This window comes from Methyloversatilis discipulorum (genome assembly GCF_018780585.1).
Classification (GTDB): domain Bacteria; phylum Pseudomonadota; class Gammaproteobacteria; order Burkholderiales; family Rhodocyclaceae; genus Methyloversatilis; species Methyloversatilis discipulorum_B.
The window spans coordinates 57,225-113,054 of sequence record NZ_JADMJL010000024.1; the positions used below are offsets into that span (position 1 = coordinate 57,225).

Annotated in this window: 49 protein-coding genes, 2 tRNA genes and 1 other RNA gene (1 of these 52 cut by a window edge); 34 read left to right on the plus strand and 18 right to left on the minus strand. The window is 66.9% G+C overall.

From position 1 onward, the window contains the following. Both IV112_RS12115 and IV112_RS12120 read left to right on the plus strand, forming a co-directional pair. Nucleotides 1–105 carry the 3' end of a PepSY-associated TM helix domain-containing protein gene (locus IV112_RS12115; RefSeq protein ID WP_304003756.1) on the plus strand. The gene continues 1,476 nt to the left of window position 1, outside the view, so 105 of the gene's 1,581 nt are visible here — the last part of the coding sequence; its start codon lies beyond the left edge, outside the window; the stop codon is at nt 103–105. Between the two features lie 55 nt (nt 106–160). Beyond that, entirely contained in the window at nt 161–2,296 is a 2,136-nt protein-coding gene (locus tag IV112_RS12120) for a TonB-dependent siderophore receptor (RefSeq protein WP_304003757.1), read from the plus strand. Between the two features lie 39 nt (nt 2,297–2,335). On the opposite strand, the gene pepN is transcribed toward IV112_RS12120, so the two are convergent. Continuing rightward, the gene (pepN, locus tag IV112_RS12125; RefSeq protein WP_304003758.1) at nt 2,336–4,984 is read right to left on the minus strand and encodes an aminopeptidase N; all 2,649 of its coding nucleotides are present in this window, start codon (nt 4,982–4,984) and stop codon (nt 2,336–2,338) included. Between the two features lie 256 nt (nt 4,985–5,240). On the opposite strand from pepN, the gene IV112_RS12130 reads away from it, so the two are divergent. Beyond that, entirely contained in the window at nt 5,241–5,828 is a 588-nt protein-coding gene (locus IV112_RS12130) for a hypothetical protein (protein WP_304003759.1), read from the plus strand. 130 nt (nt 5,829–5,958) lie between these two features. Here IV112_RS12130 and IV112_RS12135 read toward each other — a convergent pair. From IV112_RS12135 to IV112_RS12170, 8 genes are all read right to left on the minus strand, one after another. Then, a tRNA-Thr gene (locus IV112_RS12135) sits at nt 5,959–6,034 on the minus strand. Between the two features lie 78 nt (nt 6,035–6,112). Further along, nucleotides 6,113–6,529 carry a Fur family transcriptional regulator gene (locus IV112_RS12140; protein ID WP_304003760.1) on the minus strand — a complete coding sequence of 139 codons (417 nt, stop codon included), beginning with the start codon at nt 6,527–6,529 and terminating at the stop codon, nt 6,113–6,115. A gap of 43 nt (nt 6,530–6,572) precedes the next feature. Then, complete coding sequence (gene ispH / locus IV112_RS12145) at nt 6,573–7,499, minus strand: 4-hydroxy-3-methylbut-2-enyl diphosphate reductase (RefSeq protein ID WP_304003792.1); 927 nt, start codon at nt 7,497–7,499, stop codon at nt 6,573–6,575. A gap of 10 nt (nt 7,500–7,509) precedes the next feature. Next, nucleotides 7,510–7,944: an FKBP-type peptidyl-prolyl cis-trans isomerase gene (locus IV112_RS12150; RefSeq protein ID WP_304003761.1), complete on the minus strand. Its 435-nt coding sequence runs from the start codon at nt 7,942–7,944 to the stop codon at nt 7,510–7,512. Next, the gene (lspA, locus tag IV112_RS12155; RefSeq protein ID WP_304003762.1) at nt 7,941–8,435 is read right to left on the minus strand and encodes a signal peptidase II; all 495 of its coding nucleotides are present in this window, start codon (nt 8,433–8,435) and stop codon (nt 7,941–7,943) included. Before lspA ends, IV112_RS12150 begins: the two co-directional genes overlap by 4 nt. 5 nt (nt 8,436–8,440) lie before the next feature. Beyond that, on the minus strand, nt 8,441–11,254 hold the full coding sequence (ileS, locus tag IV112_RS12160; RefSeq protein ID WP_304003763.1) for an isoleucine--tRNA ligase: 2,814 nt from the start codon (nt 11,252–11,254) through the stop codon (nt 8,441–8,443). A gap of 15 nt (nt 11,255–11,269) precedes the next feature. Continuing rightward, on the minus strand, nt 11,270–12,211 hold the full coding sequence (locus IV112_RS12165; RefSeq protein WP_304003764.1) for a bifunctional riboflavin kinase/FAD synthetase: 942 nt from the start codon (nt 12,209–12,211) through the stop codon (nt 11,270–11,272). Nucleotides 12,212–12,260: 49 nt separating this feature from the next. Next, nucleotides 12,261–12,345 (minus strand) — tRNA-Leu (locus IV112_RS12170). Between the two features lie 61 nt (nt 12,346–12,406). Here IV112_RS12170 and queA point away from each other — a divergent pair. The 5 genes from queA to secF all read left to right on the plus strand — a co-directional run bounded on the left by queA (nt 12,407) and on the right by secF (nt 17,906). Further along, nucleotides 12,407–13,498, plus strand: a complete 1,092-nt coding sequence (gene queA / locus IV112_RS12175) for a tRNA preQ1(34) S-adenosylmethionine ribosyltransferase-isomerase QueA (RefSeq protein ID WP_304003765.1) — start codon at nt 12,407–12,409, stop codon at nt 13,496–13,498. Then, on the plus strand, nt 13,488–14,597 hold the full coding sequence (gene tgt, locus IV112_RS12180) for a tRNA guanosine(34) transglycosylase Tgt (RefSeq protein WP_304003766.1): 1,110 nt from the start codon (nt 13,488–13,490) through the stop codon (nt 14,595–14,597). The genes queA and tgt overlap by 11 nt, the downstream gene beginning before the upstream one ends. Nucleotides 14,598–14,699: 102 nt before the next feature. Beyond that, entirely contained in the window at nt 14,700–15,026 is a 327-nt protein-coding gene (yajC, locus tag IV112_RS12185; protein WP_019919264.1) for a preprotein translocase subunit YajC, read from the plus strand. Between the two features lie 63 nt (nt 15,027–15,089). Then, nucleotides 15,090–16,940: a protein translocase subunit SecD gene (gene secD, locus IV112_RS12190; RefSeq protein ID WP_304003767.1), complete on the plus strand. Its 1,851-nt coding sequence runs from the start codon at nt 15,090–15,092 to the stop codon at nt 16,938–16,940. Nucleotides 16,941–16,967: 27 nt separating this feature from the next. After that, a complete protein-coding gene (secF, locus tag IV112_RS12195; RefSeq protein WP_304003768.1) occupies nt 16,968–17,906 on the plus strand; it encodes a protein translocase subunit SecF in 939 nt (312 codons plus the stop codon). 66 nt (nt 17,907–17,972) lie between these two features. Here secF and IV112_RS12200 read toward each other — a convergent pair whose 3' ends face one another. Together IV112_RS12200 and purB are read right to left on the minus strand one after the other, a co-directional pair. Next, complete coding sequence (locus tag IV112_RS12200) at nt 17,973–18,293, minus strand: DUF2322 family protein (RefSeq protein ID WP_304003769.1); 321 nt, start codon at nt 18,291–18,293, stop codon at nt 17,973–17,975. A gap of 20 nt (nt 18,294–18,313) precedes the next feature. Continuing rightward, nucleotides 18,314–19,681: an adenylosuccinate lyase gene (purB, locus tag IV112_RS12205; RefSeq protein ID WP_304003770.1), complete on the minus strand. Its 1,368-nt coding sequence runs from the start codon at nt 19,679–19,681 to the stop codon at nt 18,314–18,316. A 149-nt stretch (nt 19,682–19,830) separates the two neighbouring features. Here purB and IV112_RS12210 point away from each other — a divergent pair, with 149 nt between their 5' ends. Next, on the plus strand, nt 19,831–20,439 hold the full coding sequence (locus IV112_RS12210; RefSeq protein WP_304003771.1) for a glutathione S-transferase: 609 nt from the start codon (nt 19,831–19,833) through the stop codon (nt 20,437–20,439). 47 nt (nt 20,440–20,486) lie between these two features. Here the strand turns inward: IV112_RS12210 and mnmA are convergent, their stop codons facing one another. The 3 genes from mnmA to IV112_RS12225 are packed head-to-tail and all read right to left on the minus strand — an operon-like array spanning nt 20,487 to nt 22,631. Continuing rightward, on the minus strand, nt 20,487–21,629 hold the full coding sequence (gene mnmA, locus IV112_RS12215; protein WP_304003772.1) for a tRNA 2-thiouridine(34) synthase MnmA: 1,143 nt from the start codon (nt 21,627–21,629) through the stop codon (nt 20,487–20,489). Next, a complete protein-coding gene (locus IV112_RS12220; protein WP_304003773.1) occupies nt 21,622–22,176 on the minus strand; it encodes a hypothetical protein in 555 nt (184 codons plus the stop codon). Before IV112_RS12220 ends, mnmA begins: the two co-directional genes overlap by 8 nt. Beyond that, entirely contained in the window at nt 22,176–22,631 is a 456-nt protein-coding gene (locus IV112_RS12225) for an NUDIX hydrolase (protein ID WP_020163740.1), read from the minus strand. Before IV112_RS12225 ends, IV112_RS12220 begins: the two co-directional genes overlap by 1 nt. A 96-nt stretch (nt 22,632–22,727) precedes the next feature. Between IV112_RS12225 and IV112_RS12230 the strand changes: the two genes are divergently transcribed. From IV112_RS12230 to IV112_RS12245, 4 genes are all read left to right on the plus strand, one after another. Continuing rightward, on the plus strand, nt 22,728–23,648 hold the full coding sequence (locus IV112_RS12230) for a branched-chain amino acid transaminase (protein WP_304003774.1): 921 nt from the start codon (nt 22,728–22,730) through the stop codon (nt 23,646–23,648). 79 nt (nt 23,649–23,727) lie between these two features. Then, nucleotides 23,728–23,940 (plus strand): zinc-finger domain-containing protein, encoded by a 213-nt coding sequence (locus tag IV112_RS12235; protein ID WP_018228380.1) that lies wholly within the window; start codon nt 23,728–23,730, stop codon nt 23,938–23,940. Between the two features lie 11 nt (nt 23,941–23,951). Next, nucleotides 23,952–24,383 (plus strand): YybH family protein, encoded by a 432-nt coding sequence (locus tag IV112_RS12240; protein ID WP_019919274.1) that lies wholly within the window; start codon nt 23,952–23,954, stop codon nt 24,381–24,383. A 14-nt stretch (nt 24,384–24,397) separates the two neighbouring features. Continuing rightward, nucleotides 24,398–25,360 carry a hydrolase gene (locus IV112_RS12245; protein WP_304003775.1) on the plus strand — a complete coding sequence of 321 codons (963 nt, stop codon included), beginning with the start codon at nt 24,398–24,400 and terminating at the stop codon, nt 25,358–25,360. 49 nt (nt 25,361–25,409) lie between these two features. On the opposite strand, the gene IV112_RS12250 is transcribed toward IV112_RS12245, so the two are convergent. The 3 genes from IV112_RS12250 to IV112_RS12260 all read right to left on the minus strand — a co-directional run bounded on the left by IV112_RS12250 (nt 25,410) and on the right by IV112_RS12260 (nt 30,512). Further along, complete coding sequence (locus IV112_RS12250) at nt 25,410–27,023, minus strand: NAD(P)/FAD-dependent oxidoreductase (RefSeq protein WP_304003776.1); 1,614 nt, start codon at nt 27,021–27,023, stop codon at nt 25,410–25,412. 70 nt (nt 27,024–27,093) lie between these two features. Beyond that, nucleotides 27,094–28,113 carry an SPFH domain-containing protein gene (locus tag IV112_RS12255; protein WP_368500471.1) on the minus strand — a complete coding sequence of 340 codons (1,020 nt, stop codon included), beginning with the start codon at nt 28,111–28,113 and terminating at the stop codon, nt 27,094–27,096. Next, complete coding sequence (locus IV112_RS12260) at nt 28,110–30,512, minus strand: PAS domain-containing sensor histidine kinase (protein WP_304003777.1); 2,403 nt, start codon at nt 30,510–30,512, stop codon at nt 28,110–28,112. Before IV112_RS12260 ends, IV112_RS12255 begins: the two co-directional genes overlap by 4 nt. Before the next feature lie 193 nt (nt 30,513–30,705). On the opposite strand from IV112_RS12260, the gene IV112_RS12265 reads away from it, so the two are divergent. From IV112_RS12265 to IV112_RS12355, 19 genes are all read left to right on the plus strand, one after another. Beyond that, nucleotides 30,706–33,204 (plus strand): putative bifunctional diguanylate cyclase/phosphodiesterase, encoded by a 2,499-nt coding sequence (locus IV112_RS12265; RefSeq protein ID WP_304003778.1) that lies wholly within the window; start codon nt 30,706–30,708, stop codon nt 33,202–33,204. A 42-nt stretch (nt 33,205–33,246) separates the two neighbouring features. Next, an RNA gene (gene rnpB, locus IV112_RS12270) (RNase P RNA component class A) lies at nt 33,247–33,649 on the plus strand. A 345-nt stretch (nt 33,650–33,994) separates the two neighbouring features. Beyond that, nucleotides 33,995–34,447 (plus strand): division/cell wall cluster transcriptional repressor MraZ, encoded by a 453-nt coding sequence (gene mraZ / locus IV112_RS12275; protein WP_019919286.1) that lies wholly within the window; start codon nt 33,995–33,997, stop codon nt 34,445–34,447. Between the two features lie 192 nt (nt 34,448–34,639). Next, nucleotides 34,640–35,554, plus strand: coding sequence for a 16S rRNA (cytosine(1402)-N(4))-methyltransferase RsmH (rsmH, locus tag IV112_RS12280; RefSeq protein WP_020163729.1), 915 nt, complete (start codon nt 34,640–34,642; stop codon nt 35,552–35,554). Nucleotide 35,555: 1 nt separating this feature from the next. Beyond that, nucleotides 35,556–35,831, plus strand: coding sequence for a cell division protein FtsL (ftsL, locus tag IV112_RS12285; RefSeq protein ID WP_024300597.1), 276 nt, complete (start codon nt 35,556–35,558; stop codon nt 35,829–35,831). Beyond that, a complete protein-coding gene (locus IV112_RS12290; protein WP_304003779.1) occupies nt 35,828–37,594 on the plus strand; it encodes a peptidoglycan D,D-transpeptidase FtsI family protein in 1,767 nt (588 codons plus the stop codon). Before ftsL ends, IV112_RS12290 begins: the two co-directional genes overlap by 4 nt. After that, complete coding sequence (locus tag IV112_RS12295; RefSeq protein ID WP_304003780.1) at nt 37,591–39,084, plus strand: UDP-N-acetylmuramoyl-L-alanyl-D-glutamate--2,6-diaminopimelate ligase; 1,494 nt, start codon at nt 37,591–37,593, stop codon at nt 39,082–39,084. The genes IV112_RS12290 and IV112_RS12295 overlap by 4 nt, the downstream gene beginning before the upstream one ends. After that, complete coding sequence (locus IV112_RS12300) at nt 39,081–40,478, plus strand: UDP-N-acetylmuramoyl-tripeptide--D-alanyl-D-alanine ligase (RefSeq protein WP_304003781.1); 1,398 nt, start codon at nt 39,081–39,083, stop codon at nt 40,476–40,478. The genes IV112_RS12295 and IV112_RS12300 overlap by 4 nt, the downstream gene beginning before the upstream one ends. Continuing rightward, nucleotides 40,468–41,556, plus strand: coding sequence for a phospho-N-acetylmuramoyl-pentapeptide-transferase (gene mraY / locus IV112_RS12305; RefSeq protein ID WP_304003782.1), 1,089 nt, complete (start codon nt 40,468–40,470; stop codon nt 41,554–41,556). The genes IV112_RS12300 and mraY overlap by 11 nt, the downstream gene beginning before the upstream one ends. Nucleotides 41,557–41,776: 220 nt before the next feature. Next, on the plus strand, nt 41,777–43,168 hold the full coding sequence (gene murD, locus IV112_RS12310) for a UDP-N-acetylmuramoyl-L-alanine--D-glutamate ligase (RefSeq protein WP_304003783.1): 1,392 nt from the start codon (nt 41,777–41,779) through the stop codon (nt 43,166–43,168). Beyond that, nucleotides 43,165–44,325 carry a putative lipid II flippase FtsW gene (gene ftsW, locus IV112_RS12315; RefSeq protein ID WP_020163721.1) on the plus strand — a complete coding sequence of 387 codons (1,161 nt, stop codon included), beginning with the start codon at nt 43,165–43,167 and terminating at the stop codon, nt 44,323–44,325. Before murD ends, ftsW begins: the two co-directional genes overlap by 4 nt. Continuing rightward, entirely contained in the window at nt 44,322–45,395 is a 1,074-nt protein-coding gene (murG, locus tag IV112_RS12320; protein ID WP_304003784.1) for an undecaprenyldiphospho-muramoylpentapeptide beta-N-acetylglucosaminyltransferase, read from the plus strand. The genes ftsW and murG overlap by 4 nt, the downstream gene beginning before the upstream one ends. Next, complete coding sequence (gene murC / locus IV112_RS12325) at nt 45,392–46,789, plus strand: UDP-N-acetylmuramate--L-alanine ligase (protein ID WP_019919296.1); 1,398 nt, start codon at nt 45,392–45,394, stop codon at nt 46,787–46,789. Before murG ends, murC begins: the two co-directional genes overlap by 4 nt. Then, nucleotides 46,786–47,712 (plus strand): D-alanine--D-alanine ligase, encoded by a 927-nt coding sequence (locus tag IV112_RS12330; protein WP_304003785.1) that lies wholly within the window; start codon nt 46,786–46,788, stop codon nt 47,710–47,712. Before murC ends, IV112_RS12330 begins: the two co-directional genes overlap by 4 nt. Then, nucleotides 47,705–48,505: a cell division protein FtsQ/DivIB gene (locus tag IV112_RS12335; protein ID WP_304003786.1), complete on the plus strand. Its 801-nt coding sequence runs from the start codon at nt 47,705–47,707 to the stop codon at nt 48,503–48,505. Before IV112_RS12330 ends, IV112_RS12335 begins: the two co-directional genes overlap by 8 nt. After that, nucleotides 48,502–49,731: a cell division protein FtsA gene (gene ftsA / locus IV112_RS12340; RefSeq protein WP_304003787.1), complete on the plus strand. Its 1,230-nt coding sequence runs from the start codon at nt 48,502–48,504 to the stop codon at nt 49,729–49,731. The genes IV112_RS12335 and ftsA overlap by 4 nt, the downstream gene beginning before the upstream one ends. Nucleotides 49,732–49,881: 150 nt before the next feature. Continuing rightward, nucleotides 49,882–51,045, plus strand: a complete 1,164-nt coding sequence (ftsZ, locus tag IV112_RS12345; protein ID WP_019919300.1) for a cell division protein FtsZ — start codon at nt 49,882–49,884, stop codon at nt 51,043–51,045. Between the two features lie 115 nt (nt 51,046–51,160). Continuing rightward, the gene (lpxC, locus tag IV112_RS12350) at nt 51,161–52,105 is read left to right on the plus strand and encodes a UDP-3-O-acyl-N-acetylglucosamine deacetylase (protein WP_304003788.1); all 945 of its coding nucleotides are present in this window, start codon (nt 51,161–51,163) and stop codon (nt 52,103–52,105) included. Between the two features lie 7 nt (nt 52,106–52,112). Further along, nucleotides 52,113–52,295: a hypothetical protein gene (locus IV112_RS12355; RefSeq protein ID WP_019919302.1), complete on the plus strand. Its 183-nt coding sequence runs from the start codon at nt 52,113–52,115 to the stop codon at nt 52,293–52,295. On the opposite strand, the gene IV112_RS12360 is transcribed toward IV112_RS12355, so the two are convergent. After that, nucleotides 52,285–52,725: a DciA family protein gene (locus IV112_RS12360; RefSeq protein WP_304003789.1), complete on the minus strand. Its 441-nt coding sequence runs from the start codon at nt 52,723–52,725 to the stop codon at nt 52,285–52,287. The genes IV112_RS12355 and IV112_RS12360 overlap by 11 nt on opposite strands. A gap of 21 nt (nt 52,726–52,746) precedes the next feature. Here IV112_RS12360 and IV112_RS12365 point away from each other — a divergent pair, with 21 nt between their 5' ends. Both IV112_RS12365 and secA read left to right on the plus strand, forming a co-directional pair. Then, complete coding sequence (locus IV112_RS12365; RefSeq protein ID WP_304003790.1) at nt 52,747–53,715, plus strand: M23 family metallopeptidase; 969 nt, start codon at nt 52,747–52,749, stop codon at nt 53,713–53,715. Between the two features lie 133 nt (nt 53,716–53,848). After that, nucleotides 53,849–55,830, plus strand: a 1,982-nt coding sequence (gene secA / locus IV112_RS12370; RefSeq protein ID WP_304003791.1) for a preprotein translocase subunit SecA, incomplete at its 3' end; no start/stop codon positions are given.

Consider the following 55,830-nt stretch of genomic DNA (forward strand, 5'->3'; position numbering starts at 1 on the left):
GTCTGGCTCGCCGCGCTGACGAGAAAACGTGCCCTGGACGGTGATCCGAACAGCGTCTGGGCCGCCCCCACCGATGGAACCCAGCCGATGCGCCAGGCCATTTGAAAACCACGCCGGCGCGCTTGTCGCCGGCCATTCGATTCAAGATTCCGGAGAAGCCATGAAACGAGTTCCCCGCGCAGCGATGCGCCTGGGGCCGGTCAGTCTCGCGCTGCTGGCCTGGACGCACGGCGCCCACGCCGCCGACGTACCCACCCTGCCGGCCGTCAAGGTCGAGGACGAGCGCGCCACCGAAAAGGCCGACGGCCCGGTCCGCGGCTACGTTGCCCGGCGCAGCGCCTCAGCCACCAAGACCGACACGCCGCTGGTCGAAACCGCGCAGTCGATCTCGGTCATCACGCGCGACCGATTGGAAGCGCAGTCGGTGGTATCGGTGCAGGACGCGCTGCGCTACACCGCCGGCGCCCGCGCCGAGCCCTACGGACTGGACAATCGCGGTGACTGGGCGCAACTGCGCGGCGCCAGCTTCACCCAGTACCAGGACGGACTGCGCATGCTGTTCGGCAGCTACAACAACATCCGGCCGGACGTCTACACGCTGGAGCGGGTCGAGGTGCTGCGCGGCCCCTCCTCGATCATGTACGGTCAGGGCAGTTTCGGCGGCACCGTGAACCTGGTGTCGAAGCGCCCGTTGGCGGAAGCCCAGCACGAGGTGCAGGCAGTGGTCGGCAACAACGGCCTGAAGCGTCTGGCCGTCGATTCGACCGGCCCGCTGGACAGCGAAGGCAAGTGGCTTTACCGGCTGGTGGCGGTCGGCCAGGACGCGGAAACCCAGGTCGACCACACGCAGGACGACCGCATGGTGTTCATGCCCTCGCTGACCTGGCGCCCGAGCACCGATACCGAACTGACGGTGTGGGCCAACATCCAGCGCGATCACACGAACACGACGCAGTTCTTCTTCCCGCACCAGGGCACCGTGCTGCCGGCGCCGAACGGCCGCATTCCGTTCCGCACCAATATCAGCGAACCGGGCTTCGACCGCTACATCGGCGAGCAGCAGGCCTTCGGCTACCGCTTCGAGCACCGCTTCAACGAGGCGCTGACGCTACGTCAGAACGTGCGCCATTCCGACAGCCAGGTCACCTACCAGTCGGTCTACACGAGATTTCCGTCCGGCGGCGTTCCGTCGCTGAACCCGGATAGCCGTACACTGAACCGCACGATCTACGTGTCCAAGCCCGAGGTCGAGGCGCTCACCGCCGACACGCAATTGCAGGCGAACTTCACGCACGGACCGTTCGAGCATACGGTGCTGTTCGGCTTCGACTTCCAGCGCGTACTCACCAGTTCGCTGCTGGGAAGCGCCAACGTACCGGCGATCGACGTCTACGCGCCGGTCTACGGCAACTACACAGTGCCCGCGCTGGCACGGCAGCCCGACACCCAGCTTTATCAGAGCGGCTTCTACCTGCAGGAGCAGCTGAAGATAGACCGCCGCTGGATCGCCACCATCGGCGCGCGCCGCGACTGGGCGCGTCAGAACAACGATCGCGATGCGGCGTCGGCCCGCATCGACACGCACGCGACCACCTGGCGCGCCGGCCTGCTGCACCTGTTCGACAATGGCTGGGCGCCTTATGTGAGCTATTCGGAGTCGTTCAACCCAAGCGCCGGCTTCAACTTCTACAACGAGGCCTACAAGCCGCTCGAAGGCGAGCAGTGGGAAGTCGGCGTAAAGTACCAGCCGCCGGGGAGCCGCCTGTTCCTGACGCTGGCCGCCTACGAGCTGAAGGAGAAGAACCGCCTGACGACTGACCCGAGCAACACGCAGAACAGCATCCAGGTCGGCGAGGCGACGATACGCGGCGTCGAGGTGGAAGCGCAGGCCAGCCTGGCGGGCGGCGTTGACCTTATCGCCACCTATAGCTATACGGACACGGAGGTCACCAAGAGCACCCGGGGCGACTTGGGCAAGCGTCTTGCCAGCATTCCGGAACACATGGCCAGCGCCTGGGCGGTGAAGCGCTTCACCGCCTTCGACCTGCCGGGTCAGTTCGAGGTGGGCGGCGGCGTGCGCTACATCGGCGCCAGCTGGGACGGCACTGACAGCCTGCGTACGCCCTCGATCACGCTGATGGACGCGCTGCGCGCCTACCGGACCGGCCAGTGGCGCTATGCGCTCAATGTCGACAACATCGCCGACCGCGAGTACTACACCACCTGCCTGTCACGTGGCGACTGCTTCCTCGGCACGCTGCGCACGGTGCGCGCCTCGGCCACCTATCGCTTCTGAGGCATCGCGGCAACGGCCCATGCGGGCCGCTGCGCGGCGTCAGGCCAGCGCCCGTCCCACCACTTCGGCCACGTCGGCCGACAGTCCCGGCAGGTCGCGGATGCTCTCCAGCGCCTTGCGGGCGTGGGCCTGACGGCCGTCGTCGAAGCGGCGCCAGCGGTCGAAGGCACGTGCCACGCGCGACGCGACCTGCGGATTCACCGGGTCCAGTTCGCGGATGACGCCGGCGGCGTAGGCGTAACCGGAACCGTCGGCGGCGTGGAAGTGCAGCGGATTGGCGGCGCAGAAAGTGCGCACCAGCGCATACACCTTGTTCGGGTTCTTCAGGTCGAAGGCCTCGTGCGCCATCAGCTCGCGCACGCGGGCGCGGGCGTCCGGCAGCGGCGAGGTCGCCTGCACCGCCAGCCACTTGTCCACCACCAGCGCCTCGTCCTTCCAGCGTGCATAGAACTCGTTCAGCGCCACCTCGCGCAGCGGCGTGTCGCTGTGCGCCAGCAGCGCGAACGCGGCGAACTGGTCGGTCATGTTGTCGGCGTCGCGGAACTGCGCCAGCGCCCGCAGCTGCAGCGCACTGTCGTCCAGCGTCATCAGATAGCCGAGCGCGAGGTTGCGCAGTGCGCGCCGACCCATCGCCGCCGGTTCCGGTGCGTACGCGCCCGCCACGACGTGGCGCGCCAGCAACGCCTCGAACTGCGGCCGCAGCCGCTCAGCCAGGGTGCGCCTGAACAGCGTACGCACCTGATGGATGGCATCCGGGTCGATCACCGCCATCTGGTCGCCCAGCCAGGCCTCGGAGGGGAGCGTGAGCGCCTCGGCAGCAAAGGCCGGATCGGCGTCCGCCTGTGCCAGCACCGCGGCGAAGGCATCGATGAACAGATCGGGCACCGCGGGCTCATTGCCTGCCTGCACCTGCGCCACACCCGCCAGCATCAACCGGGTCGCGAGCCGCTGGCCGGCCTCCCAGCGGTTGAAGTCGTCGCGGTCGTGCGCCATCAGCGTTGCCAGCCCGGCATCTCCATAATCGAAATCGAGCGCCACCGGTGCCGAGAAATTGCGTAGCAGCGACGGCAGCGGTGCCGACGCGAGCGCGTGCGACGACAGATCGAACTCGAAGGTCTGCGTCGCCTCGGTCAGCGACAGCACCGTGGTCGGCAGGATTTCGCGGCCATCCGCGCTCAGCAGGCCCAGCGCCACCGGAATGTGCAGCGGACCGCGCGGGAACTGCAGTCCTTCCTCAGCCAGACGCTTCTCGTAGGCGGTTTCCGGGTTGGACTGGGTCAGCGTCAGCGTCCATCGTCCGCTGGGGGCATCGAAAGCGGCCTCGGCCTTCAACCGGGGCGTACCCGCCTGTTCGTACCAGCGGCGGAACTGGGTCAGATCGATGCCGGATGCGTCCTGCATCGCCGACACGAAGTCGTCGCAGGTCACCGCCTGTCCGTCGTGCCGCTCGAAATACAGATCCATGCCGCGGCGGAAACCGTCCTCGCCGAGCAGCGTGTGGATCATCCGCACCACCTCGGCGCCCTTTTCATAGACAGTGGCGGTGTAGAAGTTGTTGATTTCCTCGTAGCTGGCCGGCCGTATCGGGTGCGCCATCGGCCCGGCGTCCTCCGGGAACTGCGCCGCGCGCAGCCCGCGTACTTCCTGAATGCGCTGCACCGGGCGCGAATATTCGTCCGACCCGTATTCCTGGTCGCGGAAAACGGTCAGGCCTTCCTTCAATGACAGCTGGAACCAGTCGCGGCAGGTGACACGGTTGCCGGTCCAGTTGTGGAAATACTCGTGCGCGACCACGCGGTCGATGTTCATGTAATCAACGTCGGTGGCGATGTCCGGACGCGCCAGCACGTACTTGGTATTGAAGATGTTGAGGCCCTTGTTCTCCATCGCCCCCATGTTGAAGTCGCCGACGGCGACGATCATGTAGCGGTCGAGGTCGAGCTCCAGGCCGAAACGATGCTCGTCCCAGCGCATCGACTTCTTCAGCGCATGCATCGCGAAATCGCACTGGTCCAGCTTGCCCGGCTCGACATAGATCGCGAGATCGACCTTGCGGCCGGATGCCGTCGTATAGCTGTCGTCGAGGCGGTCGAGCTTCGCCGCGACCATGGCGAACAGATAGCAGGGCTTGGGAAAGGGATCGACCCAGCGCGCCCAGTGGCGCCCGCCCTCTTCGTCACCGCTCGCGACGAGGTTGCCGTTGGCCAGCAGGTCCGGGAAGCGCGCCCTGTCGGCGTGCAGCGTCACCGTGTAGCGTGACATCACGTCCGGACGATCCGGGAACCAGGTGATGCGACGGAAGCCTTCCGCCTCGCACTGCGTGAAGTAGCCGTCCTTCGAGCGGTAGAAGCCGGACAGCGTGGTGTTCTCGTCCGGTTTGATGCGTACCTGCGTGGCGACACGGCAACGGTCGGGCAGATCGGCCAGTTCGAGTCTGCCGTCGCGGACGAATGAGGCCGGCGCGGGCAGCGCGCGCCCATCGACGCTGAGTTGCAGCAGCTCGAGGGCTTCCCCGTCGAGCCGCAGCGGTGCGCGTGGCACCGATTCGTTGCGGCGCAACATCATGACAGCAGCAACCAGGGCCGTACCGTCGTCGACCAGGGTCACGTCGAGTTCCACCTCGTCCACCCACCAGGCGGGGGCGACGTAATCACGAAGGTGGATGGCGCGCGAAAAAGAGTTCTTCATTTGTTAACTTCCGTGTCGATAACACCAGAGGTGCAGGTTCGGACAAGTTCCGGGATGCGGGATTCCCTCGGTCTGCATCAAGCCACACGGCCGTTTCCGGCGCATCGTGCCGCGCGCGGGTGGTGTGACAGAGGTCAAGGAAGCCGTGATTGGAGGAAAAGCAGTATCCGGGTAAACCCTTAGTCCGGGTGACCTAAGTTCCAAAGAATGACACATCGCAGCATTACCATCGAATCAACAACTCAAAAGGTATGCCATGGGTGCAAGTCTGAACGAAGGGGTCGTCGTCGCGCGTCAATCAGGCGCTGGCGAAGAACTGTCCCCGGCCCGTACACGGGCCAGCTGGCCGCGCTTCTCGGCGAATGCCGCGCATCATGACAGCACGTCCGCGCACGATGCAGCGCCGGCGGCTCCGGGCCTGCGCAACTGGACGGCTGGCGAACTGGCAGCGCTGCTGTGTGAGTTCCTGAAGCGGGAACACGCCGCTCTCGCCGCCTGCCACGGTCAGCAGGTCGAATCCGACTGGATCCCGCTGGCACGTGCCCTGGCCATCCGCCTGTCCGAAGCACCGGGCATGTCGCTCGCCACAAGCCCGCTGAAGACCCGTTTCCTGCTGCGCGAACAGATCGGCGCCTGGCTCGTGCATACGGCACTGGACGCCAGCGCAGCGCACACCGTGCGCATCGCGCTGCCCGACACCTGGAGCAACGGCAAGGTGCTCGCCTACCTGTTCCGTCACGAAATCGCACCGATGCACCACGTCACCGCCGCGCTGCGCAGTCTCAGCGTCCCGCTGGCGCTGAGTGAAGAAGTCGCCGGCGACAGCCTGCAGGTGAATGGCTGAGCGCACGTCGCGCTGATCAGATCAAAGGGGTTGCCGCCGCGAGGCCGCAACCCCTTGTTCTTGGGTGGAACCCAGCCGCACAAAACAAAAAAGCCAGTTCGCGAGAACTGGCTTTTCTGCTTCATTTCACTGGTGCCGCTGACCGGAATCGAACTGGTGACCTTCGCATTACGAATGCGCTGCTCTACCGACTGAGCTACAGCGGCAATAAAGAGCGCGCATGATAGCCGCTGAACACTGCAAAATCAATGCGGGTAAGGCAGAAAGCGGTAATTTCGCCGCACTCAAGCGCCCGGACGCACGCGCACGACGATATCGACCCCATCGGCCACCATGCCCGGCGGCAGTTGCGGCATGCCTTCGATGCGCAAGGTGTTGTTGGGGATATCGGTCAGGCAACCGGTCACGACGTCGTACAGATGATGGTGCGGTTCGGTGTTCGGATCGAAGAACACCTTGGTCGGATCGACGATCACCTCGCGGATCAGCCCGGCCTCACGCAACACCTTGAGCGTGTTGTAGACGGTCGCCTTCGACGCGGATGGCGAAGTTTCGTTGACCATGGCCAGGATCTGGTCGGCCGACAGATGCTCCATGCGCGAGAACAGCACACAGGCGATGTCGATGCGCGGCTGCGTCAGGTTGATGTCGTGAGCGCGCAGCAGATCGATGGTCTGTTCGCGGTTGAGCGGAGATTTCATGGTTTCGAGTATATGAAACGGAGTGCCGTCACGCAAAGTCCGATCACGGCTGAGCCAGTTCCTTCGGCAGCGGAAAATTCACGTTCTCCGGCGTGCCGTCGAGCGTCCTGACCGATGCCGCACCCAGTTCGCGCAGCCGGGCGATCACCGCATCCACCAGCACTTCGGGCGCCGACGCCCCGGCGGTGACGCCGATGCGCTTACGTCCTGCCAGCCACGCGGGATCGATCTGGCTGGCGTTGTCGATCAGGTGCGCCGGTACGCCGAACTGCTCCGCCACCTCGCGCAGGCGGTTGGAATTGGAGCTGTTGGGCGACCCCACCACCAGCACCAGATCGCTGCGCGGTGCCATGAACTTGACCGCATCCTGACGGTTCTGCGTCGCGTAGCAGATGTCGTCACGCTTCGGACCGACGATGGTCGGAAAGCGCGCACGCAGCGCGTCGACGATGATCTGCGCGTCATCGACCGACAGCGTGGTCTGCGTCACGTAGGCCAGCTTGTCCGGGTCGGTCACCTGAAGTGACTGCACGTCGGCCACGGTTTCGACCAGATACATGCCGCCTTCGGCCTGGCCCATGGTGCCCTCGACCTCGGGATGCCCCTTGTGGCCGATCATGATGATCTCGCGCCCGGCGTCGCGCATCTTGGCGACCTCAACATGCACCTTGGTCACCAGCGGGCAGGTCGCGTCGAACACGCGGAGGCCTCGCGACGACGCATCGTGACGTACGGTCTGCGGTACACCATGCGCGCTGAAAATGAGCGTGGCGCCCTGCGGCACCAGCGCCAGGTCGTCGATGAAGATGGCGCCCTTGGCGCGCAGGCTGTCGACGACGAACTTGTTGTGCACCACTTCGTGGCGCACATAGATCGGCGCCCCGTACTGCTCCAGCGCGCGCTCGACGATGGCGATCGCGCGCTCCACGCCGGCACAGAAGCCACGCGGATTGGCCAGCAGCACGTCCATGTTCTCGCCCTCAGGAGACACCGATCACCTCCACCTCGAAACGCACGGCGCGGCCCGCCAGCGGGTGGTTGAAATCGATCAGCGCGGACTGCTCGTCCAGTTCGCGCACCAGCCCGGGAAACTTGTTGCCGTCGTTATCGGTGAATTCGATCACCGAATGCACGTCCAGTTCGATGTCGGCCGGGATGTCGCGACGCGCAAAGCGCTCGACCAGGTCCGCCTTGTGCTCGCCGAACACCTCGCCCGGCGCCAGCTCGAACACATGGTGGCTGCCCACTTCCAGCCCGGCAAGACGCGCTTCGAGCGCCGGCGCCAGCTCGCCGCCTCCCAGCTGCAGCGTGGCCGGCGTCGATTCGAAGGTGCTGATCAGCGCCTGACCGCCTTCCGGCAGCGCGACGCGGAAATGCAGCGTGACCAGGCTGTCTGCCTTGACGGTGTCGTTCATGCTTGTTTCTCCGCGCGGGCGAAGCGATCCGACAGACCGAACTGGTCTGCCAGCATCAGCACCACACCCGCTGTAATGGCCGAGTCAGCCACGTTGAAGGCCGGGAAGCCACGGCTCCCGGCATGAAAATACAGGAAGTCGACCACGGCGCCGAGCACGACGCGGTCGATCAGGTTGCCGATCGCGCCGCCCAGTATCAGCGCCAGGCCGAGCGGCAACACCACTTCCGCGACGTGCTTGCGCATCAGCATGATCAGCCAGATCGACACCGTGGACGTCAGCACGATGAAGAACCAGCGCTGCCAGCCGTCGTGGTCCGCCAGGAAGCTGAAGGCCGCACCGGGGTTGTAGACCAGCACGAGGTCGAAGAACCCGGTCACCGACCAGCTCTGGCCATAGCTCAGCCACTGCGTAATCAGGTATTTGGTGAGCTGGTCCACCCCGACCACGAAGGCGGACAGGGCGAGCCAACCGGCAAGGCGTGCGTTCATCGGCTTCAGGCGTGTTCGCGGGCTTCGCCCGCACCATGCAGATTGGCATCGCAACGGCCGCACAGTTCCGGATGTCCGGCATTGCTGCCGACGTCCGCGCGGTAATGCCAGCAGCGGGCGCACTTCACGTGCGCGCTTGGCGTCGCCGTGACGCCCTGCTCCGCCTCGCTCGCCACCTTCTTCAGCGTCGCGGCCGAGGTGATGAGCACGAAGCGCAGATCGTCACCCAGCGACGCGAGGTCGTCGTGCAACTCGCCAGCGGCGCGCACCTCGACTTCCGCCTGCAGCGACGAACCGATGCCGCCTTCCGAACGCAGCGTTTCCAGCACGCGGGCCGATTCCGCACGCAGCGCACGGATACGCGTCCAGCGCGCCATCAAGGCCGCCTCGTCCGCCTGTTCCGGCAGCGCGTGCCAGGTGGTCAGCATGACGCTGTCGGCCGACCTGTCGCCGAGCACGGTCCAGATTTCCTCGGCGGTAAAGGCCAGCACCGGCGCCAACAGCCGCACCAGGGTGTGCGTGATGTGCCACAGCGCGGACTGCGCCGAACGCCGGGCGTGCGAGCCGGGGGCGGTCGTGTAGAGCCGGTCCTTCAGCACGTCGAGGTAGAAAGCACCGAGATCTTCCGACGCGAAGTGCTGCAGCGCCTGCACCACGCGGTGGAACTCGTACTGCTCGTAATCGGCGGTCACACGTGCCTGCAGGTCGCGGGTCAGCGCCAGCGCGTAGCGGTCTATGGTCAGCCACTGGTCGGCCGGCAGCATGTCGGCCTGCGCATCGAAATCGGCGATGTTGGCGAGCAGGAAGCGCACGGTGTTGCGCAGCCGGCGATAGGTTTCGACCACGCGGTCGAGGATTTCCTTCGAGATCGACAGCTCGCCCGAATAGTCGGTCGAGGCCAGCCACAGGCGCAGGATTTCGATGCCCAGTTTGTTGCCCACCTCCTGCGGCTCGATGCCGTTGCCGAGCGACTTCGACATCTTGCGGCCCTGCGCATCGACCGTGAAGCCGTGCGTCAGCAGCGCCTTGTAAGGCGCCTGGCCGTCGATTGCGCAGCCGGTCAGCAGCGACGAGTGGAACCAGCCGCGGTGCTGGTCCGAGCCTTCGAGGTAGAGATCAGCGACCGGGCCGCCGTCGGTGCGCGCCAGATCGGCGTGCGAGCCGCGCAGCACGTGCCAGTGGGTCGCGCCGGAATCGAACCACACGTCCAGCGTGTCGCTGATCTTCTCGTACTGCGCCGCGTCGGCGCCCAGCAATTCGGCGGCATCCAGATTGAACCAGGCGTCGATGCCTTCGGCGTCCACGCGCTGCGCCACCACTTCCATCAGTTCGACCGTACGCGGATGCAGTTCGCCGCTCTCGCGGTGGATGAAGAACGGAATCGGTACGCCCCAGTTGCGCTGGCGCGAAATGCACCAGTCCGGCCGGTTGGCGATCATGGCCGCCAGTCGCGCCTTGCCCCAGTCCGGGTAGAAGGCGGTGTCCTCGATCGCCTTCAGCGCCGACTCACGCAGGCTGGGGCCACCTTCCGGCTTCAGGTCCATGCCGACGAACCACTGCGCGGTGGCGCGGTAGATCAGCGGCGTCTTGTGGCGCCAGCAGTGCATGTAGCTGTGCTGGATCTTTTCGTGCGAGAACAGCGCGCCGACCTCGACCAGCTTGTCCACGATGACCGGGTTCGCCTTCCAGATGTGCAGGCCGCCGAAAAAGGGCAGCGATTCGGCGTACACGCCGTTGCTCTGCACCGGGTTCAGCACGTCGGCCACGGTCAGGCCGTTCTTCATGCAGGAGTTGAAGTCGTCCACGCCATAGGCCGGCGCGCAATGCACGATGCCGGTACCGGCGTCGAGGCCGACGTAGTCGGCCAGGAAGACCGGCGACTCGCGCTCGTACAGCGGGTGATGGAAGGCGATGCGCTCCAGCTTGTCGCCGGTGACGGTGGCCAGCACGCGGCCTTCGCGGCCAAAGCGCTTCAGGCTCTGTTCGACCAGCGCCTCGGCCAGGACCAGACAGCCGGCGGCGGTCTGCACCAGCGCATACACATGCTCCGGGTGCATGTTCAGCGCCTGGTTGGCCGGGATGGTCCACGGCGTGGTGGTCCAGATCACCGCATGCACGCTGCCCGCCGGCAGTTCGGCCAGACCGAAGGCGGCGGCCAGACGGCCGCGTTCGCGCTCACTGATCGGAAAGCCGACATCGACCGCCGGGCTGCCCTTGTCCTGGTACTCGACCTCCGCTTCGGCCAGCGCGGATCCGCAGTCGAAACACCAGTTCACCGGCTTCAGGCCGCGATACACCCAGCCCTTCTTCACCATTTCGGCCAGCGCGCGGATTTCGCCCGCCTCGTTGCCGAAGTCCATCGTGCGGTAGGGGCGGTCCCAGTCGGCCAGCACGCCGAGGCGGATGAAGCCCTTCTTCTGGATCTCCACCTGCTCACCGGCGAAGGCGCGGCACAGCTTGCGCACTTCGGAAGCCGGCAGGTTCTTGCCGTGCTTCTTCTCGATCTGGTGCTCGATCGGCAGGCCGTGGCAGTCCCAGCCCGGCACGTAAGGCGCGTCGAAACCGGCCAGCGTCTTCGAGCGGACGATGATGTCCTTCAGGATCTTGTTCACCGCGTGGCCGAGGTGGATATCGCCGTTCGCATACGGCGGGCCGTCGTGCAGCACGAACTTCGGACGGCCAGCAGCCTTTTCGCGGATGCGCTTGTAGAGCTGTGTCTGCTGCCATTGCTGAACCCAGCCGGGTTCGCGCTTGGGCAGGTCGCCGCGCATCGGGAAGGCAGTGTCGGGCAGGTTCAGCGTCGTGCGGTAATCAGCCATCTTGATCAGCCAGGTTCAGTCTTCGGAAATCGGGTTCTGGGCGAACCACGCGCGGGTGTTCGCCACGTCCTGCGCGATCGCTTCGCGCAGTGCCTCCAGGCCTTCGTAGCGCGCCTCGTCGCGCAGCTTGTGACAAAAGCGCACGGACACGTGCTGGTCGTACAGGTCGACCTCGCGGTCTAGCACATAGACCTCGCAGGTCGGGCGCAGCCCATCGGCAATCGTCGGGCGCACGCCTACGCTGGCTGCGCCCGGCGCATTCACCAGACCGCCACCGGTGACGGTCGCGGCGTAGATGCCGGCCAGCGGCAGCGAACGGTGCTTGAGCTGGATATTGGCGGTCGGAAAGCCCAGCTGGCGGCCGATCTTCTGCCCGTGCTCGACGCGGCCGCTGATCGCGTACGGGCGGCCAAGCAGGCGCTCGGCGCGCGCCAGGTCGCCCTGCTCCAGCGCTTCGCGCACGGCTGAACTGGAGGCGCGCTCGCCGCCGATCTCGACGGTATCCATGCTTGCAACCGAGAAGCCGTGCAGCTCGCCGGCCGCACGCAGTCGTTCGAAGTCGCCCTCGCGACCGCGACCGAAGCGGAAATCGTCGCCAATGATGAGGTGGCGCACCGCCAGCCCGCGCACCAGCAGTTCGTCGATGAAGGCCTGCGCGCCGAGCGCGGCGAAACGCGCGTTGAAGCGACACACATACACGCGATCGACGCCCGCCGCGCAGAACAGTTCGAGTTTTTCGCGCAGGCTGGTCAGCCGCGTCGGCCGCCGCTCGTGCATGAAGAACTCGCGCGGGTGCGGCTCAAAGGTCATCACTGCCGCAGGCACGCCAAGCGCGCGCGCCTTCTCGGACAACTGCGCGAGCAGTGTCTGGTGGCCGAGATGCACGCCATCGAAATTGCCGATGGTCAGCGCGACCGGTGTGTCTGCAACGGACGGGATTGCGCGGAAGACCTGCACGAAAAGAGGGATGCGCGTGAAAAACGCGCAAGTATACCTGTGCACGTCGTGGTGCCGGGAGGGGGACTCGAACCCCCACACCTTGCGGCGGCGGATTTTGAATCCGCTGCGTCTACCGATTCCGCCATCCCGGCAGGGAAGAGGGCCGGATTATGCGGGCGACCGACGCCGTCCGGCAAGTCGCCGGGCGGTACAATGCGCGGTTTTTCGCGCTTCTCAGCCCCGTCCGACGCCGTGCTCACGCTTTCCGACTTCGATTACGACCTGCCCGACGAACTGATCGCGCAGGCGCCACTGCCCGAGCGCAGTGCCAGCCGCCTGCTCGTCGTCGGCCGCGACGCGCCGACCGACGCCGGCATTCGCGACCTGCCGCAATGGCTCGACCCCGGCGATCTGCTGGTGTTCAACGACACGCGTGTGATGCACGCCCGCCTGTACGGCCAGAAGGACAGCGGGGGGCAGGTCGAGGTATTGATCGAGCGGCTGACCGGCGAGCACGAGGCGCTGGCCCAGGTACGCGCCAGCAAGACGCCCAGACCCGGCAGCCGGTTGCGCATGGAGAACGCCTTCGACCTGGAGGTGCTGGGACGCGATGGCGAGTTCTTCGTGCTGCGCGGTCCGGCCGACGCACCGCTGCTCGATCTGCTGGAGCGCTACGGCCGCCTGCCGCTGCCGCCCTACATCGACCGCGCGGCGGCGGAAGCCGACGAAGAGCGCTACCAGACCGTGTTCGCGCGCGAAACCGGCTCGGTCGCCGCACCCACCGCCGGCCTGCATTTCGACGAGGTGCTGCTGGCCGCGGTCGCCGCGCGCGGCGTGCGCATCGCGCGGGTGACGCTGCACGTGGGCGCCGGCACCTTCCAGCCGGTGCGTGTCGAAAACCTTGCCGAGCACCGGATGCACAGCGAACGCTTCCAGCTGTCGGCCGACACCGCGCAGGCCATCGCCGACACCCGGGCAGCCGGCCGCCGTGTGATCGCCGTCGGCACCACCAGCCTGCGCTGCCTGGAATCGGCGGCCGCCGCCTGCGGCGACGGCCCGCTGGTCGCCTGCAGCGGCGACACCCGGCTGTTCATCACGCCCGGCTACGACTTCCGCGTGATCGACGGCCTGCTCACCAATTTCCACCTGCCGAAGTCGACGCTGCTGATGCTGGTCTCTGCGCTGGCCGGCCGACGCCGCATCTTCGCGGCCTACGCGCACGCGGTGGCGCAGCGCTACCGCTTTTTCAGCTACGGCGACGCCATGTTCATTCCGGCGCGCATGAAGGATTCCGATGAAGTTTGAACTGCTCGCCACCGATGGTCTCGCCCGCCGCGGCCGCGTCACGCTGGCGCATGGCACTGTCGACACGCCCGTCTTCATGCCGGTCGGCACTTACGGCACCGTCAAGGGCATGGACCCGGCCGAATTGCGGGACATGGGCGCGCGCATCGTGCTCGGCAACACCTTCCACCTGTGGCTGCGACCGGGCACCGACATCATCCGCAAGCACGGCGGCCTGCACCGCTTCATGGGCTGGGACCGGCCCATCCTGACCGACTCCGGCGGTTTCCAGGTGTTCTCGCTCGGCGCGCTGCGCAAGATCACCGAAGAAGGCGTGCGCTTTGCCAGCCCGATCAACGGCGACAAGCTGATGCTGACGCCGGAGGAGTCGATGCGCATCCAGCACGACCTGAATTCCGACGTAGTGATGATTTTCGACGAGTGCACGCCCTACCCGGCCGATCAGGCGACCGCGGCCGAGTCGATGCGGCTCAGCCTGCGCTGGGCACAGCGCTCGCGCGACGCGCACGATACGCTGGGCAACACGAATGCGCTGTTCGCCATCGTGCAGGGCGGCATGCATGAAGACCTGCGCGACGAGTCACTCGCCGGACTGAAGGACATCGGTTTCGACGGCTACGCCATCGGCGGCCTGTCGGTCGGCGAGCCGAAGGAGGACATGCAGCGCATCCTCGCGCACACGGCGCCCCGGCTGCCGCAGGATGCACCGCACTATCTGATGGGCGTCGGCACGCCGGAGGACATCGTGCATGCGATCGGCTACGGCATCGACATGTTCGACTGCGTCATGCCGACCCGCAACGCGCGCAACGGCTGGCTGTTCACCCGCTACGGCGACATCAAGCTGAAGAACTCGCGCTACAAGGACGACACCGCGCCGCTCGACGCCTCCTGCGAGTGCCACACCTGCACGCACTACACACGTGCCTACCTGCACCACCTGCACCGCTGCAACGAAATGCTGGGCGCGCGCCTGAACACGCTGCACAACCTGCACTTCTACCAGCAGTTCACGCGCGAGGCGCGCGAGGCGATCGAGCTCGGGCGTTACGCCGAATGGGCCGCTGACTTCCTGGCCGAGCGGGCACGCGGCGTCTGAGGTGTGCGACGGCCCATATGTGAGCAAATCCTGTGTGTCGAGGCGTGTACGACGCCGCTGATATACTCGCGAGCTTTCCAATAAGTCCAACCGGAGACCACCGTGCTCATTTCCCCCGCCTACGCGCAAGCCGCCGGCGCCGCCGATCCCACCGGCGGCATCATGGGCCTGCTGCCCATCGTCCTGATGTTCGTCGTGCTGTGGTTCCTGATGATCCGCCCGCAGATGAAGCGCGCCAAGGAACACAAGTCCATGGTCGAAGCGCTGGCCAAGGGCGACGAGGTCGTCACCCAGGGTGGCGTCGCCGGCCGCATCGTCAAGGTGAGCGACAACTTCATCACCGTCGAACTGGCACCGAATGTCGAAGTCGCGGTGCAGCGCCAGGCTGTATCGACCGTGCTGCCCAAGGGCACGCTGAAGGCGCTGTAAGCCATTCCGGCCCGGCCGGTGGCGAGCGCCGCCGGCATTTCCCCTCCTGATTCCCGCCTCGCAATGAACCGCTACCCGCTCTGGAAAAACGCGCTGGTGATCGTGGCGCTGCTGCTCGGGCTGATCTACACGCTGCCCAACTTCTACGGCGAAGCCCCGGCCGTGCAGGTGTCGACGGCGCGCACCGGCGTCACCATCGACGCTGAACTGATGTCGCAGGTCGAGAACACGCTCAAGCAGGCGTCCATCGCCCACACCGGCCTGACGCTGGACAACAGCGGCGTGCGCGTGCGCCTGGCCGATACCGACACTCAGCTGAAGACGCGCGACGTGCTCGAAAAGGCGCTGAACCCGGACGCCAATGACGCCCGCTACGTCGTGGCGCTGAACCTGCTGTCGAAATCGCCGACCTGGCTGCGCTCCTTCGGTGCGCTGCCAATGTACCTCGGCCTCGATCTGCGCGGCGGCGTGCACTTCCTGCTTCAGGTCGACATGAAGGGCGCGCTCACCAAGCGTGTCGATTCGATGGCGTCCGACCTGCGCACCCAGCTGCGCGAGAAGAACATCCGTCACGGCGGCATCAACCGCGAAGGCGACACGCTCGCGCTGCGTTTCCGCGACGCCGCCGGCCGCGACGCCGCGCGCGGCACGGTCGAGAGCGTGCTGCCCGACATGGCCTGGACCACCAGCGAATCCGGCGGCGACTTCGTGCTGACCGGCCGCATGAAGGAAATCGCCGAGAAGGACATCCGCGAGTCGGCGATCAAGCAGAACATCCTGACGCTGCAGAAGCGCGTGAACGAACTGGGCGTGGCCGAACCCATCATCCAGCAGCAGGGCGCGGACCGCATCGTCGTCCAGCTGCCCGGTGTGCAGGACGTGGCCAAGGCCAAGGACCTGATCGGCCGCACCGCTACGCTCGAAGTGCGTCTGGTCGACCAGGAGGCGATGCTCAGCGGGAATATGGACGGCCTTGAGGTCTATCCCGAGCGCGCGCGCAACGGCATCGTGACCCAGGTGCCGGTGAAGAAGCAGGTCATCCTGACCGGCGAGCGCTTCGAAACCGCGCAGTCCTCGTTCGACGACGCCAATCGCCCGGCCGTCGCCGTGAAGCTCGATTCGACCGGCGGCCGCATCATGCGCACGGTGACCCGCGAGAACCTGAAGAAGATGATGGCCATCCTGCTGTTCGAGAAGGGCCGCGGCGAGGCGATCTCGGTGGCGACCATTCAGGGCGAGTTCGGCGACCGCTTCCAGATCACCGGCCAGTTCAGCCCGCAGGAAACCAATACGCTGGCCATCCTGATCCGCTCGGGCGCGCTGGCTGCGCCGATGGACATCATCGAGGAACGCGTGATCGGCCCCTCGCTCGGCGCCGAGAACATCGAGAAGGGCTTCAACTCGACGATGTGGGGCTTCCTCGCGATCGCCGTGTTCATGATCGGCTACTACATGGTGTTCGGCTTCATCTCGTCCGCCGCGCTGGCTGCCAACCTGCTGTTCCTGATCGCGCTGCTGTCGCTGCTGCAGGCCACGCTGACGCTGCCCGGCATCGCCGCCATCGCGCTGACGCTGGGCATGGCGATCGACGCCAACGTGCTGATCAACGAGCGCATCCGCGAGGAACTGCGCAACGGCGTCAGCCCGCAGGCGGCCATCACCGCCGGCTACGAGCGCGCCTGGGCGACCATTCTCGACTCCAACGTCACCACCATGATCGCCGGTCTGGCGCTGCTCATCTTCGGCTCCGGCCCGGTGCGCGGCTTCGCCGTCGTGCATTGCCTCGGCATCCTGACCTCGATGTTCAGTGCCGTGGTGGTGTCGCGCGCACTGGTCAACATGGTCTATGGCCGTGCCCGCAAGCTCGAAAAGCTGTCGATCGGCACCGTCTGGAAACCGGGCGCAGGCGCCTGAACCGCATACAAGGAAAGCTGAACAGCCATGGAATTCTTCCGTATCCGGCGCGACATCCCCTTCATGCGCCATGCGCTGGTGTTCAACGTCATTTCGCTGGTGACCTTCCTGCTCGCGGTGTTCTTTCTCGCGACGCGCGGCCTGCACCTGTCGGTTGAGTTCACCGGCGGCACGCTGATGGAAGTCGCCTACAGCGAGGCCGCCGATCTGAATGCGGTGCGCAAGTCGCTGACCGACAGCGGCTTCAGCGACCCGCAGGTGCAGAACTTCGGCACCGCACGCGACGTGCTGATCCGCCTGCCGCTGGTCAAGGACAGCGACTCGGCCAAGGTGAGCCAGCAGGTGATGGCCACGCTGTCGGCCGGTGAGGGCGCGAAGCCCGAACTGCGCCGCGTCGAGTACGTCGGTCCGCAGGTCGGCAAGGAACTGGCCGCCGACGGCTCGCTGGCGCTGATGCTGGTGATCATCGGCATCGTGATCTACCTGGCAATGCGCTTCGAGTGGCGCTTCGCTGTGTCGGCCATCATCGCCAACCTGCACGACGTGGTCATCATCCTCGGCTTCTTCGCCGCCTTCCAGTGGGAATTCTCGCTGCCGGTGCTGGCGGCGGTGCTGGCCGTGCTGGGCTATTCGGTGAACGAGTCGGTGGTGGTGTTCGACCGCGTGCGCGAAGTGTTCCGCAACGCACGCAAGCGTACGATGAGCGTGCCCGAAGTGCTGGACCACGCGATCACCAGCACGATTTCGCGCACCATCATCACCCACGGTTCGACGCAGATGATGGTGCTGTCGATGCTGCTGTTCGGTGGCGAGGCGCTGCACTACTTCGCGGTCGCACTGACCATCGGTATCTGCTTCGGCATCTACTCGTCGGTGCTGGTCGCCTGCCCGCTGGTCATGTGGCTGGGCGTCAAGCGCGAGCAACTGGCGAAACCGGTCAAGCAGAAGCAGGAAGCGGTGGTCTGAGCACAGACCCTGCACCCAAAAAGAAACCCGGCCGTGGCCGGGTTTCTTTTTGTCTATGCGCTGCGATCAGGGCTGGGCGAACACCTGCTTCACGCGCAAGGTCTGGCCGCTGTCGATCAGCGCGATCAGGCGGTCGATGTTCGGGTGCTTGCCCGGATTGGCCCGCGCATCGACGGTGTGCTCGGCGTAGATGTCCAGCGCCTGCTTCGCCGCATCGGGCGTGATCGCACCGTGAAGCTGGGCGAGGTGGTTGTAGACCGCCAGCGAGCCGGCCTGGCCCGGCTTGTTGTCGATGGTGGCGACCACTTCGCCGGCCGCGTCCAGAAGCTGCAGCGCCGACAGGTGCGACACGCCGGGCAGCGTCTTCAGGGTTTCCGCAAAACTCATCTTCGTTTCTCCGCAATCAATCAGATGGCGCGGGCCAGACGGGCCGCGTCGCCGATATAGCTTGCCGGCGTCATCGCCAGCAGACGGTCGCGCTCGGCCTGCGGCAGGTCGAGCTGGGCGATGAAGGCCTGCAGGCCTTCGCGCGTGATGCCGCGGCCGCGCGTCAGTTCCTTCAGCTGTTCGTACGGATTGGGGATGCCGTAGCGGCGCATGACGGTCTGCACCGGCTCGGCCAGCACTTCCCAGCAGGCATCGAGGTCGGCCGCCAGCGCCGCCGGTTCGGCCAGCAGCTTGCCCAGACCACGCGACAGCGAATCCAGCGCCAGCACGCTGTAGCCAAAGGCCACGCCCATATTGCGCAGCACGGTCGAGTCGGTCAGGTCACGCTGCATGCGCGACACCGGCAGCTTTTCCGACAGGTGGCGCAGCACCGCGTTGGCCAGGCCTAGATTGCCCTCGGCGTTCTCGAAGTCGATCGGGTTCACCTTGTGCGGCATGGTGGAACTGCCGATCTCGCCCTCCTTCAGCTTCTGCTTGAAGTAGCCGAGCGAGATGTACATCCAGAAATCGCGTGCGGCGTCGAGCAGGATGGTGTTGGCACGGCCCATCGCGTCGAACAGTTCGGCCATCGCGTCGTGCGGCTCGATCTGGATCGTGTAGGGATTGAACTCAAGGCCGAAGGATTCGATGAATTCGCGGTTGAACTGCGACCAGTCGACATCCGGGTAGGCGGACAGGTGGGCGTTGTAGTTGCCGACCGCGCCATTGAACTTGGCCGTCAGGCTGACCGCAGCGATGCGCGCGCGGGCGCGCATCAGCCGTGCGGCGATATTGGCCATTTCCTTGCCCAGCGTGGTCGGGCTGGCCGGCTGGCCGTGCGTGCGCGACAGCATCGGAACGTCGGCCAGTTCGTGCGCCATGCCGCGCAAACGCTCGATCACCGCGTCGAGTGCCGGCAGCAGTACCTCGGCACGCGCCTCGTTCAGCATCAGCGCGTGCGACACGTTGTTGATGTCTTCCGAGGTGCAGGCGAAGTGGATGAACTCGGACACGCCGGTCACTTCGGCGTTCTTCGCCAGGCGTTCCTTGAGCCAGTACTCCATCGCCTTCACGTCGTGATTGGTACGCGCCTCGATGGTCTTGATCGCGGCGGCGTCATCGACGCCGAAATCGCGGATGACCGTAGCGAGCTCGTCCAGCGTGGCCTGCGAGAAAGCCTTCACCTCGGCGATCTGCGGACTGGCAGCCAGCGCGCACAGCCAGGCGATCTCGACGCGGACGCGGTTGCGGATCAGGCCGTATTCGCTGAAATGGCCGCGCAGCGGGTCGAGCTTGGCAGCGTAGCGGCCGTCCAGCGGCGACAGCGCGGAAAGGGTGTGGGCACTCATGAGGAACCTGCGGAAAGAAGGGAAAGGGATTGCCCGACGCACACGCGTCGTGCAACGCAGCACGAATTTTATCATGTGCTCACGACGCGCCCGGCGCGGTCGCCGGAAGCGGGACGCTATAATTCCGGCGTCGTCAAACGGTGCTGTCCATGAAACTCGTCGGTTCCCTCACCAGCCCCTACGTGCGCAAGGCGCGCGTCGTGCTCGCCGAAAAGAAGATCGATTGCGAATTCGTGATCGACTCGCCCTGGGTGGACAACAGCGGCGTGCCCGATCTGAATCCGCTGGGCAAGATTCCGGTGCTGCTGCTCGATGACGACACCCGCCTGTTCGATTCGCGCGTGATCGTCGAATACCTCGACGGTGTGGCGCCGAACAACAAGCTGCTGCCGTCGACCGCGCGCGAACGCGCGCTGGTCAAGCGCTGGGAGGCACTGGCCGACGGCATGACCGACGCGACCGTGACCATCGTGCTCGAGCGCCGCCGCCCGGACGACGAACGCAGCGCGGGCTGGATCGCCCGCCACCGCGTCAAGATCGACCGCGCGCTGGTCGCACTGGCGGAAGACCTCGGCGACGGGGCCTGGTGCCACGGAAACGGCATCACACTGGCCGACATCGCGGTCGGTTGTGCACTCGGCTACCTCGATTTCCGCATGCCTGAGCTGGACTGGCGTGCCGCCCATCCCAATCTCGCCCGCCTGCAGGAAAAACTGATGCAGCGCCCCTCGCTGGCCGATACGGTGCCGCACGAGTAAGCAACGGCGGTCCGACGCGCCGCGCGGCCGGACCTCGAAGGCGGCGTTCAGGCCGCTGGCGTGGCCCCGGTGATGATGCCGCCGCCCAGGCACACCTTGCTCTCATAAACCACGACGCTCTGCCCCGGCGTCACCGCCCACTGCGGCTCGGCGAACACGATTTCACAGCGTTCGGCATCGACCGCGTCGATGCTGCACGGCGCGTCCGGCTGGCGGTAGCGCGTCTTCGCCGCATACACCCAGTGCGTGTGCGGCGGGCGGCCCGACACCCAGGACAGGTCGCTCGCCACCAGCCGGCCTGACAGCAGCGCCGGGTGATCGTGGCCGCGCACGACGTAGAGCACGTTCTTGTCCATGTCCTTGCGCGCCGAGTACCAGGCCTCGTGCTCGCCCGCGTCGTCCGCCATGCCCTTCAGGCCGCCAATGCCCAAGCCCTTGCGCTGGCCTATCGTGTGATACATCAGGCCCTCCTGCCGGCCGAGCACGCGCTCGCTGTCGAGATCACGGATCTCGCCCGGCGTCACCGGCAGATAGCGCTGCAGGAATTCGCGGAACGGCCGCTCGCCAACGAAACAGATGCCGGTCGAGTCCTTTTTCGCCGCATTCGCCAGTCCGGCATCGGCGGCGATGCGGCGCACGTCGCGCTTGTACAGGTGACCGACCGGAAACATCGTGCGCGACAGCTGCGCCTGATTCAGCCGGTGCAGGAAGTAACTCTGGTCCTTGGTGCCGTCCTCGCCCTTCAGCAGCTGGAAGCTGCCGTCGAACTCGCGTACCTGCGCGTAGTGGCCGGTGGCGATGCGGGTCGCACCCAGTTGCATCGCGTGGTCGAGAAAGGCGGTGAACTTGATCTCTGCGTTGCACAGCACGTCAGGATTCGGCGTGCGGCCGGCCTGGTATTCGCGCAGGAAGCTGGCAAACACGCGGTCCTTGTACTCGGCCGAGAAATTGACGACTTCGAGGTCCATGCCGATCACGTCGGCTGCCGACACTGCATCGATCAGGTCCTGCCGCGTCGAGCAGTAGTCGTCGGTGTCGTCGTCTTCCCAGTTCTTCATGAACAGGCCGACCACCTTGTAGCCGGCCTGCTTCAGTAGCAGCGCCGAGACCGACGAATCGACGCCGCCGGACATGCCGACGACGACGGTTTCGCCATTTCCGGGTGCGATACCCGCCAGTGCCTCATTCATCCGGGTAACCCCCATCCTTCCATGTTTCGATGTCCATCACGACCGCCGGCTCGGCGTGGTCGCGAAACCAGGTGTCGACCGCCCAGCGGCCACCACCGTCGTTCTGTTCAATTGTCGCGCTGAAGTGCTGCATGATGAGCCAGCTGCGTCGCCGCTCGATGCCGGCTGCGCGGTGGAAGCGCAGCGCGCCCGCCGCCTGCAGCGCTTCCAGCATGCGCTCCGTGGTGTGCGCATGATCGATGCAGTCCATGCGGCCGTAGGCTCCGTCGTCGAGGAAATCGCCAGCGCGGTCGACGTGGATGGGCGACTGCTCGCCGGCCCAGCGGTACATGCGGGCGATGGCGTCCTGCAGCCGCAGACGCTCTTCCGCCGCATCGGCCGCCAGCATAAGTTCGTTGCGCAGCGACCGCATGTGCGCCTCACTGTAGAGGACGGTCTGCGTCGTCAGGCAGCTGTAGTTGAAGCAGACGTCGAGGGCGGTCGCGTGATCCGCGCGTGCGACCGTCACGCTCAGCAGCAGCGTCAGCAGGCAAGCGGCACGGTGCATCAGGAAAAGTGCCGCACGACCGTCAGCGGCAGACGGACGCCGGCCAGCCAGTCCTGCACGCAGGCCCACACCAGCGGACTGCGATGCCGGGCCCGACTGGCCTCGATTTCGGCCGGCGTCATCCAGATCGCGCGGACGATACCGTCGTCCAGCGCACGGCCGGCGATCTGCTCGCCGGCATCGCCGGCAAAGGCGAAGCGCAGATAGGTCACTTCGCCGTCCGGCCGCCGCCACTGGTAAACGCCGACCAGTTCGCGCGGCTCGAAGGGATGGGCGGTCTCTTCCATGGCCTCGCGGGCACAGGCCTCTACCAGCGATTCGCCTTCTTCGAGATGACCGGCGGGCTGGTTCAGCATGAGTCCGCCGGAGGTGTGCTCTTCCACCATCAGGAAGCGGCCGCGATCTTCCATCAGCGCGGCCACGGTGACGTTGGGTTTCCAGATACGTTCGCTCATGCGGTGATTTTAACGCGGCAGGTAGGCCAGGACCGCCGCCGAACGGCCGGCTTCGGCTAAAATCATTGGTTTACCGCAATCTCTGGAGTGTTTCCCATGTCGATGGCCGACCGCGACGGTTTTATCTGGTACGACGGCAAGATGGTGCCCTGGCGCGAGGCCACCACGCACGTACTGACGCATTCACTGCACTACGGTCTGGCGGTCTTCGAGGGCGTACGCGCCTATAACACGGAGATCGGCACCGCCATCTTCCGTCTCAAGGAACACACCGACCGGCTGTTCAATTCGGCGCACATCTACATGATGAAGATGCCGTACAGCCGTGAAGAACTGATGGAGGCGCAGCTCGAAGTGGTGCGCGCCAACAAGCTGGAATCCTGCTACATCCGCCCGATCGCCTTCTTCGGCTCGGAAAAGATGGGCATTTCGACCCGCGGCGCGTCGGTGCACGTGTCGATCGCCGCCTGGCCCTGGGGCGCCTACCTCGGCGAGGACGGCCTGAAGCGCGGCATCCGCGTGAAAACCTCGTCCTACTCGCGCCACCACGTCAATGTGTCGATGTGCCGCGCCAAGTATTCCGGTACCTACGCGAACTCCATCCTCGCCAATATGGAAGCGACCGAACACGGCTACGACGAAGCGCTGCTGCTCGACGTCGATGGTTTCGTCGCGGAAGGCGCCGGTGAGAACCTGTTCGTGATCAAGGACAACAAGATCTACGAACCGGAAATCGCGTCGGCGCTGGTCGGCATCACCCGCGCGTCGGTGATCGAGATCGCGGCCGAACTGGGTTACCAGGTCGTGTCGAAGCGCCTGACCCGCGACGACATCTACACCGCGGACGAAGCCTTCTTCACCGGCACCGCCGCCGAAGTGACGCCGATCCGCGAACTGGATGGCCGCATCATCGGCGCCGGCAGCCGTGGCCCGGTCACCGAGAAGATCCAGACCCGTTTCTTCGACGTGGTGAACGGCCGCGCGCCGGAGTACCACCGCTGGCTCACCAGGATCTGAACCGGTGCGCGGCCGTCGCCGCGCACCTTCCCCGTTCCGCGGCGCTTGCGCGCCCTCTCCCTGTCCGGAGCACATTGAAATGACCCAAGCCGGTAACGATTCCAGCCGCGACCACGCACGCGAAATCGAAGTCAGCGCGAACGACCTTCCGCTGCATTGCCCGCTGCCCGGTGCGCCGCTGTGGGCGCGCCATCCGCGCGTCTTCCTCGACGTGACCAAGACCGGGCAGGCCGCCTGTCCGTACTGCGGCACCCGCTACAGCTACCACGGTCCGGCGATCGCCGGCCACTGAGCGGCGCGCGGATGGAAGTCCAGCGCAAGACCTTCTTCGCGTCGGCCCAGGAGGCGGAAACCGCTTTCTACGACGCGCGCAACCGCGGCGACATCGAAGGCATGATGGCCGTGTGGGCCGACGAGGACGACATCGTGTGCATCCTCGCCGGCTGCCAGCGCGCCAGCGGCTATGAGGCGGTGCGCGAAGCCTGGCGGCGCAGCTTCGCCGCTGCGCACGCCGACGTGCGCATCGGTAACGCGCTGGTCATCCAGGGCGCGCTGCAGGCCATCCACAGCGTGCAGGAAACGGTCACCGTGGCCGGCGAGCGTCAGCCGCGGCCGCTGCTGGCGGTGACCAATGTGTACGCGCGCGGGCCGCTCGGCTGGCATATGGTGCTGCACCACGCTTCGCCGCTGCCGGCCGCGCACGACGTCGGCGACGCGCCGAAGATTCTTCACTGACACCCGCACCCGGCGTGACCACCCCGCCGTCCTTCCGTCCCGCCTCGTGGCTGCCCGGCGGCCACGCACAGACCATCTGGCCTCGCTTCATTCCGCAGGCCATGCCGACGCTCGTACGCGAACGCCTCGACACACCGGACGGCGATTTCGTCGATATCGACTGGCTACCGCGGCAAGCCGCCCAGCCGCTGGTGCTGCTCTTTCACGGGCTCGAAGGCAGTTCCGGCAGCCATTACGCCAAGGCACTGATGCACGCGCTGGCGGCACGCCGCTGGAACGGCGCTGTCGTGCACGCGCGTGGCTGTTCCGGCGAACCGAACAGACTTCTGCGCGCCTATCACTCGGGCGACAGCGCCGAACTCGACTGGCTGCTGCCGCGGGTCGTACCGCGCAACGAAGGCCGGCCGGTGTACGCCGTCGGCGTGTCGCTGGGCGGCAACGTGCTGTGCAAATGGCTGGGCGAGCACGGCCAGGCGGCGTCGACATGGATCACCGCCGCCGCCTCGGTCTGCGCACCGGTCGACCTGGGGGCCGCCGGCCGCGCGCTGGACGAGGGCTTCAACCGCGTTTACACGCAGTACTTCCTGCGCACGATGAAACCGCGCGCGCTGCTCAAGGCGCAGCGCTTCCCCGGCCTGCTGGACGAGGCGGCGATCGCCGCCTGCAATTCGATCCGTGCCTTCGACGACGCGGTCACCTCGCAGATCCACGGTTTCCGTGACGCCGACGACTACTGGACGCGCTGTGCATCGCGCCCGCTGCTGAAGGCGGTGCGCACGCCGCTGCTGCTGCTGCAGGCGCTGAACGATCCGATGGTGCCCGCGTGGTCGCTCGCCACACCCGATCTGCTGTCGTCCGACGTGCGGCCGGAATACACCGCGCAGGGTGGCCACGTCGGTTACGTCAGCGGCGCGCCGAAGGGCCGGCTCGACTGGCTGCCGCAGCGCGTGCTGCATTTCTTCGAGACCGGCGCCTGATCCGCATCGACCGGCCGATCGCGTCCCGGCGAGTGCAGCGGAACCGTCGTCAGGCGGCGCCCGCAACCATGCTCAACGCCACCGCCTCGGCCACCTCGATGCCATCGACGGCCGCCGACAGAATGCCGCCGGCGTAGCCCGCCCCTTCGCCCGCCGGGTAGAGCCCGCGCGTATTCAGGCTCTGGTAGCTCACCGGATCACGCTTGATGCGGATCGGCGACGACGTGCGCGTCTCGACACCGGTCAGCACGGCGTCATGCATCGCGAAACCCTTGATCTGCCGGTCGAAGGCCGGCAGCGCTTCGCGCATCGCGGTGATCGCGTATTCGGGCAGGGCGGTGGCGAGGCTGCCCAGCGCGACCCCCGGCTTGTAGCTCGGCTCGACCGCACCCAGCGCCTTCGATGGCCGGCCGGCGACGAAATCGCCGACCAGTTGCCCGGGCGCGCTGTAGTCGCCGCCGCCCAGATCGAAAGCACGGGATTCCAGCGAACGCTGGAGGTCGATGCCGGCCAGCGGATGACCGGGGTAGTCCTGCTCGGGCGAAATGCCGACCACGATGCCGGCGTTGGCATTGCGTTCGTTGCGCGAGTACTGGCTCATGCCGTTGGTGACCACGCGGCCCGCTTCCGACGTTGCAGCGACCACGGTGCCGCCCGGACACATGCAGAAGCTGTAGACCGAGCGGCCGTTCTTTGCGTGATGGACCAGCTTGTAGTCGGCCGCGCCCAGTACCGGATGACCGGCGAAGTCGCCGAAGCGCGCGCGATCGATCAGGCTCTGCGGATGCTCGATGCGGAAGCCCACCGAAAACGGCTTGGCCTCGACGTAGACACCCTTCTCGTAAAGCATGGCGAAGGTGTCGCGCGCGCTGTGGCCGATGGCCAGTACCACGTGGTCGGTGGCGATCTCACTGCCGTCGGCCAGCTTGACACCGCGTACTGCGCCGTCCTCGATGACGATGTCTTCCACCCGCGCCTGGAAGCGGATTTCGCCACCTAGCGACTCGATCTCCGCGCGCATCTTCTCGACCATGCCGACCAGCCGGAAAGTGCCGATGTGCGGCTTGCTCACGTAGAGGATTTCGTCGGGCGCGCCGGCCTTGACGAATTCGATCAGCACCTTGCGGCCGTAATGCTTCGGGTCCTTGATCTGGCTGTACAGCTTGCCGTCGGAAAAGGTACCGGCGCCGCCCTCGCCGAACTGCACGTTCGACTCCGGATTGAGCACCCGCTTGCGCCACAGGCCCCAGGTGTCCTGGGTGCGCTCGCGCACCGCCTTGCCCCGCTCCAGCACGATGGGGCGAAATCCCATCTGCGCCAGCAACAGCGCGGCGAGGATGCCGCACGGCCCCATGCCGATCACCACCGGCCGGCGGCTCAGGCCGTCGGGCGCGCGGGTGACGAACCTGTACTGCGTATCCGGCGTCGGCTGCAGATGCGGCGACGGCTTCTGCGCCCGCAGCACCGCCGCCTCGTCGCGCAGTTCGACGTCCAGCGTGTAGATCAGGTGGATGGCCGAGCGCCGGCGGGCGTCGTAGCCGCGGCGGAACACATGAACGGACAGCAGATCGGCATCGGCGATGCGCAACCGTTCCAGCACGGCGGCGCGCAGGGCTTCCGCCGGGTGATCGAGCGGGAGTTTTATTTCGGTCAGTCTGAGCATCGAGGCAGGGCCTTGTCTATAAGCCAGCCCGGCAGTTTACCGGCTCAGACGACGCGCAGCATCCGGAAAGTCAGCCGCCGGTGATCTGCCTGATCACTTCCGCCTTCGCCGCGTCGTAATCGGTCTGCGTGATGAGACCGCCGTCGAGCAGCGACTTGAGCTTGCCCAGGCGGACCTCGGGCGCCTCCGTCGCAGCTGCGGCCGGCGCAGACGTCGTCGCACCGGCCTGCGCGGTGCGCATCGCCTCGGTCATCACCTGCCCCATCGTCAGGCCAGCGCCCAGGCTGGCGCCAATGCCGGCCAGCCCGCCTTCGTTCTGCGCCGCAAGCGGAATTGCGCTGGCGGTCTGGTATTGGGTGTAGGTGGCCATATTGCCCGCCATGCCCATCGAAATGCGGGTGTCAAGCGCCTTCTGCAGTTCTTCCGGCAGCGAAATGCTCTCGACCGCGAAATTGTCGATCGCCACGCCGTAGCGTTCGAACACCGGCGTCATTGCCGCCTTCACCGCGTCCGACATCACGCCCAGATTGGCCGCCATGTCGAGGAAGGGCGCGGCCGAATTGCCGAGCGTGCTGCTCATCGTCGACACGACCAGATTGCGCAGCTGCATTTCGAGGTCGTCGACCGTGTAGGTGTCGCGCGTGCCGCTGATTTCGGTGAAGAACTTCTTCGGGTCGGCCAGCTTGTACGAATACATGCCGAAGGCGCGCAGCCGCACCATGCCGAAATCCTTGTCGCGCACCGTGACCGGCTGCGGCGTACCCCACTTGCGGCCCAGCTGCAGACGGGTGCTGAAGAAGTAGACGTCGCTCTTGAAGGGCGATTCGAACAGCTTGTCCCAGTTCTGCAGATAGGTGAGCAGCGGCAGCGTGCTGGTATTAAGCGTGTGCAGGCCGGGGCCGAACACGTCCGCCACCTTGCCTTCATTGACGAACACCGCCATCTGCGACTCGCGCACCGTCAGCTTCGCGCCGTACTGGATTTCGGAATCCTGCATCGGGTAGCGCCAGGCCAGCACGCCGTCGCCGTCCTCGTTCCACTGCAGTACGTCGATGAACTGCTTCTTGATGAAATCACCGATGCCCATCATCGACTCCTTTCAGATGCCTCTTCGCGCGCCAAATTGACAGTGCGCCCGCACTCTAGCCGCTGCCCCATGCCACCGCAATCCCGTACCGAACCCGATCCCGCGGGCAACACGACCCCGGATTGATCCGGAGGCGCCGGCCCGTCAGGCGAGGCGACCGGCAGCCAGACATCGATCTGGAGCGAGGTTTCGGCCGCGGCGGTCGCATCCGGAGTGCGCGCCTCCACCCGGCCGCCGTGCAGGCTGACGATTTCGCGGCAGATGGCAAGGCCGGCACCGGTTCCGCCACCGGGCGGGCGCTGCGTCGCGGCAGGGCCGAATGGATCGAACAGGCTGTCCAGTTCAGCTTCCGTCATGCGTGGTCCCGTGCTGCACACACTGACCGTCACGCCGCTGTGTCCGTCGCGCGACCCGCTCGACACGTACACGCCGACCGGGCTGCCCGCCGACGAGCGGCGGATCGCATGTTCGAACAGGGTGCGCAGAGCCTGCTGCAGCCGTACCGGATCGGCGTCGATCATCCTGTCGTCGCCGACCTGCAGCGTCACGCTGATCTGCTGTCCGCCGGCGCAGGCACGCAAGGCCTCGTCAAGCAGCTCGCGCGGCGCACACAGGCTGCGCTGAAGGCACAGCGTGCCGGCGCCGAGGCGCGACAGGTCGAGCAGTTCATCGACCTGAGCCAGCAGCCGTTCGCCGTTTTCACGGATCACCTCGAAGCGATGGCGAGTGACGTCGCACAACGGAGGTCGACCGCGCAACGCGATGCGGGCGAAGCCCAGAATGGCGTGTATCGGCGTGCGCAGTTCGTGCGACACACCGGCGAGGAAGGCGCTCTTCGCGCCATTTGCCAGCTCGGCCAGGCGCGGCTCGGCGGCGCCATCCTTCAGCTGCACCTCGATCAGCTCGGTCAACCGGTCGCGGTGGCGCAGCAGTTCGGCTTCGGCGTGCTGGCGCGCCCGTTGGCGCAGGCCGGCTTCGAGAATGAGGCCAAAGGTGCTGGCCGCAACCTGCACGCTGGCCAGACGTTCGTCGTCGATGCGTCCGTCCTTGGCCGCCAGACCGATCAGACCGGTCAGTTGTTCGCCGCGGGTGACGGCGATGCAGATCAGGCCACGCCCGGCCGCCGAGTCGGCGCCGGCGGCGACGACGCTGCCCGACGCGCAGCCGTGAATGCTCGCCCCGAGCACACCTTCGATCAGGTCGGCGCGCTCGCTGAGCCAGTCGGTCTCGCGGCAGGCCAGCAGGCCGATGTGCGCCGTACCGTTCGCGTCGCGGGCGATTTCACCGAGAAAGCCGTCGTCGCAGCCGGACAGCTCGCACAGGATGTCGAGCATGCCGGCGAACACCGCATCCGCAGGCTCGCCGGCGATGAAGCGCGCCTGCAACCTGCCAAGCATCGCGAACTGGTCGCGGCTGCGCGCCAGTGCAGCTTCGACGCGCTTGCGCTCGCTGATGTCGCGCGCGTATCCGACCGTGCCCAGCAGGCCGCCGTCCTCGTCCAGCACTGGCGCGGTCCATGCCTCGAACCAGTGGCGTCGATCGCCGCTGTCGATAATGGACTCCGAATACTTCGGTGTCCGGCGCTGCAGCACCTCCATATCCTCCACGCGATAGGCGATCGCCTGCTCGGTCGGCCACAGATCGTCATCGTCGAGGCCGCGCGCATCGTCCGGGTGGGCCAGCCCGCCGGCCTCGGCCAGCGGCCGGTTGACGGCCAGGAAGCGCAGATCGCGGTCCTTCAGCCACACCATGAAGGGGAAATTGTCGAGCAGCGCCCGCTGGTAGCGCATCGCGCGTCGCAACTCGCCCTGCATCCGGTACGGCTCGCTCATGTCCTGGACGATGCCGGCCAGGCGAGGCGCGTCGCCCTCCTGTCCCGACTCCAGACGGCCCTCGAACAGTACGCGGCGCACTTCGCCCCGGCCGTCGGTCAGACAGACCTCGGTCCGGTGACGCGCGCCCGCCAAGGCGGCACGCCAGGCCCGCTCAAGCTGCGCCCGGTCCTCGACGGCAACATGGCCGAGCAGATCCTCGAAACCACGCACGCGGGTTGCGTCCAGCCCAAGAATGGCAAGCGCCCGCGGCGACCAGTCGAAAGCCCCCGCCTCGTGTTCCCAGGTGCCGGTGCGTCCGAGCGTCTGCGCGCGTTCGAGAACGCCGTGCAGGTGATCGAGTTCGCGCCGCGTGGTGTCCAGCCTCGTCCCGGCCGCCCACAGCGCGACGCAGGCGATCAGGGTCGGCACCAGCGTCAGCGCGACGCCGGACCCCGCCGAGCGCGCGTGCACCGCGGCGCCGAAAAGGTGAGACAGATCGGCCGCCAGCAGTCCGGCTGTCAGTGCGAGCAGCAGGTAGGCCAGCCAGTGGCGGGCGATATGGCGACCGAAATGGAACAACGAGCTCATCGGCACGGTAAGGTCAGCGGGGTTCGGGCGACCTGTATTGAACGGCTGCCGACCGGCGAATCTTGAGCCTTGGCCGGAACGGCCGGACGATGTGAACGGCATCACGGACTGCAGCCGGGTCCGGCGCATGAAATCGCCATGCACGATGCGCGCCGAAGCGCCAACGCGCTAGACTGCCTATCAGCATCAGGACATGCAGGAGGCGCATTTGCCGTCCGCCGACACCCCGCAGCCCAAACAGATCCCGAACGACAGACGCCTGCGCCACCGCATGGATGCGAATGCGCGCAGCCTGTCGCCTGGTAATCGCCTGTTCCTGCTGTGGCCGTTGATCGCCATCGTGCTGTTGCTGCTGGCGCTGGCCGCGCTGAGCATGGAAATCATGTCCGGCGCCCGCGCCTATGTCAGCGGCGAGAGCCTGTGGAGCAAAGGGCAGAAGGCGGCGGTGATGCACCTGCTCGATTACGTCGCCTCGGGCGACCAGGCCGACTACGCCGACTACCGCCGCAACATCGGCGTCACGCTCGGTGACCGCCGGGCACGCGAAGCGCTCGACCGACCGGACCCTGACCGCGCCGCCGCAGCCGAAGGCTTCCTCGATGGCGGCAACGACGCGGGCGACGTGCCCAGCCTGATCCGCCTGTTCGTCTGGTTCCGCTGGGCGCCACCGATGCGCGAGGCAATCGATCTGTGGACCGAAGGCGACCGGCTGATCGGCGAGATCGACACCGTGGCGCGCGTGGCCCACGGCCAGATCAGCGGCGGCGGCCTGACGGCCGACGAGCGCACGGTGCTGACGATGCGCGTGCGCCAGCTCGATGACGAACTGGAGTCGGTGGCCGTCCGCTTCTCATGGACGCTCGGCGACATTTCGCGCCGCATACACCGCGGCCTGAATGTCGCCATGCTGGTGGTCAGCAGCCTGTCGCTGGTCGTCGGCGTGATGTTGACGCGACGCATGCTGCGCGAGTCGCAGCAGGTCGAACTCGATCTGCGAACGAGCGAAGCCAGCCTGCGTGAGGCTCAGCGCCTCGCCGAAGTGGGCAGCTGGTCGCACCGCGTCGATCGTGGGCAGACCGAGTGGTCGGACCAGGCGCGGCGCATGCTGGGAGGCGAGGACGGCGGCTGGATGCCCGCGTGGGGCGACTATCTCGACCGCATCGCCGATGCCGATCGCGGTCGCATCGAAGCGGCATGGAAGGCGGCGCGCAGCGAGGGCCGGCCGTATGAGGCCGAGTACCGCATCCAAGTCCCCGGTCGCGGCCAACGCTGGATACACGAGCGCGGCAATCCGGTCAGCGACGCCAGCGGCGAGGTGGTCGTCATCGACGGCACGGTGATGGACGTATCCAAACGCCGCGACGCGGAAGAGCGCGTCCGCCAGCTCGCCCACTACGACGAGCTGACCGGCCTGCCCAACCGCACCCTGTTCCAGATCGAACTGCAGCGCGCGCTGGTCGCCGCACACGCGCTGGACACGCGGCTCGCGCTGATGTTCATCGACCTCGACCGCTTCAAGATCATCAACGACACGCTGGGGCACGACGCCGGCGATCTGGTGCTGGTCGAGGTGGCGCAGCGCCTGCGCGCCTCGCTGCGCGACACCGACATCGTCGCCCGCCTGGGCGGCGACGAGTTCGTCGTGCTGATCGAAGGCATCGAAGCCAACAGCGAGGCCGCAGCCGTTGCGCAGAAGGTGCTCGAACAGATCGGTCGTCCGATCGCCATCGACGAGCGCGACTACTCGGTCACCGCCAGCGTCGGCATCAGTCAGTACCCGACCGACGGTCAGGACGTGCAGACCCTGCGCAAGAACGCCGATCTCGCGATGTATCGCGCCAAGGAAAAAGGTAAGAACCAGTACGAGTTCTACTCCGTATACATGAGCCGGCGCTCGTCGCAGCAGCTGGCGCTGGAGGCGGATCTGCGCCAGGCACTGGAACGCGGCGAACTGGTCGTGCATTACCAGCCGCGGGTGCGCGTGGCAGGCGGCGCGGCACGTATCGTCGGCTGCGAGGCGCTGCTGCGCTGGCAGCACCCGCAGCGCGGCCTGCTGCCGCCCGGCCAGTTCGTAGGCATTGCGGAGGAAACCGGCCTCATCGTGCAGATCGGCCTGTGGGTGCTCGAAACCGCCTGCCGCCAGAACGCCGCGTGGCGTCAGGCCGGGCTGCCACCGATCAGCGTGTCGGTCAATGTATCGGCCCGTCAGCTGGGCGATCGCGGCTTTGCCGACCAGGTCGGCCGCGTGCTCGAACACAGCGGCATGGCGGCTGACGCGCTGGAGCTGGAAATCACCGAAAGCCTGCTGATGGATCACCCCGAGCGTTCGGTCAAGCTGCTGCATGCGCTCAACGCGCTCGGCGTGCGCATTGCCATCGACGATTTCGGCACCGGCCACTCGTCGCTCGCCTACCTGAAGCGTTTCCCGATCGACTGCATCAAGATAGACCGCGCCTTCGTCGCCGATCTGCCCGACGAGACGGACGCCTGTTCGATCGCCCGCGCCATCGTCGCGCTGGCGCACAGCCTGCAGCGGTCAGTCGTGGCGGAGGGCGTCGAGACCGCGGCGCAGCGCGACTTCCTGCTGCAGCAGGGCTGTGACGAGTTCCAGGGCTTCCTGTTCAGCGCAGCGGTAGACGCCGACACCTTCGCGACGCTGCACAAGGCGGCGGCCGAGCCGGTAAACGCCTGATAGTCCGGGACTGCAGGTTGCGGTGCGGTAGAATCCGCGCCGGAAGTCCGCCGGGCAACCGCGGCGCGCAAGCGCGGAGGAAAGTCCGGGCCCCGCAGAGCAGGATGCCGGCTAACGGCCGGGCGCAGCAAGCCGCGTGAAAGCGCGGCCCAAGGCGACGGAAAGTGGAACAGAAAACATACCGCCGATGGCCGCAAGGCACAGGCAAGGTTGAAATGGTGCGCCTTCGGGCGGGCGGCAACGCCGGGTAAGAGCCCACCGCGTGTGCGGCAACGTGCACGGCATGCAAAACCCCATCCGGGGCAAGGCCAAATAGGGAAGCCATGACGCGGCTCGCGTCGCTTCCGGGTAGGCTGCTCGAGCGGCGTGGTAACACGTCGCCCAGATGAATGGTTGCCGGTGCGTTCGCGCACAACAGAACCCGGCTTACAGGCGGACTTCCACTCCTGCCCGGTCCGTCTCCCGCATTTCCCCCACTCGGCTGCACACCCGCCCCACTTTCGTCCACTTCGCCCCACGAACCGGCATGGCGCGGGCATTTGCTCACACCCCACATTCAGTTCATTTTCTATCCCATTAAAAACAAAGGGTTTTTATTTCACGACTTTGTGGAATATTACCGCTAAGTCCTTGTTGCAGAAATAGATTTGGCGCATTCCAGCTATTGACCACCCGCTGCTTGATGGCTAAAGTGGAGCAATATTGGATAAGAAGTGGAGTGATTGTGGGAAAGACAACTCTGACCGCCACTCCAGCCCGTCGCTGCTGACGGGCTCACACGGGCACGCGCATGTTCTACGGGACGACCCGCCTCACCATGGATGACAAGCACCGCATCGTCATCCCCGCTCGTCCGCGCAAGAAGCTGATGGACATGTGCGAGGGCGAGGTGGTGATGACGGCGCGCACCCGCGAGCACATCCTTCTCTATCCGCTGCCCGAATTCGAGGCCCTGCTCGCCCGCCTCGACCAGCTGCCCGACCTCGATCAGGCCAGCAACGATTTCAAGCTCAGCTTCACCGCCAATGCGCGCGACGAATCCATCGATCGCGCCGGCCGCCTGCTGCTCGGCGCCGACCTGCGCGAACGCGCCGGCCTGACCAAGGGCGTCATGCTGGTCGGCCGCGGCAACCGCTTCGAACTGTGGGACGAAGGCCGCTGGAACGCCGAGGCCGCTGCACGTGACGCCCGCGAGGGCGCAGTGCCCCTGCCGTCTGAAGTCATCAGTTCCTTCAGGCTCTGAGAATGTTGCCCCCACGCTCACTTCGTTCGCTGCCCCCCGAGGGGGCTGCGCTCGCCCTTGGGACGGCCCGGCGGGCGGCTGTCGTGCCCCCACGCTCACTTCGTTCGCTGCCCTCCGACGGCGCTACGCCTGCACATTGGGCGGCCCGGCGGGCGGCGCTTCCTTCCTCGCAGAAGTTCGGGCGGGGTTGAGATGGAACACATCCCCGTACTGCTCGCCGAGGCGCTCGACGCACTGGCGGTGCGTCCCGATGGCGTTTACGTCGATGGCACCTTCGGTCGCGGCGGGCACAGCCGCGCGCTGCTCGCGCGCCTGGGTCCAGGCGGCCGGCTGATCGCGCTCGATCGCGATCCGTCCGCCATCGCAGCCGGCCAGGCCATCACCGACCCGCGTTTCACGCTGGTGCACGCGCGCTTCGCGGAAATGGGTGCAGTACTCGAACAACTGGGCGTGCACGGCGTGGATGGCGTGCTGCTCGATATCGGCGTGTCGTCACCGCAGCTCGACGAAGCTGCGCGCGGCATGAGTTTCAGGCAGGACGCACCGCTGGACATGCGCATGGACACCAGCCGGGGCGAAACAGTGGCGCAGTGGCTCGCCCGCGCCGACGAAGCAGACATCAGGGAGGTCATCAGGGACTATGGCGAAGAACGGTTTGCTTCAGCGATTGCAAAGGCGATTGTTGCTGCTCGGAGCGAGCGGCCTGTCGACACCACATACCAGCTTGCCCAGATCGTGGCGGCCGCTGTCCGCACGCGCGAGGCGGGCCAGCATCCGGCGACGCGCAGCTTTCAAGCTCTACGGATTTTCATCAATCAGGAGCTTGAAGAGCTGTCGCTAGTGCTGCCGCAGGCGCTGGCTGCGCTCAGACCGGGCGGCCGGCTGGCGGTGATTTCCTTCCACTCGCTGGAAGACCGCATCGTCAAGCGCTACATGGCCGACCAGGCCTCGCCGCCGCAGCCACCGCGCAACCTGCCGCTGCGTGCCGACCAGCTGCCGAAGCCAACGATGAAACTGATCGGCCGCTTCCGCGCCGGCAACGACGAAGTCGCGCGCAATCCGCGCGCGCGCAGCGCCACGCTGCGCGTGGCCGAGAAGGTGGCCTGACGTGCTGCGCCTGAACTTCGTGCTGATCGCCACGCTGGTCATCAGCGCCATCGCGCTGGTGTCGTCGCAGCACCGCTCGCGCGCGCTGCACACCGAACTCGAACGCGAGCTCACCCGCATGCGGGTACTCGAAACCGAGTGGGGCCAGCTGCAGATCGAACAGGGCTCGCTGGCCGCGCACGCGCGCATCGCCGGTCTGGCCGAATCCAAGCTCAAGATGCGCGCGCCGGAACGCGACCGCGTCATCGTCATCGACCCCTCCGAGGCCGGACAATGAAGTTCGCCCACAACCCGCTGCTCGCCGAACTGCTGCCCGCCTGGCGCGCCCGCCTGATGCTGGTGGTCATGATGGCGCTGTTCGGTGGTCTGGTTGCCCGCGCCTTCTGGCTGCAGGTGGTGAACGACGAGTTCTATCAGCGCAAGGGTGAGGAACGCTTCTCGCGTGTACTGCCGACCCCGGCCTCGCGCGGCCGTGTGCTCGACCGTAACGAACAGGTGCTGGCGATGAGCACCCAGGTGTCGGCCATCGTCGCCGAATCGCGCCCGACGCGTACCGACGCCAAGGCCAACCCGCGCGACATCGGCGCCGAGAAGCTCACGCCGGCGCAGATCCGCCAGCTGGCCGAACTGCTGGGCATGGATCATCGCGAGGTCGCGCGCAAGATTCCGGAAAACAGAGGGCGCAGCTACCTGAAGCGTCAGGTGCCGCCAGACGTCGCGAAACAGGTGCTGGCGCTGAAACTGCCGGGCATCCGCTCGGAGCCCGAGTACCGCCGCTACTACCCGCACGGCGAGGTCAGCGCGCACGTAGTCGGCTTCACAGGCATGGACGACAACGGTCTCGAAGGCATCGAACTGGCGATGAACCGGCCGCTCACCGGCAAGGTCGGTTCGCGGCGCGTGATCACCGACGCCCGCCGCAACGTGGTCGAGGACGTCGAGGTACTGGCGCCGCCGCGCGACGGCGGCGACGTGCGGCTGGCCATCGATACCCGTCTGCAGTTCCTGGTGCACAGCCGGCTCAAGCAGGCGGTCAGCGAACACAAGGCGCGCGCCGGCAGCGCCGTGGTGGTCGATTCGCGCACCGGCGAAGTGCTGGCGCTGGCCAACTGGCCCACCTACAACCCGAACAACCGCGAACAGCTGTCCGGCCCGCCGCTGCGCAACCGCGCCTTCACCGACACCTACGAACCCGGTTCGACGATCAAGCCCTTCATCGCCGCGATGGCGCTGGAGAGCGGCCGCTACACCTTCGACACACCCGTCGACTGCGCCGGCAAGCTCACTTTCGGCCGCCACTCGATCGGCGACGCACACCCGCACGGCACGCTCAGTCTGGCCGAGGTGATCCAGAAGTCGTCGAACATCGGCGTCGCCAAGATCGCCGGCACCTTCAAACCGTCGGAAATGTGGCAAACGTACGATCAGCTCGGCTTCGGTTCGCCGCTGCGTCTCGGTTTCCCTGGTGAGGCGGGCGGCCGCCTGCGCCCGGCAGCGAACTGGAAGCCGGTCGAGCAGGCCACGATGTCCTACGGCCACGGCATGTCGGTCACGCTGATGCAGATGGCGCGCTCCTATCTCGTGTTCGCGCGCGACGGCGACCTGATTCCGCTGTCGCTGACCCGCGTCGACACGCCGCCGATCAACGGCCTGCAGGTGTTCTCGGCACAGACCGCACGCGAAGTGCGCCGCATGCTCGAAATGGCTGCCGGTGCCGGCGGCACCGCACCGAAGGCACAGATTCCGGGTTACCGCGTCGCCGGCAAGACCGGTACCGCGCACAAGCTCGAAGGCGGCAGCTACGCGAACAAGTACATCGCGTCCTTCGTCGGCTTCGCGCCGGTGTCCGACCCGCGCTACATCGTCGCGGTGATGATCGACGAACCGTCCAACGGCGTGCACTACGGCGGTCAGGTCGCCGCCCCGGTGTTCTCCGACATCATGAATGCAACGCTGCGCGCCACCGGCGTACCGCCGGACGCGCCGGTGCCCGTGCTGCAGATGGCGCGCAACAGCGCCACCGGCAAGGAGGGCTGGTGAGCACCGGCCGCTCCTCCGCCGTCATCGCCCGCGTACGCGACACGCTGTCGCGCCGCGGCGTCGTGCCGCGCGCGCTGCGCGCCGATTCGCGTCACGTGAAAGCGGGCGACCTCTTCTTCGCTCTGCCCGGCCAGCGCACCGACGGTCGTCGCTTCATCGACGCCGCCATCGAACGCGGTGCCTGCGCGGTGCTGTGCGAAGCGGGCGCTACGTCGACAGACGCCGCAGTACCCGTGATCGAGGTCGATTCGCTGCGCAGTCACGCCGGCGCGCTGGCCGACGATCTGCTCGATCGTCCCTCCGCCGCGCTCCATGTGATCGGCATCACCGGCACCAACGGCAAGACCTCGGTCAGCCAGTGGGTCGCCCAGGCCATGGACCTGCTCGGCACGCGCTGCGGCGTCATCGGCACGCTGGGCAGCGGCCTGCCCGGCCAGCTGTCGGAATCGCTCAACACCACGCCGGACGTGGTCAGCGTGCACCAGACTCTGGCCGACCTGCGTGCCGCGGGCGCCAGTGCGTGCGCGATGGAAGTGTCGTCGATCGGGCTCGACCAGGGACGCATCGACGGCGTCCGGATCCACACTGCGGTGTTCACCAACCTGACCCGCGACCACCTCGACTATCACCCGGACATGCAGCATTACGCGGCCGCGAAGGCCACCCTGTTCTCCCACCCCGGCCTGCGTGCCGGGGTAATTAATACCGACGACGCTTTCGGCCGCTCGCTGGCCGGCGAAGTCGCCGCGCGGCTGCCGGTCACCGGCTGCGCGCTCGACGCCGAGTTGCCGCAGGGCGTGCACGGACTGCACGCCCGTAACGCCGATCTGGCGCACGGCCTGCGCTTCGACATCGAGCACGGTAACGAGCGCGCGCATGTCGACGCCGCCCTGGTCGGTCGCTTCAACATCCAGAATCTGCTCGCCGTCACCGGCAGCCTGCTGCATGCCGGCGTATCGCTGGCCGACGCCGCCCGCGTCGCCGGGCAACTGCTGCCGCCGCCTGGCCGCATGCAGCGGCTCGGCGGCCACGGCGAGCCGCTGGTCGTGGTCGACTACGCACACACGCCGGACGCACTGGAGCAGGCGCTGCGCGCGCTGCAGCCGGTGGCCGAAGCGCGGCGCGGCAGGCTGCTGTGCGTGTTCGGCTGCGGCGGCGACCGCGATCCAGGCAAGCGGCCGCTGATGGGGGCCGTCGCCTACGAGCACGCGGCGCGCACCTGGATCACTTCGGACAACCCGCGCAGCGAAAACCCGGACGCCATCCTCGACGACATCGCCGCCGGGCTGCCGGCCTGTGCCGACGTGCTGCGCGAGGTCGATCGCGCGCTCGCGATAGGCGCCGCCATCGCCACCGCCGACGCGCGCGACGTCGTGCTGATCGCCGGCAAGGGACACGAGCACTATCAGGAACGCATGGGCCTGCGCACGCCGTGGTCCGACGCCGACCAGGCCGCCGCCGCCCTCGCCGCCCGCGGAGGCGTGCAATGAGCGCACTATGGAAGGCCTCCGACGTCGCGGCCGCCTGCAATGGCACGTTGAGCGGCCCGGACGTCGACATCGCCGGCTTCTCGACCGACAGCCGTGCGGTGAAGGCCGGCGACCTGTTCGTCGCGCTGCGCGGCGAGCGCTTCGATGCGCATGACTTCATCGCCGACGTGCAGGCAGCGGGTGCGGCCACCGCGGTCGTCGCGTCGGACTGCACACACACCACGGGCACGCTGATCCGCGTTGCCGACACCCGCGCGGCACTGGGCGACATCGCCCGCGCCTGGCGCAGCCGCTTCACGCTGCCGCTGATCGGCGTCACCGGCAGCAACGGCAAGACCACGGTGAAGGAAATGATCGCCGCCATCCTGCGCGCGCACGCGCTCGGCGTCGGCTGGAATCCGGACACGACGGTACTGTCCACGCGCGGCAACCTGAACAACGATGTCGGCGTTCCGCTGATGCTGTTCGGTCTGCGCGACACGCACCGCATGGCGGTGATCGAGATGGGCATGAACCACCCGGGCGAGATCGCCTGGCTGGCCGGCATGGCGAAACCGACCGTGGCGCTGGTGAACAACGCCCAGCGCGAGCACCTCGAATTCATGAACAGCGTGGCCGAAGTCGCACGCGAAAACGGCGACGTGTTCGATGCGCTCGGTGCGGACGGCATCGCCGTGGTCAATGCCGACGACGATTTTGCCGACTACTGGTGCGGACGCAACGCAGCACGACGCGTGCTGCGCTTCGGTCTCGACCACGCCGCCGAAGTCTTCGCCACCGCCACGCCGGAAGGGCTGGGCTACCGTCTCGACCTGCGCGGCGCCTTCGGCACGGCGCGCATCACGCTGCGCGTGCCCGGCCTGCACAACGCGCGCAACGCGCTGTGCGCCGCCACTGCCGCGCTGGCCGCGGGTGCCGACATGGCTGCCGTGGTGTGGGCGCTGAACCGCTTCGAAGGCGTCAAGGGCCGCCAGCAGGTACGCGTCGGACTCGCCGGCAGCACGGTGATCGACGACAGTTACAACGCCAACCCCGATTCCGTGCGCGCCGCCATCGATGTCCTCGCCACCGCAGCGGGCCGGCGCATCCTGGTGCTCGGCGACATGGGCGAGGTCGGAGACCAGGGCCCCGAATTCCACCGCGAAGCCGGCGCCTATGCGCGCGAACGCGGCATCGACGCGCTGCACGCGCTCGGTGAAGCCTCCACGTACGCCGTCGCCGCCTTCGGCACCGGCGCCCTCCACTACGCCGATCACGCCTCGATCGCCGACGCGCTGCGCCCCCTGCTCGACGCCCGCACCACGGTGCTGGTGAAGGGCTCGCGCTTCATGCGCATGGAACGCGTCGCCGAGGCGCTGCTCGCACACACCGGACAGGACAACCATGCTTCTTGAACTTGCCCGCTGGCTGGCGCAGGACATTCGTGCATTCAACGTATTCAACTACATCACGCTGCGCGCAGTGCTGGCGATGATGAGCTCGCTGGCCATCTGCTGGATGTTCGGCCCGATGCTCATCCGCAAGCTGACCGAGTACAAGATCGGCCAGGCGGTGCGCGACGACGGTCCGAAATCGCATCTGACCAAGGCCGGCACGCCGACCATGGGCGGCGCCCTCATCCTGATCGCGCTCGGGGTCACCACGCTGCTGTGGGCCGACCTGTCGAATCGCTACGTCTGGGTGGTGCTCATCGTCACGCTGGGCTTCGGCGCGGTAGGCTGGGTGGACGACTGGCGCAAGGTGGTCCATCGCAATCCGAAAGGCCTGCCGGCCAAACCGAAATTCTTCTGGTCCTCGGTGTTCGCCGCCGGGGCAGCGGTGTACCTCGGCCTGACCGCCCAGGTCCCGGCCCAGCTCGAACTGATCGTGCCCTTCTTCAAGACCGTGGCCTACCCGCTCGGCGCCATCGGCTTCATGGTGCTCACCTACTTCGTCATCGTCGGCACCAGCCACGCGGTGAACCTGACTGACGGCCTCGACGGCCTCGCCACGATGCCGGCGGTGATGGTCAGCGGCGCGCTGGCCATCTTCGCCTACGTCGCCGGCAACGCCGTGTTCTCGCGCTACCTCGGCGTGCCCTTCATTCCGGGCGCCGGCGAGCTGGCCATCTTCTGTGGCGCGCTGTGCGGCGCCGGCCTCGGCTTCCTGTGGTTCAACGCCTACCCGGCCGAAGTGTTCATGGGCGACGTCGGCGCACTGGCGCTGGGCGCCGCGCTCGGCACCGTGGCGGTGATCGTGCGTCAGGAAATCGTGCTGTTCATCATGGGCGGCCTGTTCGTCGCCGAAACGCTGTCGGTGATGATCCAGGTGCTCTACTTCAAGTGGTCCGGCGGCAAGCGCATCTTCCGCATGGCGCCGCTGCACCACCACTACGAGCTCGGCGGCTGGAAGGAAACGCAGGTGGTCGTGCGCTTCTGGATCATCACGCTGATGCTGGTGCTGTTCGGTCTGTCCACGCTGAAGCTGCGGTAATGAGCCTCCTCGGAACCCACGTCCTCGTCCTCGGCCTCGGTGAATCCGGCCTGGAAATGACGACCCCCACGCTCACTTCGTTCGCACAGGGTCGGCTTTGCACAGCCGACCCGCTCGGCCTGCGCTGCGCGTGCGCAGCGAAACCCCGGCCTCGCCCCCGCCGAGGGGGCTGCGCTCGCCCTTGGGGCGGCCCGGCGGGCGACGCGATGGAGGCGCGGAAGTGAGTCTCCTTGGCACCCACGTCCTCGTCCTCGGCCTCGGTGAATCCGGCCTGGCCATGGCACGCTGGTGCGCCCGCCAGGGCGCCGAGCTGCGTGTGGCCGACAGCCGTGCCGCGCCGCCCGGACTCGATGCGCTGGCACGCGACATTCCGGCGGCCGAGCTGCGCTGCGGGCAGTTCGACGACAGCCTGCTCGACGGCATCGCGCTGCTCGCGCTGTCGCCCGGCCTGGCCCCGCACGAACCGCTGGTGCAGGAAGCGAAGCGCCGCGGGATCGAAGTGGTCGGCGAGATCGAACTGTTCGCGCGTGCACTGCGCGACCTCGGCTGGCGTGAGCGTACGAAGGTGATCGCCATCACCGGCACCAACGGCAAGACCACCACCACCACCCTGACCGGCGCGCTGTGCCGCGCCTGCGGCCTCGCCACCGAGGTGGCCGGCAACATTTCGCCGGCCGCGCTCGACGCGTTGATGCGCGTGCTCGACGCCGGTGCGGTGCCCGATGCCTGGGTGCTCGAACTGTCGAGCTTCCAGCTCGAAACGACCGACACGCTGGACGCCGATGCAGCCACCGTGCTCAACGTGACGCAGGACCATCTCGACCGTCACCCGGGCGGCATGCCGGCCTACGCGGCCGAGAAGGCACGCATCTTCGGCGCGCACACGGTGCAGGTGCTGAACCGCGACGACCCGTGGGTGGTCGCGATGCGCCGCGCCAGCGCGCGCGCCATCGGCTTCGGCGACGGTGAACCGACCACCGGCGACTACGGACTGGCCGAGCGCGATGGCTGCACCCAGCTGATGCGCGGCACGCTGCCGCTGCTCGCGCTTGACGAGATGAAACTGGCCGGCCGCCACAACGCACACAACGCGCTGGCCGCGCTCGCGCTGTGCGAGGCGATCGGCCTGCCACTGGAGCGCTGCGTCACCGCACTGCGTGACTTCGCCGGCCTGCCGCATCGCGTCGAAACCGTGCTCGACACGGCCGGCGTGCGCTTCATCGACGATTCCAAGGGCACCAATGTCGGCGCCACGGTGGCCGCGATCGAAGGTCTCGGCCGACCGCTGATCATCATTCTCGGCGGCGACGGCAAGGGTCAGGACTTCGCGCCGCTGGGCCCGGTGTGCGCACGCCATGCACGCTTCTGCGCGCTGATCGGGCGCGACGCGCCGGCCATTGCCGAGGTGCTCGCGGCCCACGGCGTCCCTCACCGCAGCTTCGCCACGCTGGAAGAAGCCACCCGCGCCGCCTTCGCCGCGGCGCAGTCGGGCGACGCCGTGCTGCTGTCCCCGGCCTGCGCCAGCCTCGACATGTTCCGTAACTACGCACACCGCGCCGAGGTGTTCATCGCCGAAGCGCGTCGCATCGCGGCCGAAGGAGTGCGCTCATGAGCGGCAGCATGCGACTTGATTCGTCGCGCTTCGGCGAATCGCCGAAGCCGGCCGAACTCGACCCCTGGCTGCTGTGGCCGGCAGTCGCCCTGCTGCTGATCGGCCTCGTCATGGTGTACTCGGCGTCGATCGCCGTTGCCGACAGCAGTCGCTTCACCGGCAACAAGCAGGAGTTCTTCCTGATCCGCCAGGCGGTGTTCCTCGCCATCGGCGGCGTCGCGGCGCTGATGGCCTTTCAGGTGCCGATCCGCACCTGGCAGGCGTGGTCGATGTGGCTCTTCCTCGGCGGCATCGTGCTGCTGGTGCTGGTGATGATTCCGGGCATCGGCAGCGTCGTGAACAACTCGCGCCGCTGGATCAATCTCGGCCCGGTGAACCTGCAGCCGTCCGAACTGGTAAAGCTGTTCACCGTGCTCTACGCCGCCAGCTACATCGTGCGCCGGCTGCCCGAGATGCATTCCTTCCGTCGCGCTTTCGTGCCGATGACCCTGGTCATCCTGCTGGTCGGCGCGCTGCTGGTGGCCGAGCCCGATTACGGCGCATTCGTCGTCATCGTGCTGATCGCCTTCGGCATGCTTTTCCTCGGCGGCATCAACGGCAAGCTGTTCTTCTCGCTGGGCGTGGTGGCGCTGGTCGGCTTCGCGCTGATCATCCGCTTCAATGAACTGCGCTGGGGCCGCTTCATTGCCTTCCTCGATCCGTTCAACAACGACCCGCTGGGCAAGGGCTACCAGCTCACGCACTCGCTGATCGCCTTTGGCCGCGGCGAGTGGTTCGGCGTCGGCCTCGGCGGCAGCGTCGAAAAGCTGCTCTACCTGCCCGAAGCGCACACCGACTTCCTGCTGGCGGTGATCGGCGAGGAACTGGGGCTGGTCGGCGTGGCAACCGTGATCGGCCTGTTCGCGCTGGTGGTGCACCGTGCCTTCGCCATCGGCCGGCGCGCGCTGCTGCTCGAACGCGCCTACGCCGGGCTGGTCGCCCAGGGCGTCGGCATCTGGTTCGGCGTGCAGGCCTTCATCAACATGGGTGTGAACGTGGGCATCCTGCCGACCAAGGGGCTGACGCTGCCGCTGATGAGTTACGGCGGCTCCGGCATCCTGGTCAATTGCGTCGCGCTGGCCATCCTGCTGCGCATCGACTGGGAGAACCGGCGATGAGCGGCACCGCACTCATCATGGCCGGCGGCACCGGCGGTCACATCTACCCCGGCCTCGCGGTGGCCGACGAACTGCGTGCGCGCGGCTGGCGCATCGTCTGGCTGGGCAACGCCGACGGCATGGAAGCGCGCATCGTGCCGCCGCGCGGTTACGAACTGCAGTGCATCCGCTTCACCGCGCTGCGCGGCAAGGGCCTGCTGCGCAAGCTCATGCTGCCACTCAATCTGCTGCGCGGTTTCTGGCAGGCGCTCGGCGTGCTCGGCCGCGTGAAGCCGCAGGTGGTGCTGGGCCTCGGCGGCTACGTCACCTTCCCCGGCGGCATGATGGCCGCACTGCGTGGCATTCCGCTGGTGCTGCACGAACAGAATTCGGTCGCCGGACTGGCCAACCGCGTACTGGCCGGCGTTGCCGACCGCGTGCTCGGCGGTTTTCCGGATGCGCTGTCGAAGGCCGAGTGGACGGGCAACCCGGTACGCGCCGACATCGCCGCACTGCCGGCGCCGGCCGAGCGTTTCGCCGGCCGCAGCGGTCCGCTGAACATCCTGGTCGTCGGCGGCAGTCTGGGCGCCCAGGTGCTGAATGACACGGTGCCGCAGGCACTGGCGCAGATTCCCGACGGCGAGCGCCCGCAGGTGATCCACCAGGCCGGCGAACGCAACATGCCAGCGCTCGAAGCGGCCTACGCGGCAGCGGACGTGCGCGGCACGCTGCAGCCCTTCATCCAGGACATGGCCGGCGCCTACGCGCAGGCCGACCTGGTCATCTGCCGCGCCGGCGCACTCACCGTCGCCGAACTGGCGGCGGCCGGCGTCGCCTCGGTGCTGGTGCCGCTGCCGCACGCGGTCGACGACCACCAGACGGGCAACGCGCGCTTTCTCGCCGACGCCGGAGCGGCTGAACTGATGCCGCAGACGGCGCTGAATGCCCGCTCGCTGGCCACCCTCATCCGTTCGCTCGACCGCGCCCGCCTGCTCGACATGGCACAGCGCGCGCGCGCGCTGGCGCGACCCGGCGCGACGGCCCAGGTAGCCGACATTTGCGCAGCACTCGCGCGAGGACAACAGAAATGAAACACAAGATCAGCCACATCCATTTCATCGGTATCGGCGGATCCGGCATGAGCGGCATCGCCGAAGTCCTGCTGAACCAGGGTTACGTGGTCAGCGGTTCGGACATTGCCGACAACGCGGTCACCCGCCGCCTCGCCGCGCTCGGCGCGCGCGTCGTGCAGGGCCACGCGGCCGACAACATCGCCGGCGCCGACGCGGTGGTCACCTCGACCGCGGTCAGCGCCGACAATCCGGAAGTCGTGCGTGCACGTGAGCGGCAGATTCCCATCGTGCCGCGTGCGCAGATGCTGGCCGAGCTGATGCGCATCAAGCAGGGTGTGGCGGTCGCCGGCACCCACGGCAAGACCACCACCACCTCGCTGATCGCCAGCTGCCTGGCCGAGGGCGGGCTAGACCCGACCTTCGTCATCGGCGGCCGGCTCAACTCGGCCGGCGCCAATGCGCGCCTGGGCACCGGCGAGTTCCTGGTGGCCGAAGCCGACGAGTCCGACGCGTCCTTCCTGTTCCTGTCGCCGGTGGTGTCGGTCGTCACCAATATCGACGCCGACCACATGGACACCTATGGCCACGACTTCTCGAAGCTGAAGCAGGCCTTCGTCGACTTCCTTAACCGTCTGCCCTTCTACGGCGTTGCGGTGCTGTGCGCCGACGACGCGAATGTGCGCGAGATCATTCCGCAGGTGCCGAAGCAGATCATCCGCTACGGCCTCGATCCGAACGCCCAGGTGCGCGCCGAGAACGTGCGCGCCGACGGCACCCGCATGCTCTTCGACGCGGTACGCGTCAATGGCACGACCACCCGCATTCCGGTCGAACTGAACCTGCCCGGACTGCACAACGTGCGCAACGCGCTGGCCGCCATCGCGGTGGCCAACGAGGTCGGCGTGTCCGACGACGCCATCGTCCGCGCGCTCGGCGAATTCAAGGGCGTCGGTCGCCGCTTCACCCGCCACGGCGAGATCGCGCTGCCGGCCGGCGGCAGCTTCACGCTGGTCGATGACTACGGCCACCACCCGGTCGAAATGGCCGCCACGCTCGAAGCGGCGCGCGGCGCCTACCCCGGCCGCCGCATCGTGCTGGCCTTCCAGCCGCACCGCTACACGCGTACCCGCGACTGCTTCGAAGACTTCGTGCGCGTGCTGTCGGGCGCCGACGCGGTGGTGCTGACCGAAGTCTATGCCGCCGGCGAAGCGCCCATCGTCGCCGCCGACGGCCGCGCGCTGGCGCGCGCGCTGCGCGTCGCCGGCAAGGTCGAGCCGGTATTCGTCGAAGACATCAACGCGTTGCCGCAGACCCTGCTCGACACCGTGCGCGACGGCGACGTCGTGCTCGGCATGGGCGCCGGCTCCATCGGGCAACTGCCCGCCAAATTCGCACAGGACATCCAGAAATGAGTACCCACGACACCGCCGCACTGGGCAAGGTCGCCGTGCTGTTCGGCGGCAGCTCCGCCGAACGCGAAATTTCCATCATGTCGGGCAGCGCGGTGCTGGCCGCGCTGCAGGAACAGGGCATCGATGCCCACGCCTTCGACCCGGCGGAACGCGATCTGTGGGAACTGAAGCGTGACGGCTTCGACCGCGCCTTCATCGCGCTGCACGGCCGCGGCGGCGAGGACGGCACGATACAGGGCGCCCTCGAATGCCTCGGCATTCCCTATACCGGCAGCGGCGTGATGGCCTCGGCCATCGGCATGGACAAGTGGCGCACGAAGATGGTTTGGCTGTCGGCCGGCCTGCCGACGCCGCGATACAAGCTGCTGCACGCCGGCAGCGATTTCCGCGCCGTGGCGAACGAACTCGGCTTGCCGCTGTTCGTGAAGCCGGCGCGCGAAGGCTCCAGCGTCGGCGCCACCAAGGTCATCCGCATCGAGGATCTGGAAGGCGCCTACGAGAAGGCAGCGCGCTGCGATCCGCTGGTACTGGCCGAACAGTTCATCAGCGGCCGCGAGCTGACCGCGCCCTTCCTCGGCGACATGGCACTGCCGCTGATCCGTATCGAAGCGCCGCAGGGCAACTACGACTACCAGAACAAGTACTTCACCGACGACGTGAAGTACCACTGCCCGAGCGGGCTCGACGCCGACCTCGAACAGGAGATCCAGGATCTGGTCATGCGCGCTGCGCGGCTGATCGACTGCCGCGGCTGGGGCCGCGCCGACCTGATGCTGGGCGAGGACGGCCGCCCCTGGCTGCTCGAAATCAACACCTCTCCGGGCATGACTTCGCACTCCTTGGTGCCGATGGCCGCACGTGCGGTCGGCATCGAGTTCGGCGAACTGTGCCTGCGCATCCTGGAGTCGGCCCGCCTTGGCTAAAAAGCCCTCAGCGCGCAACAAGGCCACGCAGCGCCGCGATGACGGCGGCCTGTGGGACAGCCCGCGCGCGCTGACGATGATCGCCGACGTGATCCTGCTGCTGGCGAGTGCGGCGATCGGCTATGCGCTGGTGATCATGGTCACCCGCATGCCGGTGCTGCCGCTGCAGTCGGTGACGCTGACGCGCGCACCGGCCAACGTGAGTGCCGCGCAGATCGAGGACGCTGCGCGGCGCGCCGTCACCGGCAGCTTTCTCACCACCGACATCGAGCGCGCACGCACCGTGTTCGAAAGCCTGCCCTGGGTGCGCCACGCCACGGTGCGCCGGGTGTGGCCCGGTTCGCTGGAAATCGACATCGAGGAGCACGTCGCGGTCGCGCGCTGGTGGGTGCCGCCGAACGTGCCGGCACGCATGGTGAATGCCCAAGGCGAACTGTTCGTGGCCGAACACGAAGCTGCGCTGCCGCTGTTCATCGGACCGGACGAGGACTCGGCCAGCATGCTGGCTCGCCACCTTGAGTGGAGCGATCTGCTGGCGCCGATGGAGCGGCAGATCAGCAAACTCGTGCTGACGCGCCGCCAGGCCTGGCAGTTGCAGCTCGACGACGGAACGCGGCTCGAACTCGGTCGCGAGGAGGAAAAGTCGCCGATCGCCGAACGGCTCGCGCGCTACGTCAATACCCAGCCGGAAATCCTGCGCCGCGGCGCGCAGAAAGTGATCTACGCCGATCTGCGCTATCCGAACGGCTACGCAATACGAATGAGCAGCACTGAACACCAGGACAGACCATGACAAGAGACAGCAAGGACCTCATCGTCGGCCTCGACATCGGCACGTCGAAAATCTCGGCCGTCGTCGCACAACTCGGCAGCGACGGGCGACTCGACATCCTCGGCCTCGCGACCCAGGAGGCGCAGGGCCTGAAGAAGGGTGTCGTGGTCAACATCGAAGCCACCGTCGATTCGATCTCGCGCGTGATCCAGGAAGTCGAGTTGATGGCCGACTGCAAGGTGCGCGAAGTATTCACCGGCATCGCCGGCAGCCACATCCGCAGCTTCAACTCCAATGGTGTGGTCGCCATCAAGGACAAGGAAGTCACCCGGCTCGACCTCGAACGCGTGGTCGAAACCGCGCGCGCGATGCCCATTCCGGCCGATCAGGAAATCCTGCACACGCTGACCCAGGAATTCATCATCGACGGGCAGGACGGGGTGCGCGAGCCGATAGGCATGAGCGGCAAGCGGCTCGAAGTGCGTGTGCATATCGTGACCGGCGCCGTGTCGGCGGCGCAGAACATCATCAAGTGCGTGCGCCGCTGCGGCCTCGAAGTGGTTGACCTCGTGCTGCAGCCGCTGGCTTCCAGCCAGGCCACGCTGTCGGAGGACGAAAAGGATCTGGGCGTCTGCCTGATCGACATCGGCGGCGGCACCACCGACATCGCCATCTTCACCCAGGGCGCGATCCGCCACACGGCGGTCATCCCGATCGCCGGCGACCAGATCACCAACGATATCGCGATGGCCCTGCGCACGCCGACCGCCGAGGCGGAAGACATCAAGCTGCGCTACGGCGTGGCGATGTCGGCACTGGCCGACGCCGAGGACATGATCGAAGTGCCGGGCATCGGCGACCGCGGCCCGCGCCGCATGTCGCGTCAGGCACTGGCCGACGTGATCGAGCCGCGCGTGTCGGAGCTGTTCGAACTGGTGCAGGCCGAGCTGCGACGCAGCGGCTACGAGGAATTGCTGTCGTCCGGCGTGGTGCTGACGGGCGGCAGCTCAACCATGCGCGGCATGGCGGATCTGGCAGAGGACGTGTTCCACCTGCCGTCGCGCGTCGGGGTGCCGGAGTGCAGCGGCAACCTTGCCGACGTGGTGCGGCATCCGCGCTACGCGGCGGCGATCGGACTGGTGATGGAAGGCGCTGCGCAGCGTCGTCGCGGACAGGTTGCGCGCGAAACGAGGAACGTCCGTCAGGTGCTGGCCAACATGCGCTCCTGGTTCGAAAGAAATTTCTGAAATTCGGGACGCAAACGGCATCTACGGCATGCGTTGCACTAAGTTTAGTCGTATACTTGCGCGCAATCACTAAATCTAGTGGTGGCGCGCGTTTTGTAGCCATAAGAGCCTTCAGGCTCGGAGGCGTTCGTGGAAAACAGGAGGGCGGATATGTTCGAGATTCTCGACAAGGAACCGGTGGGTGCAGTGATCAAGGTGATCGGCGTCGGTGGAGCCGGCGGCAACGCGGTTGATCACATGATCCGTGAAGGTGTGAACGGCGTCGAATTCATCGCCGCCAACACCGACGGCATGGCACTCACCCGCAACCTCGCCCCGGTCAAGATCCAGCTCGGCAAGAACGGCCGCGGCGCCGGCGCCAAGCCCGAAGTCGGCCGCACCGCCGCCGAGGAATACCGCGAACACATCGCCGACCAGCTGCGCGGTGCCGAGATGGTGTTCATCACCGCCGGCATGGGCGGAGGCACCGGCACCGGCGCCGCCCCCATCGTCGCGGAAGTGGCGAAGGAGATGGGCATCCTGACCGTCGCCGTCGTCACCAAGCCCTTCGATTACGAAAACCGGATGCGCGCCGCTGAATCCGGCATCGACGAACTCGCCCGCCACGTCGACTCCCTCATCGTCGTGCTGAACGAGAAGCTGATGGAAGTCCTCGGTGAGGACGCCAGCCTGGAAGACGGTTTCAAGGCTGCCGACAACGTGCTGCGCAATGCCGTCGGCGGCATCGCCGAAATCATCAACATCCCGGGCCTGGTGAACGTCGACTTCCAGGACGTGCGCACGGTGATGGGTGAGATGGGTCGCGCGATGATGGGCTCGGCCGAAGCCGCCGGCATGGACCGCGCACGCATCGCTGCCGAACAGGCTGTCGCCAGCCCGCTGCTCGAAGGTGTCGAACTGTCCGGCGCGCGTGGCGTGCTGGTCAACATCACGGCCAGCCGCTCGCTGAAGATGAAGGAAGTGAAGGACGCGATGGAAACCGTGCGTGCCTTCGCCGCCGAAGGCGCCCACGTCATCTTCGGTACGGTGTTCGACGACTCGATGGAAGACCGCCTGCGCGTGACCGTGGTCGCCACCGGCCTCGGCGCCCCGCGCGCGATGAGCAGCAAGCCGCCGATGACCATCATCCGCACCGGCACCGACGACGTCGCGATGCCGGCCGCCGCGATGGGCACCGACTACTCGCACCTCGACATCCCGGCCGTGATGCGCGGCCGCGGTGGCCGCACCGCGTCGAGCGCGGTCGAAGCCATGCGCGCCAACGGCGTCGAAACGCTGGATATTCCGGCCTTCCTGCGCAAGCAGGCGGACTGATACCGGCCGTGCTGCACCCGTCCGGCCGCCCGGCCGGACGGATACGCCCTGTTACAGGGGCGTGACGCGGAGGTGAGGTAAACTTGAACTTTCGCTTTCAGTCGTCCTGTCTGCCATGATCCGGCAACGCACCCTCCGTTCCATCGTCCGCGCCACCGGCGTCGGCCTGCACTCCGGCCTCAAGGTCAATCTCGAGCTGCGCCCCGCCCCGGCGGATACCGGCGTCATGTTCCGGCGCGTCGATCTGACGCCGCCGGTCGAACTGCGTGCCGACGCGCACGCCGTCGGCGACACGCGCCTGGCCTCCTGCATCGGCCGTGAAGGCGCCACGATCTCGACGGTCGAGCACCTGATGTCGGCGCTTGCCGGTCTCGGCGTCGACAACGTGTTCGTCGATGTCGACGCGCCCGAACTGCCCATCATGGATGGCTCGGCCTCCACCTTCGTCTACCTGATCCAGCAGGCCGGCATCGTCGAGCAGGCAGCGGCGAAGAAGTTCGTCCGCGTGCTGCAGACGGTCGAGGTGAAGGACGGCGACAAGTGGGCGCGTCTCGACCCGTACGAAGGTTTCAGCCTGGAATTCTCGATCGAGTTCCGACACCCGGCGATCGAGCGTACCGGCACCCAGGTCAAGGTCGATTTCGCCCATCAGTCCTACATCGACGACGTCGCCCGTGCGCGCACCTTCGGCTTCATGCACGAAGTCGAATACCTGCGACAGAACGGTCTCGCCCAGGGCGGCAGCCTGGAGAACGCGATCGTGATGGACGAGTACCGCGTGCTCAACAGTGACGGCCTGCGTTACGCCGACGAATTCGTCAAGCACAAGGTGCTGGACGCCATCGGCGACCTGTACATTCTCGGCCACCCGCTGCTTGCCGCCTTCAGCGCGCACAAGTCCGGCCACGCGCTGAACAACGCGCTGCTGCATGCGTTGCTGGCGCAGGAGGGTGCCTGGGAGTGGGCGAGCTTCGACCAGCCGGCACAGACGCCGTCCGCGGTGTCGCACCAGTACCGTCCGCTGGCCGACGACGCCGGCTCGGCGCCCGCCTTCGCCTGAGCGGCACGTGCTCATCCTGCGCCTGATCGGCATCCTGCTGATCATCACCGTCGGCGCATCGTTTCTCGGCTATGTGCTGACGCGAGACCCGCGTTACCTGAATTTCGCCTGGACGCTGCTCCGCTACGCGGTCATCGCGACGCTGGGCATCCTCGCACTGTTCCTGCTGGAACGCGTGATCATCCTTTAGCTTTGGCGCGCGCGACCAGCAGCTCCAGCGCACTGCGCAGCGCGCTCGACGGGTCGAGCGCCGCGGCCCCGGAAAGCAGTTCCCGACGCGCCGATTCGCTGACCGGCCGGGGTGCAACGGGCGCAGTAATCCGAGGCGGATCAAATGCTTGCACCTTCACCCTGACTTCGGTAACCTCGCCGCAACTTTCCTGCAGTGCCAGCCTTGCGCTGGGCAGCAACTGCTTCAGCCGGTGGGCAACAGCGCCAGACGAAGCGCTGACCACCACGACACCCTGCTTCACGTTCAGCACCCGACTGACCTGCGTCAGTTCGGTTGGCAGGAATTTTTCGTAGGCTCTCTGCACGCGGGCGATCTGTCTGACGTGCGACGCCAGATTTGCCAGCGAGTCCTGTGCATTGAGATGGTCGTGCAGGCGACGGGCAGACATAAGAAGACTTAGGGAGCGGATGTGCAGATTATTCTGGTTTCCGACCGCCTGACAACCGCCAAGGCCATCACCATCCGGCCGTGGCACCTCGCAGGCGCACTGTTCGCCTTCACGGTACTCGTTTTCATGCTCGCCTCGGCGTTCTCGTTCATCACGCTGAAGCACGCCAGCGAGTGGCGACTGCCGGTGATCGACGAACTGATCACCGCAGCGCGCAACGAGGAAATCCAGCGCAGCGAACAGTTCGTACGCGAGAATCTGAACACGATGGCGGTCAAGCTCGGGCAGATGCAGGCCCAGCTGATACAGCTCGACACGCTGGGCACCCGGCTGGCCAAGCTCGCCGGCGTCAAGGCACCCGAACCCGTCGTGAACAGCGCACCGCCCGGTCGCGGTGGCCCGCTGATCAACGAGAACACGCTGTCGGCGGACGAACTCGAAGCGCAGATGAAGCAGTTCTCCGATCTGCTGGCGCAGCAGGACGACTACCTCGGCGTGATCGAATCGGAACTGCTGCTCGATCAGGCCACCCTGTCGCTGGTGCCGTCCACGCTACCGGTCAATGGCGGCACCTGGAACGCCTCCGGTTTCGGCTGGCGCATCGATCCATTCAACGGCTCGCGTGCGATGCACGAGGGCGTCGACTTCGTCGCCGAGGTGGGCACGCCCATCATCGCCGCGGCAGCGGGCGTCGTGACCACGGCCAGTTTCCATCCGCAGTACGGCAATATGGTCGAGATCGATCACGGGCGCGATCTGGTCACCCGCTACGCGCACGCCAGCAAGTTGCTGGTCGCGCCGGGCACGCTGGTACGCCGCGGTCAGAAGATCGCCGAGGTCGGCAGCACCGGTCGCTCGACCGGGCCGCACCTGCACTTCGAAGTGCGCGTCAAGGACGTCGCGCAGAACCCCAACCGTTTCCTCGAACTGGCGCGCAAGGCGCTTCCCGCGAATGCGCGGCAGGCATCCGCCGATAGCCACGCGCACTGAAACCGGGCCACCTCGGGCAAGCCTCCCGCAGCGCCGGCCCGGCGCCCCCGCCGTCACAGGGCTGCCAACGGGCACATGCTAGAATCGCTGTCTTTTCCGCCATCGGTTTGCCCGTGCCGGGCTTCTGTCTTCGATGATTGCATCCCTGTTCACCAAGCTGTTCGGCAGCCGCAACGATCGCCTGCTGAAGAAATACCGTCCGGTCATCGCCCGCATCAATGCACTGGAATCCGAACTGTCCGGATTGAGTGACGAAGCCCTCACCGGCAAGACCGCCGAGTTCCGGCAGCGTCTGGCCGACGGGCAAACCCTCGACGACCTGCTGCCCGAAGCCTTCGCCGTGGTGCGCGAGGCGAGCAAGCGGGTGCACGGCATGCGCCACTTCGACGTGCAGCTGGTCGGCGGCATCATGCTGCATTCGGGCAAGATCGCCGAAATGCGCACCGGCGAAGGCAAGACGCTGACCGCGACCCTGCCGGTCTATCTGAATGCGCTGTCCGGCAAGGGCGTGCATGTGGTGACGGTGAACGACTACCTCGCCAGCCGCGATGCCGAACAGATGGGCAGGCTCTACGGCTTCCTCGGCATGACGACCGGCGTGAACCTGTCGCGCATGCCGCACGACCTGAAGCAGGCCGCCTACGCCTCGGACATCACCTACGGCACGAACAACGAATTCGGCTTCGACTACCTGCGCGACAACATGGTGTATTCGCAGGGCGAGCGCGTGCAGCGCGGCCTGAACTTCGCCATCGTCGACGAGGTGGACTCCATCCTGATCGACGAGGCGCGCACGCCGCTGATCATTTCCGGTCAGGCCGACGACCACACCGACCTCTATGTGAAGCTCAACGCGGTCGCACCGCTGCTCACGCGCTGCGAGGTCGAGGACGGCCCGGGCGACTACTGGGTCGACGAGAAAGCGCATACCGTGCTGCTGACCGAAGCCGGTCACGAACACGCGGAAGAGATCCTGGTCCAGCACGGCCTGCTCGAAGCCGGCCGCAGCCTGTACGAGCCGGCCAACATCACGCTGGTGCACTTCCTCTACGCCAGCCTGCGCGCGCACAACCTGTATTTCCGCGACCAGCAGTACGTGGTTCAGAACGGCGAAATCATCATCGTCGACGAATTCACCGGTCGTCTGATGCCGGGCCGCCGCTGGTCGGACGGTCTGCACCAGGCGGTCGAAGCGAAGGAAGGCGTGCAGATCCAGGCCGAGAACCAGACGCTGGCCTCGATCACCTTCCAGAACTACTTCCGCATGTACGGCAAGCTCGCCGGCATGACCGGTACCGCCGACACCGAAGCCTACGAATTCCACCAGATCTACGGCCTGGAAACCGTCGTGATCCCGACCCACCGGCCGATGATCCGCAAGGACATGAACGACCTGGTGTATCGCACGGCCAAGGAAAAGTACGCGGCGGTGATCGCCGACATCAAGGACTGCCACGAGCGGGGCCAGCCGGTGCTGGTCGGTACCACCTCGATTGAAAGCTCGGAGCTGCTGTCCGGTCTTCTGAACAAGGAAAAGCTTCCGCACCAGGTGCTGAACGCCAAGCAGCACGAGCGCGAGGCGGAAATCGTCGCCCAGGCCGGCCGGCCGGGCGTGATCACGATCGCCACCAATATGGCCGGTCGCGGTACCGACATCGTGCTCGGCGGCAACGTCGAGAAGCAGGTGCAGGCGCTTGAGCAGGACCAGAGCATGGGCGACGCCGACCGCGCCGCGCGCGTCGAGAAGCTGCGCAGCGAATGGCAGTCCCTGCACGAACAGGTGATCGCCGCCGGCGGCCTGCACATCATCGGCACCGAACGCCACGAATCGCGCCGCATCGACAACCAGCTGCGCGGTCGCTCCGGCCGCCAGGGCGACCCGGGCTCGTCGCGCTTCTACCTGTCGCTGGAAGATCCGCTGATGCGCATCTTCGGCGGTGAACGACTGAACGCCATCATGCTGCGGCTGAAGATGCCGGAGGGCGAGGCGATCGAGCACGCGATGGTGAATCGCTCGCTCGAATCGGCGCAGCGCAAGGTCGAACAGCGCAACTTCGACATCCGCAAGCAGCTGCTCGAATACGACGACGTGTCGAACGACCAGCGCAAGGTGAT

Bases quoted from the DNA above. Each gene is read 5' to 3' on its own strand.
- IV112_RS12120 (WP_304003757.1), top strand. From the start codon at position 161: ATGAAACGAGTTCCCCGCGCAGCGATGCGCCTGGGGCCGGTCAGTCTC.
- pepN (WP_304003758.1), bottom strand. From the start codon at position 4,984: ATGAAGAACTCTTTTTCGCGCGCCATCCACCTTCGTGATTACGTCGCC.
- IV112_RS12130 (WP_304003759.1), top strand. From the start codon at position 5,241: ATGGGTGCAAGTCTGAACGAAGGGGTCGTCGTCGCGCGTCAATCAGGC.
- IV112_RS12140 (WP_304003760.1), bottom strand. From the start codon at position 6,529: ATGAAATCTCCGCTCAACCGCGAACAGACCATCGATCTGCTGCGCGCT.
- ispH (WP_304003792.1), bottom strand. From the start codon at position 7,499: ATGGACGTGCTGCTGGCCAATCCGCGTGGCTTCTGTGCCGGCGTGGAG.
- IV112_RS12150 (WP_304003761.1), bottom strand. From the start codon at position 7,944: ATGAACGACACCGTCAAGGCAGACAGCCTGGTCACGCTGCATTTCCGC.
- lspA (WP_304003762.1), bottom strand. From the start codon at position 8,435: ATGAACGCACGCCTTGCCGGTTGGCTCGCCCTGTCCGCCTTCGTGGTC.
- ileS (WP_304003763.1), bottom strand. From the start codon at position 11,254: ATGGCTGATTACCGCACGACGCTGAACCTGCCCGACACTGCCTTCCCG.
- queA (WP_304003765.1), top strand. From the start codon at position 12,407: ATGCGCGGTTTTTCGCGCTTCTCAGCCCCGTCCGACGCCGTGCTCACG.
- tgt (WP_304003766.1), top strand. From the start codon at position 13,488: ATGAAGTTTGAACTGCTCGCCACCGATGGTCTCGCCCGCCGCGGCCGC.
- secD (WP_304003767.1), top strand. From the start codon at position 15,090: ATGAACCGCTACCCGCTCTGGAAAAACGCGCTGGTGATCGTGGCGCTG.
- secF (WP_304003768.1), top strand. From the start codon at position 16,968: ATGGAATTCTTCCGTATCCGGCGCGACATCCCCTTCATGCGCCATGCG.
- IV112_RS12200 (WP_304003769.1), bottom strand. From the start codon at position 18,293: ATGAGTTTTGCGGAAACCCTGAAGACGCTGCCCGGCGTGTCGCACCTG.
- purB (WP_304003770.1), bottom strand. From the start codon at position 19,681: ATGAGTGCCCACACCCTTTCCGCGCTGTCGCCGCTGGACGGCCGCTAC.
- IV112_RS12210 (WP_304003771.1), top strand. From the start codon at position 19,831: ATGAAACTCGTCGGTTCCCTCACCAGCCCCTACGTGCGCAAGGCGCGC.
- mnmA (WP_304003772.1), bottom strand. From the start codon at position 21,629: ATGAATGAGGCACTGGCGGGTATCGCACCCGGAAATGGCGAAACCGTC.
- IV112_RS12220 (WP_304003773.1), bottom strand. From the start codon at position 22,176: ATGCACCGTGCCGCTTGCCTGCTGACGCTGCTGCTGAGCGTGACGGTC.
- IV112_RS12225 (WP_020163740.1), bottom strand. From the start codon at position 22,631: ATGAGCGAACGTATCTGGAAACCCAACGTCACCGTGGCCGCGCTGATG.
- IV112_RS12230 (WP_304003774.1), top strand. From the start codon at position 22,728: ATGTCGATGGCCGACCGCGACGGTTTTATCTGGTACGACGGCAAGATG.
- IV112_RS12235 (WP_018228380.1), top strand. From the start codon at position 23,728: ATGACCCAAGCCGGTAACGATTCCAGCCGCGACCACGCACGCGAAATC.
- IV112_RS12240 (WP_019919274.1), top strand. From the start codon at position 23,952: ATGGAAGTCCAGCGCAAGACCTTCTTCGCGTCGGCCCAGGAGGCGGAA.
- IV112_RS12250 (WP_304003776.1), bottom strand. From the start codon at position 27,023: ATGCTCAGACTGACCGAAATAAAACTCCCGCTCGATCACCCGGCGGAA.
- IV112_RS12255 (WP_368500471.1), bottom strand. From the start codon at position 28,113: ATGATGGGCATCGGTGATTTCATCAAGAAGCAGTTCATCGACGTACTG.
- IV112_RS12260 (WP_304003777.1), bottom strand. From the start codon at position 30,512: ATGAGCTCGTTGTTCCATTTCGGTCGCCATATCGCCCGCCACTGGCTG.
- IV112_RS12265 (WP_304003778.1), top strand. From the start codon at position 30,706: ATGCAGGAGGCGCATTTGCCGTCCGCCGACACCCCGCAGCCCAAACAG.
- mraZ (WP_019919286.1), top strand. From the start codon at position 33,995: ATGTTCTACGGGACGACCCGCCTCACCATGGATGACAAGCACCGCATC.
- rsmH (WP_020163729.1), top strand. From the start codon at position 34,640: ATGGAACACATCCCCGTACTGCTCGCCGAGGCGCTCGACGCACTGGCG.
- IV112_RS12290 (WP_304003779.1), top strand. From the start codon at position 35,828: ATGAAGTTCGCCCACAACCCGCTGCTCGCCGAACTGCTGCCCGCCTGG.
- IV112_RS12300 (WP_304003781.1), top strand. From the start codon at position 39,081: ATGAGCGCACTATGGAAGGCCTCCGACGTCGCGGCCGCCTGCAATGGC.
- mraY (WP_304003782.1), top strand. From the start codon at position 40,468: ATGCTTCTTGAACTTGCCCGCTGGCTGGCGCAGGACATTCGTGCATTC.
- ftsW (WP_020163721.1), top strand. From the start codon at position 43,165: ATGAGCGGCAGCATGCGACTTGATTCGTCGCGCTTCGGCGAATCGCCG.
- murG (WP_304003784.1), top strand. From the start codon at position 44,322: ATGAGCGGCACCGCACTCATCATGGCCGGCGGCACCGGCGGTCACATC.
- murC (WP_019919296.1), top strand. From the start codon at position 45,392: ATGAAACACAAGATCAGCCACATCCATTTCATCGGTATCGGCGGATCC.
- IV112_RS12330 (WP_304003785.1), top strand. From the start codon at position 46,786: ATGAGTACCCACGACACCGCCGCACTGGGCAAGGTCGCCGTGCTGTTC.
- ftsA (WP_304003787.1), top strand. From the start codon at position 48,502: ATGACAAGAGACAGCAAGGACCTCATCGTCGGCCTCGACATCGGCACG.
- ftsZ (WP_019919300.1), top strand. From the start codon at position 49,882: ATGTTCGAGATTCTCGACAAGGAACCGGTGGGTGCAGTGATCAAGGTG.
- lpxC (WP_304003788.1), top strand. From the start codon at position 51,161: ATGATCCGGCAACGCACCCTCCGTTCCATCGTCCGCGCCACCGGCGTC.
- IV112_RS12360 (WP_304003789.1), bottom strand. From the start codon at position 52,725: ATGTCTGCCCGTCGCCTGCACGACCATCTCAATGCACAGGACTCGCTG.